Below are 56,400 nucleotides of genomic sequence, written 5' to 3' on the forward strand. Positions count from 1 at the left end.
CGGCTGGCTGCATGATCTGCTCCCTGCGTGGTGAGTATGCAGAGTCAGACAACACAAGCAAGGGAAGATTCCGGCATTTCCCCTATTTGCCGATGACAGAGCCAAAAAAAACGCCGGCGCGAACGCCGGCGTTTTGCTACAACTACCTGCCAGCGGCTAATTCGTGCACTGTTTCGCCACGCCTTCGGCCGGCGCAGGCGCTTCGATCAACGGCATCAGGCTTGGCGCCAGCGACACCAGCAGTTGCACGGGCAAGGCGCTCGTGAAATCGTAGTTCTTCGATTCCGGTCCGCGCACGTACGCCGTCATGCTGCCGTAGAAGCGCTCGCCGATATTGAACACGAACGTGGCGGAACGATTCACGTAGCGCGATTCGATCAGGCGGCCACCGGCCCCATACACGTCGAAGCGCTGGTCGCCCGTACCCGTCTTGCCGCCCATGGGGATCGGCACGCCGTCGGCGCCGACAAACGCCGTCTTCGCCCGTTTCGCCGTGCCGTCCGACACCACTTCGCGGATGGCCTTGGCGACGGCGCGTGCCACGTCCGGTGACAACACTTGCTCCGCTTCCACCTTGCTGCCCCGCTTGACCATCGTGTCGTACGGCGTGTTGGCGGCGAAATGCATGGAATCGATGCGCACGCTCGGTTTGCGCACACCGTCGTTGATGATGATGCCCATCAGCTCGGCCAGCGCGGCGGGACGGTCGGCCGACGCGCCCAGGGTCGTCGCATACGACGGCACGAGCGAATCGAACGGATAGCCCATCTTCTTCCACTGGCGGTGGATTTCCAGGAAACCTTCCACTTCCAGCAAGTTGGCGATGCGGCGGTCCTGCGCATGCTTGCGGTGCGTATTGAACAGCCATTTATACACTTCCTGGCGTTCCTTCTCGCTGGCCGCCACCATCTGCGACAGTGTCGAGCCTTCGTGCTGGCGCAGGTACGCCACCATCCACAGTTCCAGCGGATGCACATTGGCCAGGTAGCCGCGGTCGGCCAGCGACCAGTTTTCCATCGCGTACTGCTGGTACATCTTGGCCACGCGCTCGGGCGGCACTTCGTTTTGCGACGTCAGGTTGGCGTTGAGGAAATCGCCGAATTCCGCGACAGTCCCCTTCGGATTGACGGTGCGGAAGATATTGGCCAGGCGCACTGGTGTCGGGCGGATGCTGGCCAGCAGGATTTTTTCCTGCTCGTCGATGCTCTTGCCACGGTACTTCTGGTAGAAGCGGTGCAGGAACTCGCGCCCTTCCTTGTCGGCAAAACGGCTCAGGTACTGGGCCCGGCGCGGATCGTCGGCGTCCGCCAGCAGCGAGGCCGAGGAGTCGGGGCGCGAAAACATGTAGTAGCGGGCCACGTCGCGCATCAGGCGCACGAACACCAGGTTGGTCGACTGGCGCAGCGCCTGCTGCACCGTCATGATGCGGCTGTCGTCGAGCTTGGAGAAGTTGCCGAAATGGTGCAAGCCGCCGCCCGTGAAGAAGCCTTCGCCCGGGTTGCCCGAATATTTGCGCTCCATGGCGGCCGCCAGCATGGCGGGCAAGTTGCGCGCCTCGCCGAGCGCCAACGGTTTCAGATAGGCAATCGCCCACTGCGACAGCATGTCCTTCGGATCGACGGCAATCTTGCCCAGCTCGGCGGCGCCCATGCCGCTGTAGCGCTGGTGCAGCTGGTCGATGATGTCCATATACGTGACCAGGGTGCGCAGCTTGGCCGTGGAACCGAGGTCCAGCTTGGCGCCCTCGTTGATGTCGAGCGGCTGGTCGTAGTTATCGGTCTGCACGCGCAGCAAGTTGGCCTGGTCGCCCTTTTGCAGCAAGGTAAAGCTGTAGACCACATTGGCCGGGTCGCCATTGCCTAGCATGCCCTTGCCCGTCAGGCCGGCTGCTTTCGCCACTTCGGGGTCGCGCAGCTCGCGCAAGACCTTGGTGACGGCGTTTTGCGCCTGCGCGTCGAGCGTGCTGACCACTTTCAGGTCGAGGCGGTCGAGGTTGTACAGGCGCGGATCACCGAGCATGCTGGCCAGATGGTTGCGCACGGCATTCGAGGCCTTGCGCGTGACAAACGAGGTCGACGCTTCCGATTGCACGCCCGAGGCCGTCGACGGACGCAGCTTCTCGGCGATGGCCGCATCGCGCAGCTGCGGCGAAATCACGCCCGCTTGCGCCAGCAGACGCAGATGGCTGTTGGTCAATTCTTCCAGGTCGGCACCGCCGGCCACCAAGTAATGCGAAGGACGGCGCTGCGCGATCAGCAAACTCAGCGCCTGCTTGTAGGCCAGCGCGCTGCCCGGCTGGTCCATCTTACCTTTGAGCAAAGTTTTCACTTCGGCAAATGGACGGCCATACCAGACCCACATGCCGTCGCCGATGCCGTTGACTTCGCCAAAACCGCTCTTTGCCGACAGCGGCACGGTGTTCAGGTAATTGACGACGATCTTGCGCCGCGCTTCCATGGTGTTTTCGCCATCCTGGTACGAGCGCAGGCTGGCCGAAATCATCTGCAGCAGCTTGTCCTGCATGGAACTGGTGCGGCCATCTTCCGAATGCCGGTATTTTTCAATCTGCGTGGCCAGGGTGCTGCCGCCGCCACTGCGGTGGCCGCCGAACAGGTTCAGCGCCTTGTCGAGGACAGCCTTGCTCAGGCGGTCCCATTCCACAGCCGGATTGCGCTCGGGTGTGCCCGGGTCGAGCAATTCGCGGTTTTCGATGAAGAGCAGGCTTTGCACGAGCGCGGGCGGCGCTTCGGCAAAGCCGTCAAACATGCGCTCGGGATAGCTGGCCGCGAACAGAGGCGCGGCGCGGCAATCGAGGATGCTCAGTCCCGCGCGGTTTTTCTCGTGATACGTGGCAAAGATGCCCCGGTCGACCAGTTGCACCATTTTCGGCGACATGCGCGCCTGCGCCGTGACGGCATAGTCGCGCGCGTTGAGCTTGGTGATGAAGTCCGGCAGGCTGGCATAGCCGAGCCGCTCGTCATACGGACCGTGCTGCGGATAGCGGATGGCGCCCGCCGGTGCGGGGCCAGGCTCGACCTTGAACGCCAGCTGGCGGTCCAGGCGCGTGAAAAATTCCGCCTGCAGGGCCGAGGTGCGCACTTCGCGCATGACGAACCATGCCACGCCGGCGATCAGCGCCAGCACGATGATGGCAAAGATGGGCCAGATGCGCGAACGGCGCTTCTTCGGAGGACTCGCCGGCGGCGGCGCCTCGGCGCCCGTGTCGGGGAGTGGATCAGAAGGGGGCCGCTCGTGCGCGGCCAGATTGACGCCTGTGTCTTTCATGGGATGCTGGGGTAAGGTTGGGTTTGGACGGCGCGGGAAATGCGGTAGCGATACCGCTCCGCGCGGGATAAGACGAGGGCCAGCCAGGGCCGGTCACAACAAAGCTTGCTTAACATGATGTCCATACCGGTGAATCAAAAAAACACGCTACTGCACAGGCAGGCGACCCCGCGTTTGACACGCAAGGCCCCTGTTCACCATTCCACCACATCGGCATGAAAACGACTGACGAGCGCACACAAAAATCTTGCTTCATTGAAGATTTTCGCAAAAAAACAACGTCTTGGAATGTACGCTTGCGTACATAGATGCAAAGCGGGCTGAGCGCCAGCGAAAAAGCCGCCGGCGCCGGGCTGGCCGCATCTCAGATGGTGGTGTATTCCGCCCGCAAGGTATCGAGCGCGGCGCACATCTGCGCAAAGGCGGCCTCGGCCTGCGCGGGCTCGCCCTTGACACCCAGTTCGATATGCCGGCGCGTCTGCGCATCGCCCACGCTGGGCAGGCTGAACACCTTGATCAGCGGGAACTCCGCTTCCAGGCGCACCATCAGCGGCGTGAGCAGCGATTCGGCCGTTTCGTACACGAGCAAGGCGTGTTCCGCATGCGGCACCTGGTTGAACAGGTGCGCATAATGCGTGTCGAGCACCCATTCGATCATGGGCCAGGACATGACGGGAAAGCCGGGCACGAAATAATGCTCGCGCACGGCAAAGCCCGCAATCTTGTTGTACGGATTCGGAATCAGCTCGGCGCCTTCGACAAATTCCGCCATTTTCAGGCGGTGCAGGTTTTCCGGCGAGTTCAAATCGGCCGGCACGCCCGCCTCTTCACCCATTTCCGTGATCCGTTGCTGGATATTGAGCTTGCCCTGCGGATGCAGCACCAGCGGCAAACCCAGCGCATCGGCCGCCGCCTGGCGCGTATGGTCGTCCGGCGTGGCGCCGATGCCGCCAAAGCTGAAGACGATGTCGCCGCTGGCAAAGCTGCGCTTGAGCAAGGCCACCAGGCGGGCCGGTTCGTCGCCCACGTATTCCGCCCAGCTCAGCTGCAAGCCCCGCGCCTTGAGCATGCTTACCACTTTCGGGAAATGCTGGTCCGTGCGCTTGCCCGACAGGATTTCGTCGCCAATGATGATCAATCCGATAGCCATGAAGCTCCCTCGTAGAATTCGATAAGAATGGTCAGGCGTCCGCCGGCGCCACGTCGGTCATGCCGCGTACGCCCCGCAAACGCGACAGTGCTTCCAGGCAGTAATACTGGAACCACAGACCCGTAAAGATAAAGATCAGCACATACAGCCAGATGGCGAACGCCGCCAGGAAGGGGAAGAACACCACCGACATCACGCCACCCATCCACAGCATGCCAGGCACGGCGCCGGCCGCGCCCGATACCATGCCGATGGCCAGCAGGGGCCAGCGCTGCGTGCGCATGATGGCGTGGCGCTCTTCCGCGCTGGCGTAATCGGCCATGGCGTCATATGCCATCACGCGGTAGGTCAGCCAGCCCCACAGCACGGCTTGCCCCACCAGCGCGGCCGGCGGAAACGCGTACAGGGGCAGCATGATGACCCAGGCGATGATGAACAGCAAGAACGTGGCCAGCGAAGTGGCGACGCTGCCAAGCAGGCTGCCGCCATGCTTCTTGTCCAGTTGCGGAAAGTGCCGCCCGCCCACATGGCGGCCGATGGCCGGCATGGCGAACAGGCCCATGAAGATCAGCGCCGTCAAGATCATCAGCGGCAGCAGCATGAACATGGCGATCAGCGGCACGATCACGGCTTTCAGCATGCCCAGGCCGAAGGTGGACAGCACCTGCCCGCTGGTGCGGAAGAAATCGTATTGCGTAAACAGCGCATGCAGGCTGTCGATCAGCGGCTGCAGGCCCACATACAGCAGGCCTCCCCACAGCACCAGCGAGAGGATGAACGGCGCCACGCTCAGCAACAATATCCTGCCGTGTAATTGCGACAGCAAGGCGCGGCCATACGAATTCAACACATTACGCATCAACGGCGTCCTTTTCGTTTGATTCTTGCAAATTCCACCATGCGGCGCAGGCCCAGCCATTGCTGCCGCCAGAAGCTGCGGCCATAGTCGCGTCCCGGCCGGCCCATGCCCTTGCTGTCGATACGGGCCAGCTGGTCGCGCACGCCAGTGCGCGCATAGCCGGCCGAGAAATTCGCGGTGCCCAGCAGCATATCCCAAATCGGCAAGACCACGCCGAAGTTGCAACCGCCCATGCTGTCCTTGCCTTTCGACTCGTGCCCCACGCCGATCGCATGGTGCGTGCGGTGGAAACGGGGCGAAATCAACAGCCGCTCGCCGATGCGGCCGAAGTGTATCCTCACATTCGCATGCTGCAAGCTTTGCAGAATGCGCGAAACCGACACCAGCAGCACGTACTGGCCCGGCGGCACGCCGATGCCGAGCGCCACCAGGGCCATCACCACGTCGCGCATGAAGTCATCGAGCAAGTGGTTGCGGTCATCGCTCCACAAGTTCATGTTTTGCTGGCTGTGATGCAGGCTGTGCAAGCCCCACCACCAGCCGAAATGGTGCGAGGCCCGGTGGTAGCAATAGTCGACGAAGTCCAGTATCACAAAATAAATGATAAAACTGAGCAAGGGACTGATGCCGGGCAACAGCGATTCCAGGTTGAATGGATGAATATCATCGAAACGCAAGGCGCCCGCCAGCGCATCCATCAGCGGATCGAGCGTGAAGAAGACGACGACAGAAAACAGGCCGATCCGGTGCAGCACGGTGTAGATGAAATCGTTCCAGCGGGCGCGCGGGTCGGTGATCTTTTGCGCGGGAATCAGGGCTTCGAGCGGGCGCAGCACGAGAAACAGCAGCACCAGTTCGCACAGGCCGATCAGCAGCCACTCCGTGCCTTCGAACGCTTCTTCCGTGAATTCGCCAAAGCCCAGGTGATAGACGAGGGGATTGACCACCGTCTGGAACAGCCAGCCTTGCGCCACGCCAAAGGCGTCGACCACCGCATCGATAACGGGCGTGACGAAGCCGAGGATGTCGGCGGCCATCATGGCTGGCCCTTCTTCTGCGCATAGGCAGGATGCTCGCGCAGGGTGGCAAAGCAGAAACCCTTGTCTTGCAGGCCGGAAATCAAAGCATCGAGGTTGGCCGGTGCCCACGCATCCTTGCGCGACCAGATGCCCATGTGCGAAATGAAAATGTCGCCGCTGCGCAAGTTCGCCAGCGCTTTTTTCAGCAGCATGGCGTTCGGATACTTATCGCTGGGCAACTCATCGCCGGAATACCCCGCCGGCGCCCAGCCCGCGTGCTGGTAGCCGCAAGCGCTGCCGGCCGCCAGGGTACGCGGCGACGTGTAGCCGCCCGGCGCGCGCCAGAATGGGTCGAGCTTGTGGCCGGTCAGTTCCTGGAAGCGCGTATCGACACGGCGCAATTCCTCGCAGAACTGTTTATCGCTAAACGACGCCAGTTTGCCGCCGTCCTTGCCGAACTGGGGCTTGACCTGAATCAAGCCGTTGGCCAGATCCTTCTTCCAATACACGTGGTCAAACGTATGCGTGCCGAACGCATGGCCTTCGGCGACCCGGGCTTTCCAGTACGGCGCCCACGAGGCATCGAGCGAATAATCGCCGCGCGTGGTCTTTTCATTGGCCAGGAAGAAGGTTGCCTTTACATGACGTTTGTTCAGCACGTCAGCGATCAGTTGCGCTTGCGACTGGCTGCCTGTGTCGAATGTCATATAGATCGTGCCCTTGCAGGCGGCCGGGGCAGAAGATGCGGCTGGGGCCGGTGCTGCTGGTGCAGGTGCGGCGGCATGCGCGGGGGACAGCATGGCGCTGGCGCACAGCAGCATGGCGAACACGCGGCCCGCAGGAATCAGGTGTTTCATCATCACACCCGCCATCACATGCGCGGCGAGTGGGTGGCGAAATACACGCCATGGGGCGAGCGGCCTACCGGTATGGTCTTGATGACCTTGCGCGTGGTCAGGTCGATCACGGCCACTTTCTTGATCCAGCGCAGGGTCACCCACATCGTCTTGCCATCGGGCGTGATTTCCATGCAGTCCGGACCGCCCGGCACATTGATGGTGCCCACGTTTTCCAGGGTTTGCTGGTCGATGATGTTGATGGTGTTCGATACGCGGTTCGAGACGAACGTCATGCGGTTGTCGCCGAGCGCACGGAAATTATGCGTGCCGGCGCCCGCCTTGATGCGCTTGACGGTCTTTTGCGTGCGCCAGTCGATCACTTCCACGTAATCGCTGCCCATGATGCCGACGAGCAAATGCTTGCCATCGGGCGTCATCGTGATACCGGCCGGCGCGGGGCCGACAGGCATGGTCCATTTGACGGTTTGCGTGGCCAGGTCGATGGCGCTGACCTGGTTGCTGCCCTGCTGCGTGATGAAGGCCATGGTGCTGTCGGCCGTGAACGCCATGTGGCTGGGCAGCTTCGGCAGCGGGATGCGCTTGGCCAGGGTCAGGTTCTTGCCGTCGTAGCGGTACAGGTCGATGCGGTCCAGGCGCAGCGAATTCGAAATGAACCATTTCTGGTCTGGCGAAAAGCCGATCTGGTAAGGATCGAGGATGTTGCTGATGCGGCGCTGGATCTGGCCCGAGACAGGATCGAGGAAAATCAGCTCGTTGCCGACGGAACTGGCGACGATCAGCGACTTGCCGTCCGGCGTCTCCATCAAATGGTGCGGTTCCTTGCCGACGGCAAAGGTAGACAGGGGAGCATAGGTTTTCTGGTCCAGCAGTTGCACCGTAGCATCACGGGAATTGAGCACCACCACCACTTCGGCTTGCGCCGTCGATATTGCGGAAACCAGGCACAGCGAGGAAAAAACAAGGCGGCGTAGACTGCGGAACATGGAAGAAATCACTGTTAAATACAAAACATGCATTTTACGTGGAACACTGTATTTATTGTGTGAAATCCCCCCTTAAATACAACCGGCAGCCACACATCGGCGTAATTTCCGGTTTTCGCTTGCGCCGGGCCTGGAATGGCGCTTTGCAACTCATTGCTCTACAATCTGAAGCTTTCATCGCCTACACAAGGATTATCATGACCACCACCACTACCGCTTCCGGCCTGCAATACATCGATACCGTCGTTGGCGAAGGCGCTGAAGCGCAAGCCGGCAACAATGTTGTCGTGCATTACACGGGCTGGCTGCAAAACGACGACGGCAGCGCCGGTTCGAAATTTGACTCGAGCAAGGACCGCAACGATCCATTCGAATTCCCGCTGGGCGCAGGCCGCGTCATCCAGGGCTGGGACGAAGGCGTGCAAGGCATGAAAGTGGGCGGCAAGCGCCAGCTGATCATCCCTGCGGCACTGGGCTATGGCGCACGCGGCGCCGGCGGCGTGATTCCACCGAACGCCACCCTGATTTTCGACGTCGAACTGCTGGGCGTATAAGAAGCTGAAGGCTGCGTTCCAAGGACCGTGCCAGACGCCGCCACTGATCACTCAGCGGCGGCGTTTTTGTTTTGAGGGTGTCCTCTAATGCACGGCGCGCTTTTTTCACTATGATGTCAGGCACTGCAGCACGCACGGTGGCCACTCCGCCGGGCCTGCCGCACTTTTCCAGCGATTCCATCAGCACACAGGAGCCATCATGAGTTTACAAGAGCAATTCGAACAAGCGCAGCTCGATTCCAAGACCCTGTCCGAGCGTCCGGACAATATGACCTTGTTGAAAATCTACGCCTTGTTCAAGCAAGCGTCGAGCGGCGACGCCACGGGCGAGCGTCCTGGCATGACCGACTTCGTCAACCGTGCCAAGTTCGACGCCTGGGCGGCCCTGGCCGGCACCTCGAAGGAAGATGCGCAGCAACAATACATCGACCTGATCGAAGACTTGAAGGACTGATCGTCCCTCCCTGCCCCGGCGCCTGCCGGGGCAGTATAATTTCTGCATGACACCATCACCGAATTCCCTGGTTTCCCTGGCCCATGCCGCCGACCTGCCCCGCTTGTTCGACGTCTGGCACCTGTCCGTACGCGCCACCCACGATTTCCTTGCCGATAGCGATATCGCCTTCCTGATACCCTTCGTCCGCGAAGAGCTGGCCAGAGTGACGGCCGAACGCCTGCTGCACGTGCTGCGCGCCGATGACGGCGTCGCCTATGCCTTCCTGTGCGTCGAGCACGCCAAGATCGAGATGCTGTTCGTACATCCCGACCAGCGCGGCAGCGGCGCCGGCCGCGCGCTCGTGCGGCACGCCATCGCGGCCTTGGGCGCCACGGCCGTCGATGTCAACGAACACAACACGCAAGCGCATGGCTTTTACCTCCACCAGGGCTTTATCGGGGAAAGCCGCTCCGAACGCGACCCGTTCGGCAAGCCTTTCCCCATTTTGCACCTGAAACTGGCCGAAAACGGCTAAAAACTCACCAAAAACCACCAAAACAGGCCGTTAACGCAAAAGTGGCTACCAAAATGGTAGCCACTTTTTCATGGTGAAACGGCGCTAGAACTTACTTTTTCGCCGCCGCCAGCGCTTGCGCGATCCAGCCGTCAAACTTTTGCTGGTGGAACTTGATCCAGCCAGCCGTATGGCGCGCGATATCGGCTTGCGTGTTTTCGCCGCGGCGCATGCGCTCGTTCTGCGCATTGATGTCGGCAACGGGCAGCTGCATCACTTCGAACAGCTTGGCTGCTGCCGGGTTTTTCTCGGCCCAGGCCTTGTTGGACACGATGCGCGCCGTGTTGACGGCAAAGCCGTAGTCGCTGCCATTGTCCAGACGCGTGTTCACTTTCTCCGGATTGGCCGAGAATGGCACTTTCAGCCAGACCACGTCCTTGCCAGGCACCAGCACGCCGCTGACCCAGTACGGCGTCCACGTGTAGTACAAAATCGGCTCGCCGCGTTTGTAGCGGCCCAGGGTGTCGGCGATCAGGGCCGCATAGCTGCCCTGCACGTGCGTCACCGTCTCGCGCAATTTATACGCATCCATGTGATTCTCGATCAGCGCTTCGCAGCCCCAGCCGGGGTTGCAGCCCGTCAAGTCGGCCTTGCCATCGCCGTCGTGATCGAACAGCTTGGCCAGGTTCGGGTCGCGCAACTGGTCGATATTCGTGATGTTGTACTTTTCGGCCGTCGCCTTGTCGATCAGATAACCTTGCGCGGCAGGACCGGCGTATTGGCCCGTGCGCAACAGCTTGGCGTCGCCGCCCGCATTGTTATAGAAATCCTTGTGCATCGGGTCCCAGTGCACGGCCATGAAGGTGGCGTCGCCGTTGGCAATGGCGATATGCGCGGTCGGATACTCCACTTCCTTGATCGGCTGCACTTCGTAGCCAAGCTTTTCCAGCGCCTTGTCGACCAGCATGGTCTGGAAGGTTTCTTCCGCGATCGAGCTTTGCAGCGCCTGCACCTTGATGCCCTTGCCGGGCAGCGCATCGGCGGGCGCGGCCGGCGTCTGCGCCATGGCCAGGCTCGTGGTCAGGGCCATGGCGGCGATCGCCAGGGCGGAAAACAGCTGGAACTTGCGTTGCGATTTTTGCGTCTCTTTGAAATGTGCGATTTGATGCATGTAAATCCTTTCTTATTGTGCGTTGGCCAGCGTAGCTTGCTGTGCAACATTATTTTTCTCCGTGTTGCCGCGCACCAGGCGCAGCACGAAACCGGCGGGACCCGTCTGGTACCAGTGGCGCACGCCACGGCGTGGCTGGCCCATCGCTTGCGTCAAGCGGTCCAGGGTGATGGCCAGCAGCACGATACCGAGACCACCGACGGTTGCCAGGCCCATGTCCAGGCGGCCGATGCCGCGCAATACCATCTGGCCCAGGCCACCGACGGCGATCATCGAGGCGATCACGACCATCGACAGCGACAGCATCAGCGACTGGTTGATACCCGCCATGATGGACGGCATGGCCAGCGGGAACTGCACGCGGGTCAGCAACTGCCACGGCGAGGCGCCATACGCGCGGGCCGCTTCGATCAGGTCGGGACGCACCTGGCGGATACCGAGATTGGTCAAACGTACGAGCGGCGGCAGGGCAAAGATGATCGTCACGATCACGCCTGGCGCATTACCGATACCAAACAGCATCACCACCGGCACCAGGTAGACGAAGGCGGGCGTCGTCTGCATGGCATCGAGCAAGGGACGCAGGATATTCTGCGCGCGGTCGCTGCTGGCCAGGAAAATACCGAGCGGCAAACCGATGGCCAGACAGAACGCCAGCGACGTCAATACCAGCGACAAGGTCGTCATGGCTTCCGGCCAAATGCCCAGCATCGATACGACCAGCAGCGCCAGCACGGTGCCGATGGCCAAGGTGCGGCTGGTAAATTGCCACGCCAGCAAGCCGATGATGGCGATGACCGTCAGCGACGGGGCCGCCAGGAGCACGCCTTCCACGCCGGACAGCACGCTGTCGATCGGCGCGCGCACGGCCTGGAAGAAAGGACGGAAATGCGCGACGACCCAGCCCAGGCCTTGGTTGATCCAGCTTTCCAGCGGCAGCGAGCCGTCGAAGATCTGTGTCAGGTGAAAACCGGAGGCCGCGTGTTCCGGCTGCACGGCCGGTCCGGCCGCATCCAGCCAGGACGTATCGCCCGGCGGCGTCAGCGCCCAGGGATTGATTTGGGTTGCAGGCTGTTCAACAACAGCTTCTACTGTGGAAACGGTGCTTGGATTCATGCTTGTCCTTTCTGTTGTTGTTCGGCAATGGCTGGCGTATCGCGGTCGAGGAACTTCAGCAAGGTTGTCTTGCTGATGGCGCCGCGGAAGCTGCCGTCATCGGCCACCACTGGGACGGCGTAAGGCAGTTGCGCCACCTGGCCGAACAGGCCGGCGACTGGCTCATCTGCATTGATGGTCTGCACGTCGGGCAGATACGCATGCGCCAGGCCCAGCGGGCCGACATGGCCGTCGAGCGCACTGCGCAGCGAATCGGCCGACACGACGCCGAGGAACTTGCGCTGCGGATTGACGACATACGCAAACGCGCGATCCTGCTCTTCCAGCATCGACAGCGCGGCGCGCGAACCGCGGCTCGGCGACTCGGACACGACGATCTGGCTCTTGCGGGCGATATCGCTGGCCTTGAACACGGCCGCCGCATCGACGCCGCGCACGAAGTTGCGCACGTAATCGTTGGCCGGTTTGCGCAGGATTTCTTCCGGCGTGCCCACTTGCACCACGTGGCCGTCTTTCATGATGGCGACGCGGTCGCCGATGCGCATGGCTTCGTCGAGGTCATGCGAAATGAAGACGATGGTGCGGCGCTTGATTTGCTGCAAACGCAGCAGTTCCGACTGCATTTCCGTACGGATGATCGGATCGAGCGCGGAAAACGCTTCATCCATCAGCAAAATCGATGGATCGCAAGCCAGCGCACGGGCCAGGCCCACGCGCTGCTGCATGCCGCCCGACAATTCATCGGGGTAGCTGGCGCCGTAGCCGTCCAGGCCCACTTGCTCCAGCGCTTGCTGGGCCAGCGCATGGCGCTCGGCCTTGGGCATGCCGGCCAGTTCCATGCCGAAGGCAGTGTTGTCGAGCACGGTAATTTGCGGCAGCAGCGCGAACGACTGGAACACCATGCTGATGTCCTTGCGGCGCAGGGCGCGCAGCTGGGCGTCCGGCAAGGTATTGATGTCATTGCCGTCGATCAGGATGCGGCCGGCCGTCGGCTCGATCAAACGGTTCAGCATGCGCACCAGGGTCGACTTGCCCGAACCGGACAGGCCCATGATGACGAAGATCTCGCCCGCTTCAATGGTAAAGGTGGCGTCGAAAACGCCGATGGTGCAATCGGTCTTGGCCAGGATGTCCTGCTTGCTGGCGCCTTGATGAACGAGTTCAAGTGCTTCTTCTGGCTTGTCGCCGAACACTTTGAACACATGGTCGATAATGATTTGTTTTGCCACGATGTGGTTCTCCCTCGATTTGACGAATGGAATGAAACCCTGCAAGCCTGCTAGCTTGCGGCGGGAATCAACAAACCCTGTTGCGTCGGCTACGCCACGGCGCAAAAGCGCACGGGAGCGACAGGAAACAGGGGGTGACACGCGTGTGACCAGCGGATGGCCAAAGCCGGTGCCGGGGTGCCGTGTGCGTGCTAAAAGAGGCTGTGGTTCAGGACTTTTAACAACGCTAGCGCCATGCAAATACATGGCACCAAATGTATTTGACCGAAAAAAAATCGACCAAGCTACTTTTAACTGGATGCGGGTGTAAAACCCGAAGAATTATTCACCACTGAGCGAGTGGAGAGTACTGCGAAGCAGAAGGTGAAACGCGGTGTAGCTGTTGTAAATATGACTCAAGTATAACGCAAAAAGCCGCCAAAGTCCAATGGCTTTCCAAATAGAAATGTGCTAGCAATGTTCGCTAGCGTACAGTCAGGCGTAAAAAAGGCGAAAAGCGACGTGTTTTCGTCGTCTTTTCGCCTTCCGCCGCAGCGCCATTTTTACCACCAAACTTGGCGCGAGACAAGCGGGGCAAACGCCATCAAGCTGGCTCGGCAAACACCTTGCGCATCTTCTCGGCAATCTTGCCTTCGATAGTGGAAGCAAAGGCGCTGAGCATGAAGCCCAGCTTGATTTGCAGTTGCGCCTGCTCTTTTTCCAGGGTCAGCGAACCATCAACGCCGCTGCGCTCGAAGCGCAGCACATCGCCATCCCAGGCGCACGCCAAATCATATTCCTGGGCCAGCTTGTCGGCCACTTGCTGCGCCGCTTCGCGCGCCTTTGCTGCCGTCAGCTTATGTTGCTGAACTATATTTATATCCGCCATCAAACGATCCTTTTATTATAAAAACGGGTGCCATACGGCCAGCATCATACCAGCCGCCATGCGGCGGGCGCGGCCGAAGCTGGCGCCGGACGGCTAAAAAAGCCCGTCCTTCCCGCGCATCGCTTGCGCCGTATCAAACCGGATACGCCGAAGCGGGACGACTATTCCAGTTCCAGCTGCGCGTGTCTTGGAGAGCTACCATGGACCAGAAAGTCATCGTGCCGGTCGAAGCCGTACTGACCAAATGCGTGTCCCTGCCTGTCGGCTATGTCCCCACCCCCTCGGCGCCGTACCGCCAGCACCGCAAGAATGCGCAACTGACCCTGCAGCCGGGGCCGCCCCGCCTGACCGAGGCCACGGTGCGCAACGCGGCCGCCGTGCCCGTCGGTTCGCGCGTGCTGATCTGGAAGCAGGACCCGTCCGTCAGCGAACTGGGCACGCGCAAGACCTTCCTGCCCGGTCTGATCCTGCAAGGCCCGCGCGACGCGCGCGTCACGTTCGGCGAACCGGGCATCGCGCAGGTCAGTCCGAATGCCTTCGGCGACTTCATCGTTTCGCCCAACACCGACCAATTCGACGCCGTGCACACGTTTGCCATCGTGCGCATGACATTGACCATGTACCAGCGCGCGCTGGCCAGCAACGACACGGCGCCGCCCCTGCCCTGGCAATGGAATAGCGCCAGCAACACGGCACCGCTGCGCGTGTTCCCGCACGGCTTGCCCAATGTCATGAATGCCTATTACAGCCGCAGCGACAAGGCGCTCAAGTTCGGCGATTTCATCCCCAGCGGCGCCACCGAGCGCGTCTACACCTGCCGCTCGCTCGACATCGTCTCGCATGAAACGGGGCACGCCGTGCTCGATGGCCTCAAGCCCAACTGGCTGCTCAGCAACAACCCGCCGCAGACGGGCGGCTTGCACGAATCGTTCGGCGACCTGACGGCCATCTTCCTGGCCCTGTCGCAGCTGGACCAGGTGGAAGCGGTCATCGCGCAAACGAAATCCGACTTGCACGACAAGACGTTTCTGGCTGATCTGGCCGAGCAGTTCGGCCTGGCCCTGGGCCGGCCGAACGGCTTGCGCAATGCCGACAACGACATCAAGTTGTCGGAGGCAGGCACGGAAGTGCACGCCATCTCGCAAGTGTTTACGGGCGCCATCTACGACATCCTGGCCGACATCTTTGCCCACGAACGCCAGCCACAGCTGGAAGACGACGCGGCCGTGCTGCACCGCTGCGGCGACTACCTGCGCAGCCTGGTCCTGCGCGCCCTCGTGGCATCGCCCGACCAGGCCGCCACCTACGCCGACGTGGCCGGCCACATGCTGACGATCGCCGAGACCGATGGCAACAGCGCCTACCTGGACTTCATCCGCAACAGCTTTACCGTGCGCGAAGTGCTCAAGGCCAATGCCATGACGGAGGATGGGCAGATGACATTTGCCCCCGCTGTCGTCGACGAAGACGACGCCGTGCAAGACAGGCGCGCCTGCTGCGGTACCATGAACCATGCGGAATACAGCGAGTCGGATCAATTGCTCGAAGCGGAGCGTGAAGCCCTGGCCGCCTGGTGCCGCAGTTACGGCCCCAAATAGACAGCACTGCAGCGCACCAGCGCGCCCTATCCAGGCCTGCCGGAACAGCGGCAGGCCGTGGCGCGTCCCACCACCACCCCAACAGCAAGGAGCAGCATGAAAATTTCAGCCCGCAGCAGCGGCGGCTTTGCCGGCCTGAGTGAACAATATGAGATCGATACGCAAGCCCATCCGGCTGGCCCCGGGCTGGAAGCGGCACTGGCCAGCAGCGGCTTTTTCACGCACGCGCAGGCGGCGGGCGAACAGGTGGGCGCCGATATTCCCCACTGGCAGATCACCGTCGACGCGCCCAACGCGCGGCGCACCATCACGTTTGCCGAGGATGGCAGTGCTGAAAATGCACGTTGGCAGCAATTGCTGACGCAAATACGCGCCAGCGCCTGATAGTTTCGGCACGATTTGGCACTTATTTTTACCGATCTTGATTTGGGTAAAACAAAAACACCACACGGCAAGCCAGCGCGCCGCCCGGCCTGCACCCTGCCGCATCGGGCGACTGTCGCTTTCTTGCCGCGTTCTTCATCGCAACGTCCCGGATAGTCGCTGAATTGCCCGCTCTGTGTGGCAACGCCACTGCCAAAAAATGAATTTGCTTATATGTATTGTATATAAGCGGGATTTGTGAGAAATAGCGAATTGCCTTAAAATACAATGCTTTGCTTTAGTACGCGCCGCCGAGATTCCTGCAGGCGCTACAGCACCTCCCCCAAATTGATAGGACTGTTATGACCCACGTTGTCACCGAATCCTGCATCGCCTGTCGCTATACCGACTGCGTCGATGTCTGCCCGGTAGATTGTTTCCGGGAAGGCCCAAACTTCCTGGCAATCGATCCGGACGAATGTATTGACTGCGCCGTCTGCGTGGCAGAGTGCCCGGTGAACGCGATTTTCGCGGAAGAAGACGTGCCGGGCGACCAGCAAGCCTTCATCAAGATCAACGTCGATCTGGCGCGTAACTGGCCGTCGATCACCAAGACGAAGGCTGCCTTGCCGGAAGCCGAGCAATACAAGGACGTCAAGGACAAGCTCGACATGCTGGTGCGCTAAGCGCACGGCAGCTGCGGCGGCGATTCTTGCGGGGGAGGCTCTTCCCCGCAGGGGCGTAGCGGCAAAAAAACAGACAAAAAGCAGCGGAAACGCTGCTTTTTTTGCTTTTAAAGCATGGTTGCAGGTCTATCCATGCAAGTGTGGCGCGCTGTCACAACTATGCGCAAACTGTGGATCTATGCGCGGTAAAGCACATTTTGTCCTCAACAAATATCGTAAAATTGGATTATGATATTTGAGCCGATATTGGCGCTTGGAATCAAACAAGGACTCTATATGCTTTACCAACTGCACGAACTGCAACGCTCTTTCCTCACTCCGGTGATGCAATGGGCAGACATGTCCTCCAAGTTATTTACCAACCCGGTTTCTCCACTGGCCCACACCCCGTTTTCGCAACGCATCGCAGCCGGCTACGAGCTGATGTACCGCCTTGGCAAAGACTACGAAAAACCGCAATTCGACATCCAATCCGTTCTCGTCCAAGGCGAAAGCGTCGACATCCGCGAACACGTTGTCGTGACAAAACCGTTTTGCCGCCTGATTCACTTCAAAAAAGAAACCACTGGCTTGCAACAGCCCAAAGTTTTGCTGGTTGCCCCCCTGTCCGGTCACCACTCGACCCTGCTGCGCGACACCGTGCGCGGCTTGCTGGCCGAGCACGATGTCTACATCACCGACTGGACGGACGCGCGCATGGTACCGCTGACGGAAGGCCCGTTCCACCTGGACGACTACATTTATTATGTGCAGGAATTCATCCGCCTGCTGGCGCCTGACTTGCACGTGATTTCCGTCTGTCAACCGACCGTGCCCGTGCTGGCCGCCATCTCGCTGATGGCGACGGCAAAAGATCCGCACATGCCGAAAACCATGACGATGATGGGCGGCCCGATCGACCCGCGCCGCTCGCCCACGCAAGTCAACAACCTGGCGACGGAAAAGAAATTCTCGTGGTTTGAAAACACCGTGATCTACGCGGTGCCGCCGAACTATCCGGGCTTTGGCCGCAAGGTGTATCCGGGTTTCCTGCAGCACGCCGGTTTCATCGCCATGAACCCGGGCCGCCACGCGCAAAGCCACCGCGAGTTCTATATGCACCTGGTGACGGGCGACGACGAGCCGGCGGAAGGCCATCGCCAGTTCTACAACGAGTACAACGCCGTGCTGGACATGCCGGCCGAGTACTACCTGGAAACGATTAAAACCGTATTCCAGGAATTCAGCCTGCCGATGGGCACGTGGAAAGTGGGCGGCCAGCTGGTGCGTCCGCAAGACATCACGAACGTGGCGCTGTTCACGGTAGAAGGCGAACTGGACGACATTTCCGGCGCCGGCCAGACGCAAGCGGCGCATGACCTGTGTTCCGGCATCCCTGCCGAGATGCAGCAAGATTTCGTGGCGCCGAAATGCGGCCACTACGGCATCTTCTCGGGCCGCCGCTGGCGCGAAATCATTTGCCCGAAAATCGGCGAATTCATTCAGAAACACGGCTGATACACGGCATCTCCATCAAAACGCCACGCCAGTTCACACTGGCGTGGCGTTTTCTTTTAGGCACGTACAACAGCGGCGCCACACGTCAAGGGGAGGATGGGGCCGTGGCCAGGCTCTGGTCGAGCCGCTTCCAGTAATCGCGTTCCAGCCGGGCCGTGTCGATATCGCGCGCCGCCTCGTTGAAGCGCTTTTGCCGCGCAGCACCTTCGGCATCGCGCTGGAAGCACACGTAGACGGGGCGCTCCTTGAAGACGGTATCGATGATGGCGATGCGTTCCCGTTCGGCCTTGCTGAAGTTGCGTCCCATCAGCAAGTGCTGCAGGACATGGCGCTCGATGACGATCACGCGGTAACGCTTGATCAACAGCTTCTTCAGATTCGTCGCGTCGTTCAAGCCCTCTTCCGTCTTCAGTTCGCCGCGCGCCACCATGCCATCGAATTGTTCCCCATTCGCATAGCCGGCCACGGTGCCGATGCGCAGCTTGCCCAGATCGGCCAGGGTGGCGCCGGGCACGCCATCTTCCTTCAAATAGGCCAGCACGCCCTGCGTATTGCCAACCGGCACAGAAAAGTGGCAGAGCTTTTCCCGTTCCGGCGTGCGCCAGACGGCCAGCAGCCCGGCGTAGCGGGGGCTGGCCAGGCCGAACTGCATGGCGCGCTTCCAGGGGAAATATTCATACTTGACTGCATAGCCGAGGCGCTCGAAGACGGCGCTGACCATGGCGCCCGACATGCCGTCGGCAGGCAGGCTGCGGGTAATGAAGGGCGGCCAGTCTTCCGCCGCGAAGCGGACGATGCGCGAGCTGGCAGCGCCCGGCGCCGCCATGGGCGAGGCCGCCTGCCCGTACGCAAGGGCAAGTGTAGAGTGCATGAGCAAACAGAAGGGCAAACCAACTGTCCGGAGGAAACGCATGTTTGGCTCCTATGGCCTGGCGCGCATTGCAATGCAGGCGCGGCAACAGGACTGGCGGTCGGCTTTTGATAACTAACTTGATAAAATCATGCTCCCACAAAAAAAAGAAATTGCAAAGTTGTTTATTTGCACTTTGACATTCCCAAGGGAAATAAAATACGATTGCGGCGCGCCTGCAACAGCCCGCCATGACACACCTTATCCCCTCTTGCGAAACAGGTTTTTACTTGTGCGCGCCCCGGATGGCCGATAATGGCGTTTTACCGTATCGAAGATGACCGTGCCGCATCCCGCCTCTCCCTCACTTGCCGACCAGATCGAAGACTTGCTGCCGCAAACGCAATGCACCAAATGCGGGTACAACGGCTGCCGCCCGTATGCGGAAGCGATAGCCGCCGGCAGCGCCGACATCAACCAGTGCCCACCGGGCGGCGCGCAAGGCATCGCGCGCCTGGCCGGTTTGCTGGGCAAAAAAGTCATCCCGCTCAATCCCGTCAACGGCCTCGAACGTCCGCGATCTGTCGCCTATATCGACGAATCGCTGTGTATCGGCTGTACCCTGTGCATCCAGGCCTGTCCCGTGGACGCCATCGTCGGCGCCGCCAAGCAGATGCATACGGTGGTCACCAGCCTGTGCACGGGCTGCGACCTGTGCGTGGCGCCCTGCCCCGTCGACTGCATCGTCATGTACCCGGTCAGCGGCGACGCCACGGGCTGGGATGCCTGGAGCCAGGCAGAGGCCGATGACGCGCGCGCGCGCCACGATTTCCGCACGCAGCGCCTGCGCCGCGAAGCCGAGGCCAACGACGCGCGCCTGGCCGCCAAGGCCGTCGCCAAGATGCAGGAAGTGACACTGGAAGTGCCCGTCACGCCAGATGAACAGGCAGAAAAGGAGCGCAAACGCGCCATCATCGCCGCCGCCATGGAGCGCGCGCGCGCCAAGGCCGCTGCCGCCAGCACGGATACCGCCCCGCCAGCCCCCAACACGCCGAAAAAAGACGCATGAACGCCGCCAAACGCCTGGAAATCTTTACGCGCTTCCGCGCCGCCAATCCATCCCCGAAAACGGAGCTCGAATACACGACGCCGTTCGAGCTGCTGATCGCCGTGCTGCTGTCGGCGCAAGCAACGGACGTGTCCGTCAACAAGGCGACCCGTTTGCTGTATCCGGTCGCCAATACGCCGGCCAAGATACTGGCGCTGGGCGTCGACGAGCTGGCCAGCTACATCCGCACCATCGGCCTGTTCCGCACCAAGGCGAAGAACGTCATCGCCACCTGCCAGATCCTGCTCGAGCAGCACGGCGGCGAAGTGCCGCGCGACCGCACCTCGCTGGAAGCCTTGCCCGGCGTGGGCCGCAAGACGGCCAATGTGGTCATGAACACGGCGTTTGGCGAACCGACGATGGCCGTCGACACGCACATCTTCCGCGTCTCGAACCGCACCGGCATCGCGCCGGGCAAGAATGTCGATATCGTCGAGCAAAAGTTATTGAAGTTTGTACCGAAAGAATTTCTGCACGACGCCCACCATTGGCTCATCCTGCACGGCCGCTACACATGCACGGCGCGCAAGCCGCAATGCTGGAACTGCATGATCGCCGACCTGTGCGACTACAAGGACAAGTCGCCGATGCCGGCCGTGGTGTAGTCAAAAAAAACGGCCCGAATGGGCCGCTGTCGTTGCGTCGTAGGTCGGATTAGCGCGCAGCGCGTAATCCGACAGGACGCGGCAACAATGTTGTCGGATTACGCTACGCTAATCCGACCTACAGCAAGACCATATTGTCGCGGTGAATCAGCTCATGGCCTTCCATGTAGCCGAGTATCGCCTCGATCTCGGTGGACGGCTTGCGCATGATGCGGCGCGCTTCGCCGCTCGTGTAGTTCGACAGGCCGCGCGCCACGGGCACGCCGTCCGCGTCGACGCAGGTGATGACGGCGCCGCGGCCGAACTCGCCGTTCACGCCCGTCACGCCGATCGGCAACAATGATTTGCCTTCCTGACGCAGCTTTTGCACGGCGCCCGCGTCCAGCACGACGGCGCCAGCCGTATGCAGATGATCGGCCATCCACTGCTTGCGCGCCGTCAATTGCCCCGTTTGCGCCCGCAGCTCCGTGCCGATCGCTTCGCCCTGAGCCAGGCGGCTGAGCACGTCGCTGTCGCGGCCCCAAGCGATGATCGTGTGCGCGCCGGACTTGGCGGCACGCTTGGCGGCGAGGATTTTCGTCAGCATGCCGCCACGCCCCAGGCTGCTGCCGGCGCCGCCGGCCATCGCTTCCAGGGCCGGGTCGCCGGCGATGCCTTGCGTGATCAGGTAGGCGTTCGGGTCCTTGCGCGGGTCCGCCGAGAACAAGCCGTGCTGGTCGGTCAGGATGACGAGCGCATCGGCTTCGATCAGGTTGGCGACCAGAGCGCCCAGGGTGTCGTTGTCGCCGAACTTGATTTCATCGGTGACGACGGTGTCGTTTTCATTGATGATCGGCACCACGCCCAGGCGCAGCAAGGTCGTCAGGGTGGAGCGGGCATTGAGGTAGCGTTCGCGGTCGGCCAGGTCGGCGTGCGTAAGCAGCACTTGCGCCGTGCCGAGGCTGTGGGCGCGGAAGCTGCTTTCATAGATTTGCGCCAGGCCCATCTGGCCGACGGCGGCGCACGCCTGCAATTCGTGGATATCGGTGGGGCGCTGCTCGAAACCGAGGCGCAGCATGCCTTCGGCGATCGCGCCGGAGCTCACGAGCACGACTTCCTTGCCCAGGGCGCGCAAGCCGGAAATCTGCGCGGCCCAGCGCGCGATGGCGGCATGGTCGAGCCCGCGGCCATCGTTGGTGACCAGCGAGGAGCCGACTTTGATGATGATGCGGGTAGCTTTTTGAATCACGGAATCCATGGGGCGGCGCTCTTCACTTAATAGACGTCAGCGCGCAGGACGCAGCAGCAGCAAGGCCAGCCCCGCCGTCAGCTCCATTGCGCACATGAACAACACAAAACCCTGGGGCAAGCCGAAGCTGATGGCCGCGAACAGACGGCCGGCGGGCTGCGCCAGGACCAACATTGCAGTGATATCGCCGAGGACAGGCGGTTCGCCCTGCCGTGCCGCGAACAGCGCCAGGAGCGCGGTAGCGCCCCAGACACCGACATGCGTAGCGTAGAACTGGCTGTAGCCATTGACGCCATTGAGGAAGATGCCCATGCCGGCCGCCATTGCATCGGCGAACAGCAGACAGGCGACCGCGCTCAGCCCGTAAGCATACGCGATCAGATGCAATACACGGCGCTGCCACGCTTGCTTGCGCGCGGACGCGGCAGCGACCGTTTGTACCGACATCAGGATAAAGCCTTAGTCGAGGATCTTGAAACGCGGATCATCCGGGTCGATCGACGAGATACCGCGTGCTTCTTCGGTCATCTGCGTTTCTTCGGCACGGCTTTCGCTGTGTTTCTTCTCTTCCAGATGCTGGTAAATCGCATTCACCAGTTCCGGGCAACCTTGGTGGTTCAGCGCGGAGATCTCGAAGACGGGACCCTTCCAGGCGAAACGCTTGAGGAAGTCCTTGACGATCTTCTTGCGCTCTTCTTCCGGCACCATGTCGAGCTTGTTCAACACCAGCCAGCGCGGCTTGTCGACCAGCGACTCGTCGTACTTCTTCAATTCCTTGACCAGCGCCTTGGCTTCCTTGACAGGATCGACGTTGGTTTCAAACGGCGCCAGGTCGACGATGTGCAACAGCAGACCCGTGCGCTGCAAGTGACGCAGGAATTGATGGCCCAGGCCCGCGCCTTCGGAAGCGCCTTCGATCAAGCCGGGAATATCGGCGATCACAAAGCTCTTCTCGTGCGACACGCGCACCACGCCCAGGTTCGGGTGCAGAGTGGTAAATGGGTAATCGGCAATTTTCGGACGCGCGTTCGAGACGGCCGAAATGAAGGTCGACTTGCCGGCGTTCGGCATGCCCAGCAGACCAACGTCAGCCAGCACTTTCAATTCCAGGCGCAGTTCGCGGCGTTCGCCTTCCTTGCCCTCGCCTTTTTGGCGTGGTGCGCGGTTGGTCGAGGACTTGAAGTGGATATTGCCCCAGCCGCCTTCGCCGCCCTTGGCCAGCATTTCGGTCTGGCCGTGCTCGGTCAGGTCAGCCAGGATTTCGCCGCTCGCGTTGTCGATGATCAAGGTGCCGACCGGCATGCGCAGGTGGATGTCATCGGCGCCCTTGCCATAGCAATCTGCGCCACGGCCAGGCTCGCCATTGCGAGCCTTGTGCATTTTGGAGAAGCGGAAATCGACGAGCGTGTTGATATTGCGGTCGGCGACTGCCCAAATGGTGCCGCCCTTGCCGCCATCGCCGCCATCGGGACCGCCGAAAGGCCGGAATTTTTCACGGCAGAAAGAGGCGCAGCCGTTGCCGCCATCGCCCGCGATGACTTCGATTTTTGCTTCGTCGATAAACTTCATAATTTTGCCGCCATAAAACTAAAAAGGCTCTACCTTGGGCAGAGCCTTTCGATTGAAGGCTTGCGCCTTACATCATGCGATCATTGCGGAGCGAACTGGCGCTCCGCGATGAATTACGCTGGTACTGCTGCGTTAGGTACAACGGTCACGAATTGCTTCGAGCCAGCACCTTTGACAACGAACTTCACTTTGCCCGCGATCAGCGCGAACAACGTGTGATCCTTGCCCATGCCTACGCCTTCGCCGGCGCGCACTGGGGTGCCGCGTTGACGAATGATGATGCCGCCAGCATTGATAGCTTGGCCGCCGTAGACTTTAACGCCCAGACGTTTTGATTCTGAATCACGGCCGTTTCGCGTTGTGCCGCCGCCTTTTTTATGTGCCATTTAAGACTCCTTGATAGCTGATTAATTCAAACAGCGGCGATTAGCCGTTGATCGAAACGATTTGGATTTCGGTAAAATTCTGGCGATGGCCTTGATGCTTTTGGTAGTGCTTACGACGACGCATCTTGAAAATTTTGACCTTATCATGGCGACCATGCGCCACAACCGTAACCAGTACCGTTGCACCTTCGACCAATGGAGCACCAAACTTGATGCTGTCGCCCGCGCCTACTGCGAGAACTTGATCGATGGTGATTTCGGAACCAATGTCTGCCGGTATCTGTTCTACTTTAAGTTTTTCGCCAGCGACAACTTTGTATTGTTTGCCACCGGTTTTTATGACCGCGTACATGATTTGAAACCTCATCAAATGTTGAAAGAATTTGTCCCATTGCCGTGCAAAGCAAGCCGTACACAACAGGGGGAACCAGCGATTATACACGGACTGAGAAATTGCGTCAAAAACTATTCACAAAGGCCGATGATCGTGGTATGTCGGCAACCCGGCCATCATGTCAGGCTTGCGCCAGGCGGACAGCAAAACGCGCGCCAGTGCCAACAAGATCAATCAATTGCCCTACAGTCATAGGCAAACGTCACGCACGCGCAAGCCTTGTCGTATAATCGCGGCACCCACAATCTAATGCAGGTTCGCCTTGTCTGACGCTAACAAACACGTTAACCAAAACACCATCGTGCAAACGATTGCCGCCGATATGGATGCAGTCAATACGGTGATCCGCCAAAAGTTGCACTCCGATGTGATTCTGATCAACCAGATCGCTGAATACATCATCAGCGCAGGCGGCAAACGCATCCGTCCCGTGCTGATTTTGCTGGTGGCCAATGCCCACGCCTATCGCGGCACGGCGCACCATGAACTGGCCGCCGTGGTCGAATTCATCCACACGGCCACCCTGCTGCACGATGACGTCGTCGACGAATCGTCGATGCGCCGCGGACGCCAGACGGCCAATGCCCTGTTCGGCAATGCCGCGTCGGTGCTGGTGGGCGACTTCCTGCACTCGCGCTCGTTCCAGCTGATGGTGTCGCTCAATAATATGCGCGTCATGCAAATCCTCTCGGACGCCACCAACGTGATCGCCGAAGGCGAAGTGCTGCAATTGCTGAACATGCACGATCCGGACGTGACGCAAGAAAGCTATTTGAACGTCATCCGCTCGAAGACGGCCAAGCTGTTCGAAGCGTCGGCGCAACTGGGCGCCCTGATCGCCGGTGCCAGCGAAGACGATATCGAAGCGGCAGCCGAATACGGCCGCTCGCTGGGTACGGCGTTCCAGCTGATCGACGACGTGCTCGACTATGCAGGCGACGCCGCCGAAATCGGCAAGAACGTGGGTGACGACTTGCGCGAAGGCAAACCGACCATGCCGCTGATCTGGCTGATGGAAAACGGTACGCCGGAACAGCGCGAACTGGTGCGCAGCTGCATCGAGCAAGGCGACGAACAGCATTTCGACACCGTCCTGACGGCCATCACCAGCAGTGGCGCCCTCGACTACACGCGCAAGCAGGCGGAAATCGCCGGCCAGCGCGCCGCCGACGCCATCGCCGGCTGGCCGGACAGCGTCTACAAGCAATCGATGCTGCAACTGTGCTCGTTTGCCGTGGACCGCAATCACTGATCGCGTTTTACTCTCCATAATACAAAACGGCGCCAATGGCGCCGTTTTTTTCATGCCCGCCTATTTCACCGGCTTGCCATCGGCGCCGACCACCGCCTGGCCATCTTCCTTGGCAAATGCGCCTTGCTGCGGCAGCGGCAGAATCTCCAGCACCTTTTCCGACGGCCGGCACAGGCGCACACCCAGTTCCGTGACGACGATGGGACGGTTGATCAAAATAGGATGGGCTTGCATGGCGTCCAGCAGGGCAGCATCGCTCAGCTCGGGATTGGCCAGGCCCAGCTCGTCGTACAGGGCGCCCTTGTCGCGCATGACGGCGCGCACGGACAGGCCCGCGCGCTTGATCAGGTCGACCAGCTCCTCGCGCGTCGGCGGATGCTTGACGTAATCGATGATGACGGGCTCGACGCCCGTGTTGCGGATCAGGGCCAGGGTATTGCGCGACGTGCCGCACGCCGTGTTGTGATAAATCGTGATCGTCATGTCGTGATGTCCTTCAATAAATGTGGTTCGCTGACGCAGCAAGGCGCGCCAGCACAGCAGTTCTCGGTCAAAAAGGCCAGCAAGCCGTTCATGCCCGCATAGTTGGCGGCGTAGATGATGGAGCGGCCCGCCTTGCTCGCCGTCACCAGATTGGCGTGCGCCAGTTCTTTCAGGTGAAACGACAGCGACGATGGCGCAATGGCCAGCGCTTCGGCGATTTTCGTCGCGGCCATGCCTTCCGGCCCTGCTTGCACCAGCAGGCGGAACACGGCCAGCCGCGATTCCTGCGCCAGCGCGGCCAGGGCTGCGATGGCGGCCGTGCTCGTCAGTGGCTCGGCTTGCGCCGCGATTGAGTTTTCATTTTCCATATTTCAATAATAGTCGAATTATTGAATCATTTCAAGCGAGGTGTCTTACGTAACCCAGCGCACCGACTGTTATGGCCTATCGGTCTACCTTGATGAAAAAATCACTGCGATTGGCATCCTCATGACACGCTCAACCCCGCTCAAAATCCTCGGCTGGAGCCTGGCCGCCCTGCTCGCCCTGATCACCATCGTCGTCATCTTCGTGCTGACCTTCGACTGGAACCGCGCCCGCCCCTACATCAACGAAAAGGTGTCGGAAAGCACGGGCCGCAGCTTCGTCATCGGCGGCGACTTGCAGGTGAAATGGCAGCAGGGGCTGAAGACGGAGCCGGGCTGGCGCCGCTATGTGCCGCGCCCCGTCATCAGCGCGCAGGACGTGCGCATGAGCAACCCGGACTGGGCGACGGCCGGCCCGCAACTGGCCAGCGCGAAACGTATCGACGTGGCCATCCATCCCTTGCCCCTGTTGCAGCATCGCGTGGTACTGACGGACCTGGCGCTCCAGGCGCCCAACATTGCCCTGCAGCGGCGCGCCGATGGCAGCAACAGCTGGACCTTGAAAGACAACGGCCCTTCGGCATGGGACGTGGAAATCCAGCGCATAGCCTTCGGCGACGGCGTCATCCGCTATCTGGACGAGGGCATCGCCCTCGACGTGCACGCCAAGGTCAGCTCGACGGCGCCCGACGCCACGCCCGGCGATGCGCCAGGCAATGCGCCGGTGCAGAAATACGGCATCGCCTTCACCCTGGGCGGCAGCTACCGCAAGGCGCCCGTGACGGGCGGCGGCAAGGCGGGCGCCGTGCTGTCATTGACCGACAACCACACCGTGTATCCCGTGCAGGCGCATGCCGTGCTGGGCAAGAACAAGGCCAGCATCGATGGCACGCTGACGGACCCGCGCTCGCTATCCGGCATCGATTTGCAGCTGAGCCTCGCTGGCGCCAGCATGGCGGACCTGTACCCGCTGACGGGCGTGCTGCTGCCGGAAACGCCGGACTACGCCACGAAGGGTCGCCTGCTGGGCAAGAAGGACGGTGCCAGCTGGAACTGGACCTACCAGAATTTCAAAGGCACGGTGGGCGAGAGCGACCTGGCCGGCACCCTGCAATATCTGCCACGCCAGCCCCGGCCCCTGCTGCGCGGCGAAGTGGCGTCGCAGCAGCTGCGCCTGGAAGACCTGGGCCCCACCATCGGTGCCGACAGCAATGCGCGCAAACAGGCGCGCGGCAAGGCGCCCGTGCAACCCGGGAATAAAGCCTTGCCAGTGGAACAGTTCAATACGGCCAAATGGGATGCGCTCGACGCCGATGTGAAGTTCACGGGCAAGAAACTGGTACGCACGCACGATATCCCGCTCAACGATATCGTCGCCAACATCCGCATGAAAGACAAGGTGCTGAGTTTGACGCCGCTCAATTTCGGCATGGCCGGCGGCAACATCACCTCGAACATCACGCTCGACGGCCGTCAAAAGACCATTGCCGCGCAAGCCAAGGTGGCGGCGCGCCACCTCAAGATACGCGAGCTGTTCCCCAAGCTGCAATCGATGCAAGCGAGCTTCGGTGAAGTGTATGGCGACGCGGCGCTGACGGGCCACGGCAATTCCGTCTCGGCCATGCTGGCCAGCGCGAATGGCGAGCTGGCAGCCACCGTCAGCGAAGGCTCCGTCAGCCAGTTCATGCTGGAACTGGCGGGCCTGAACCTGGCCAACGCCGTCTTCGTGAAAATCTTTGGCGACAAGCAAGTGCACCTGAACTGCCTGGCCAGCGACTTCGCCGTGACGAATGGCCAGGCCGACGTGCGCCGCTTCGTGCTCGACACGGACACGGCCGTCGTCAATGTCACGGGCAACGTCAACCTGGCCACCGAAACCCTGGACCTCGACGTGCGCCCCCGTACCAAGGGCGCCCGCATCATCACCCTGCGCACGCCGCTGTACGCAAAAGGCACGTTCAAGAACCCGGACGTGGGCCCGCAAAAAGGCCCGCTGGCCCTGAAAGCCGGCGCCGCCGTGGCCCTGGCCACCGCCGTCACGCCGCTGGCCGCCCTGCTGCCGCTGGTCAACGTCGACAAAGCCCCCGACACGGACTGCGCCGCCGTCATGGCCCAAGCCAACGCCACCCGCAAGGCCCCGACTTCGCCAGCGACGAATGCGCCAGCGAAAAAAGTCAGCGAAGCGGAAATCAAAAAGGCGCAGCAGGAAAAGAAATAAGCAGGCTTGCAACAAACAAGCTTGATGCAGCCGCTTGAAACCCGCTCCGCCATCTGCTGTAATGAAGAAAAGCGGGGTGTGGCTCAGCCTGGTAGAGCGCTGCGTTCGGGACGCAGAGGCCGGAGGTTCGAATCCTCTCACCCCGACCAGCCTTTCCCTCACTGCGCCAGCTTGAACTGCTTGCACCTTGACCTGCGCGTTGGCGGGTTGCCGAGAAGTATGTTATTAATTTCACTATTAATATCTTAACCACTTCTCGCGCAAGGGCCTGACCGATGTCTTTCCTGATAGTTCTGGCCGCATTGGCCTTCCTCATGCTGGCCGCCTACCGCGGCTACAGCGTGATCCTGTTTGCGCCCGTCGCTGCGCTCGGCGCCGTGCTGCTGACCGATCCGTCGGCCGTGCCGGCCGTGTTCAGCGGCATCTTCATGGAAAAGATGGTGGGCTTTATCAAGCTGTACTTCCCCGTCTTTTTGCTCGGCGCCGTGTTCGGTAAACTAATTGAGCTGTCCGGCTTTTCCCAGTCCATCGTCGTGGCGGCCATTCGCTATATCGGCAGTGCGCGCGCCAATGCCGTGATCGTTGCCGTGTGCGCGGCCTTGACGTACGGCGGTGTGTCGCTGTTCGTCGTGGTGTTTGCCGTGTATCCGTTTGCGGCTGAACTGTACCGCCAGAGCAATATCCCCAAGCGGCTGATGCCGGGTGCCATTGCCCTGGGCGCGTTTTCGTTCACCATGGATACGTTACCGGGCACGCCGCAGATCCAGAACATCATCCCGACCACCTTTTTCAACACGACCGGCTGGGCCGCGCCGTGGCTGGGCACGATCGGCGCCGTGCTGACGGTGATCATGGGACTGGCTTTCCTCGAATGGCGCCGCCGTTCCGTCATGGCGACGGGCGAAGGTTATGGGGCCGAGGCCGACAAGGCCACGGCCGGCGTGGGCGGCTTGCCCCATCCGCTGCTGTCGGTGGCGCCTCTGGTGCTGGTGGGCGTGGCCAACTTTGCGCTGACCAAACTGATTCCCCAATGGTACGGCGATAGCTACGTGCTCACCGCCGAGGCCCTGCCGGGCTTGCATGCGCCCGTGTCGACGTCGATCGGCGCAGTGACCGGTATCTGGGCCGTGGAAGGCGCCTTGTTGCTGGGAATTTTGCTCGTCTGCGCGACGGCCTTCGGGCGCATCCGCGCCGCGTTTGCCGAAGGCACCAAGGCGGCCGTGGGCGGCGCCTTGCTGGCAGCCATGAATACGGCGTCCGAATACGGTTTTGGCGGCGTCATCGCGGCCCTGCCCGGTTTTCTTGCCGTCAGCAACACCTTGCGCAGCGTGCCCGATCCGCTCGTCAACGCGGCCGTGTCCGTGACGACCTTGGCCGGCATCACGGGCTCGGCCTCGGGTGGCATGAGTATCGCGCTGGCCGCCATGTCGGACAGTTTCATCCAGGCCGCGCAGCAGGCGCACATTCCGCTCGAAGTCATGCACCGCGTCGTGGCCATGGCCAGCGGCGGCATGGATACCTTGCCGCACAATGGCGCCGTGATCACCCTGCTGGCCGTCACGGGCCTCACGCACCGCCAGTCCTACCGCGACATTTTCGGCATCACCGTCATCAAGACGGTGGCCGTGTTCCTCGTCATTGCCATCTATTACATGACGGGACTGGTCTGAGGGTTGGGGCAAGCTACAGCCGCGACGACGATGCCGGCTTTGCCAACGCATGCGCCGGCTTGAACAAATGGCTGATGCCCATGGTCAGCAACGGACCGGCCAGCGCCAGGTAGGAACTGTCCACGCCGTACGGATTGCCTGCCAGGAACCAGCCAATCGTGGCGATCACCGAGACGATCACACCGACAAAAGCGCCGCGCGGCGTGCCGAATTTCGGCGCATAGAAGGCCATCAGCACCAGCACGGCGAGCGTGGCGCGCAGGGCCTTGCCGAGGAAGGCAATCATCAGCAGCTTTTCCGCATACAGCGCCAGCACCAGCGGCAGCAGGCCGGCCACGACGATGGCGATGCGCAGGAACATCAGCGATTTCGCGTCGTTCTTGGCCTTGTTGTACCAGGGATCATAAAAATCCTTCATGGCCAGGGTGGCCGATGCCAGCGTGGTGGCGGAAATGCCGCCGAACAGGGCGCCGGCCAGGCCGACGATCATGATGCTGGCGGAAAATGCCGGCATGTGGGCGATCATGGTGGGAAACGCGTCGATCGACTTCATGCCCGGATACAGCACGGCGCTGCACATGCCGATCAGGGCCGCCATCAGGCCGAACGGAATCATCAGCGACGACACGTAATAGCAGGCGCGCTTGGCCACGGCCGGGTTATCCGTGCTGACCAGCGCCTGGATCACGTATTGCGTGGCGAAGATGGAACCGATGCCGCCGATCATCCAGGCGATGATCTGGCCCCAGCCGATCTCGACCCAGTTGAACATCTTGGCCGGCAGCTGCGCCTGCAGCGCGCCAATGCCGCCCGTTGCTTCCAGCGCATACGCGAGCGCCAGGATCACGCCCAGGTATTTGACGATGGAGTGGGCGAAATTCGTGTACACGACCGAGCGCATGCCGCCCAGGCTGACATAGATCACGGTGATGGCGCCGACCAGCAAGATGGCCACCGTTTTGTTGATGTGCAGCACGGCCGCCAGCACGGCGCCGCCGCTCGCGTACAGGGCCACGGCAACGATGCTCAGCGCGACGATGGTGAGGATGGACGCCGCATAGCGCACGGGCTCGCCATACGTTTGCGCGAGGATGCCGGAAATCGTCGACTGCCCGCTTTCCTTGTATTTTTTGACCAGCACGATGGCCAGCAGGAAAAAGCCCAGCGACAACGCCACCAGATTCCAGGCGGCGGAAATGCCCAGTTCATAGCCCTTCTGGGCCGTGCCGATGCTGACGGAACTGCCGATGAATTCCGACAGCAGCAAGGCGCCGATCAGGAAAGCGGGATAGTTGCGCCCACCCGCCGTCATGCCCTCGGCGCTGTTCGCATGCTTGCGCACGCTATAGGTAATGTACGACATGAGGGCGAAATAGCCCACCGTGACCGCAGCGATAATGATCAATCTGTTTTCCATCCGTCTACTCCAAGTCTGCTTTTCTTATTATTATTTTTCAAGAAAGCTTCCCCTGCCGCATGCCGGACCAGCCGGCGGCGGTGCTCAGGGGAAAACCACATTCCCGCCGTACCGATACGGTACAGCAAGCCTCACAATAAAAAAGTCCGCAACTGCTCTGTAAACAAATCCGCCGCCTCGATGTTCGAGATGTGCGAAGCGGGCAGGCTTGCCAGACGGCCGCCCGCGATCTGCTGCTGCAGCCAGCGCCCGTCGTCGATGGTGGTCACGGGATCGTGCTCGCCCGCGATGATCAGGGTCGGCACGGCGATCGTGCCCACGGCGTCGTGCAAGTCCGTCTGGGCCAGCACATCGCAACAGGCCGCGTAACCGTCGACATCCTGGCTGCGCAAAATGCCGGCCAGGCGCGCCACCGTGTCCGCTTCGCGTTCGATAAACTGCGGCGTGAACCAGCGCGTGGCGGCGCTCTCGGCCACCGCGGCCATGCCGTCGCGGCGCACTTGCTCCGCCCGCAGCTGCCACGGCGCGGCGCCGCCGATACGCGCCGCCGTATTCGCCAGCACGAGCTTCGTCAAACGCCGCGGCTGGTGTATGCCCAGCCACTGGCCCGTCAAGCCGCCCATGGAAATGCCGCAGAAGGCGGCGCGTTCGATATCGAGGTGGTCGAGCAGCGCCACCACATCCAGTCCCAGCCGCTCGATGCCGAACGGTGCATCGCCGCTGGCCGACCGGCCATGGCCACGCGTATCGTAGCGCACGACGAAAAAGTCGCCGGCCAGCGCGGCCGCCTGCGCATCCCACATGGACAGGTCCGTGCCGAGGGAATTCGACAGGACCAGGCAAGGCTTGCCGCGCTCGCCATCCGTGCGGTAATGCAGGCGAATACCGTCCACCTCGCACGTCTGCCCGACAGTGTCATTGCCTGTATGCGTCATGGCATGTCTCCTCAGGAATCGTCGCCGCGCACGGACGAGGGATGGCGGCACAGCGGCATCACGTCGATCTGCATGTAGGGAAACAGCGGCAGGGAGGTCAGCAAATTATGCAGCTCGTCCACGCTGTCCACGTCGAAGACGCTGACGTTCGCGTACTGGCCGGCGATGCGCCACAGGTGGCGCCACTTGCCCTCGTGCTGCAGGCGCTGGGCCAGTTCCTTTTCCGTCTGTTTCAGTTGCGCCGCCTGCTCGGCGGGCATGCTCAAGGGCAGATTCACGTTCATGCGTACATGGAATAACATGGTTTCTCCTTATTGACGCTGCATGACGCGCAGCTTGTCCATATCGATCTCGACGCCCAGGCCCGGCCCTGTCGGCACCTGCAGCATGAAGTCGCGGTACACGAGCGGCTCGCGCAAGACTTCCTGCGTCAGCAGCAAAGGCCCGAACAGTTCCGTGCCCCAGGCCAGTTCCGCGAACGTGGAGCAGACGTGGGCCGTGGCGGCCGTGCCGACGCCGCCTTCGAGCATGGTGCCGCCGTACAGGCCCACGCCCGCCAGGCGCGCCACGGTGGCCACTTCCAGCGCGGGCAGCAAGCCGCCCGACTGGGTGATTTTTACGGCATACACGTCGGCCGCATCGGCCTGCGCCAGCGCCAGCGCATCGGCCGGACCGTGCAAGGCTTCGTCGGCCATGATGGCCACGTCGAAGCGCTGCTTCAGGCGCGCCAGCGCGGCGCGGTTGCCGGCCTTGACGGGCTGCTCGATCAGGTCGACGCCGCCCGCTTCCAGTGCGGCGATGCCGCGCACGGCGTCCGTCTCGCTCCAGGCCTGGTTGACGTCGACGCGCACGCTGGCCCGTTCACCCAGCGCCCGCTTGATCTCCAGCACGTGGGCCACGTCATCCATCACGTCGCGCAGGCCGATCTTCAGCTTGAAGATGCGGTGGCGGCGCAGTTCCAGCATGTTTTCCCCTTCGGCGATATCGCGCGCCGTGTCGCCGCTGGCCAGCACCCAGGCCACGGGCAGCGCATCGCGCACGCGGCCGCCCAGCAGTTCTGACAGCGGCACGCCCAGGCGGCGCGCCTGGGCATCCAGCAGGGCCGTCTCGATCGCGCACTTGGCAAAGCGATTGCCCTGGATGACCTTGCGCACCCTGGCCATGGCCTTGGCCACTGCACTCGCTTCCATGCCGACCAGCAGCGGCGCGATATAGGTATCGATATTCGTCTTGATGCTTTCCGGGCTTTCGCCGCCGTAGCCCAAGCCGCCGATGGTGGTCGCTTCGCCCCAGCCCGTGATGCCGTCGGCGCAGCGCAGCCGCACCAGCACCAGGGTTTGCGTATTCATGGTGGCGACCGACATGCGGTGCGGGCGGATGGTAGGCACATCGACCAGGTAGGTCTCGATATTTTGAATCATATTTATTCCGTATAATTCTGTGGAGTGGTGACACGATATTCCCCGAATCTCCCCACGTCCAACACCGAGTTGGTATCAAACCTATACCTGAAAGGTATGAAGATGGAATTACGGCACTTGCGCTACTTCGTTGCGGTCGCGGAGGAAAGGAACTTCACGCGGGCCGCCGCGCGCCTGCACATCGCGCAGCCGCCGTTGAGCCGGCAGATGCAGCAGCTGGAAGAAACCTTGGGCGTGGCGCTGATCGAAAAAGGGTCGCGGCCGCTGCGGCTGACGGAAGCGGGCGGGTTTTTCCTCGCCCATGCACGCCCCCTGCTCGACCAGGTGCGCGACCTGCAAGCGATGACGCAGCGCGTGGGCAAGCTGGAACGCACGCTGTCGATCGGCTTTGTCGCCTCGACGCTGTATGGAGAATTGCCCGACATCGTGCACCGTTTTTGCGAGCGCCATCCCGAGGTCGACGTGACCCTGCATGAAATGACGACGGTGCAGCAGCTGAAGGCCCTGAAGGAAGGCCGCATCGACGTTGGTTTCGGGCGATTGAAAAGCGAAGACCCCAGCATCCGCCGCATCCTGCTGCGCGAGGAGCGGCTGGTGGTGGCCCTGCCACCGGGCCACCGCCTGGCCAAGGGCGAAGGCGGATTGCGCCTGACGGACCTGACCCACGAAACCCTGCTCGTGTACCCGAAAGCGCCCCGCCCCAGCTTTGCCGACCAGGTGCTGGCCATGTTCAGCGAAGGCAATGTCACGCCCGGCCCCGTGACGGAAGTGCGCGAGCTGCAGATTTCCATGGGACTGGTGGCGGCCGGCCAGGGCATTTCCATCGTGCCCGAAAGCGTGCAAGCCATGCATCACCGGAACGTCGTGTACCGCAAGCTCGACGACAAGCATGCGTTCTCGCCCATCTTATTCAGCATGCGGCATAGGGACCGCTCGCCCGAGTTGGAAAACATCCTCGCCGCCGTGTACTCGATCTACGATGAACACGGCATCGCGCACGTCAAGGAAAGCCTGTAGCGATGACTACGCGGCGTCGGCCAGCAATTCCGGGCGCAGCGCGCGGATGCGCAGTTCCGTGAAATAGCCGCCCGCCTCGTTGTAGCGCAGGTAGTGGCGGCCGCAGTTCATGCAGCGGGCCACCTGGCTCAGGTTCGCGGGATAGTAGCGCGGCGCGATGGGCGCATCGATGCTGTCGTAGCGCGTGCCGTGCGGGTGGTACTCGGCAAACGTCGGTTCCTCGTACGGGTCTTCGCGCAGGGTGCCGATTTCTTCAAAGCGGTCCAGCTCCAGCGAGGTAGGCAGGCGCTGCCAAGCGTCCAGCGGGACGGCGCAGCAGCTGCATTTTTTTGTCACCAGCGCCGACGCGGCGGCCAGTGCGGACAAGGCGGGAAAGTCGATGAATACCATGTTCAGCCGTTACAAGGGGCGGCCCATGGCAACGAGCCTGGCCGCACCCCTTATTCTAGCGCAGTCGCATCCTGCCGATACGCGCACTGCATTTCGCCAGCCCCAGCTCCAGCAGCAACAGCATGCCGCCGGAAACGAGCAGCAGCGGCATCAGCGCACACATGGCGGCCGCCGCCAGCCAGGCCAGCATGGAAGGCGACGTCCAGGCGCCCGGCAGCAGCTTGGGCAAGCCCAGCGAGCCAGGCAAACGCCGCTTGAAAAACATCACCCAGCCCGACACCAGCGAGAACAGCACGCTGGCGCCAAAGACCAGCAGCAAGGCCTGGTTCCACCAGCCGAACTCGCCGCGATGAAACGGGATGCCGATGGCCGTGGCCTTGCCGAACGCCGTCTGCGCTTCCCAGCCCGCGTAATACAGGGGCTTGCCGCTGTAGGCGTCGAACTGCAGGTCGAAGCGCAAGGTGGGCTGGCTGCGGTCGGCCATCGTGGCGCGCCACACATCGTCCTGGCTGGCCGGCGCCGTCAGCTGCACGGCGATGGCGGGCGCATGGCTGCGCGCCACCCGCCACGCATCCTGCCAATCGAGCGGGGCGCCCGCCTCGGTTGAGCGCAAGCCGCGCGGCGCGGGCGGCGGCGCCTGGCCGCTGACGTCGCGCAGCGCGCGGATGCGCCCGCCTGCCTGCTGGCTCCACGTCAGCCCCGTCGTCAGGATCACGAAGCTGACAATACCGAGCGCCACGCCGAGAAACGCATGCCACTGGCGCCAGCCATTGCGGCCCCGCGCGCCTCGCTTCGGCAAGCCTGATTGCGCGCCGCGCGGCCACCAGAGCACCACGCCCGTCACCAGCATCACCATCAGCCAGCTGGCGGCCAGCTCGATCATCCAGCGCCAGCCATTGTTTTGCAGCAAACGCGAATGCAGCTTTTTTGCCCAGTTGCCGAAACGCTCGCTGCTGGCCAGGCTGCCCAGCACGCGCGCATCATAGGGGTTCACATACATGACGATGGCTTGCGCAGGCAGGCCGAACTTCGGCCTGGCCTTCACCGGCATCCCATGTCCAGCATGTTCATCGTGCGCGCCGCCGGGCGGCGCGAACGCCACTTGCACCGCATCGTCCTGCTGAAACGGCGGCACCACGTGCTGCACCGTCCAGCCACGCGGCGCGGCCCGTTCGGCGGCCGCCACGGCGGCGTCCAGCGGCAGCATGGACGCTTGCGGCGCCACATGATCGAGGTGCTGGTACAGCCTTGCCTCGATCTGCGGCGTGAACACGTACAGGATGCCCGTCAGGGTGGCCACCAGCGCGAAGGGCGAGGCGATCAGCGCGGCCCAGAAGTGGATGCGCCAGTACAGGCTTTTGCGGCGCGCGATGAGAAAGGTGAAATCGTCCATGGCCGTCCTCACAGTGCGCTATAGGTATAGGACAGGCCCAGCATCACGCTGCGCGGCGCACCGGGCGTGTACTGGTTCTGCGTATTGGCCGCGTAGCTGCCCGTGCCCGCGTAACTGCTGCTAGCCGAATCGGCGTAGCGCTTATCCATCAGATTGCGCACCTGCGCCCACGCTTCCACCCCGCGCGCGAGCTGATAATTGGCGCGCAGATTCAGCAGCGCATGCCCCTTGTACTCCACCGTGTTGGCGTTGTTCATCCAGTAGCGGCCCTGGTGCACGGCTTCGAGCGCGATACGCGCGCCCGCCACAGGCTTGTAGCCGACCTCGAACGAGGTGATGTCGCGCGGCGCCTGCGGCATGGTGCGGCCGCTGTAATCGAGGCTGGAGGAAACCTGGTAGCGCAGGTAGCGGTGGCGCGCAATGGCCGTGGCGAAGCGCGCGTCGAACGGGCCGCTGTCATAGTTCAGGCCCAGCTCCAGCCCCTCGCTGCGCGTGCGCCCCGCATTGCGGTTTTCGCTATTCCCCGGTGACACGGTATAGCTGACGATGGTGTCGCGCCCGTCGAGCCGGTACAGGGCCGTATCGAGTTTCAAACGCCCCTGCAAAAAAGCCCAGCGCAAGCCCAGCTCATAGTTGTTGTAGACGGACGGCTGCAGGTCGGCGATGCCCGTCTTGCCATACAGCTGGCTCACTTCGGGCGGCGTGAAACCCTGGCTGACGTTTGCATACGCGCTGCCCGCATGGCCGATGGCGTAGGTGGCGCCCAGCTTCGGACTCACATGCGAAAAGCTGCGCGACTCGTCGGGCGCGCCGTAATTGACGCTGCCGCCTGGCGCCAGCCTGTTATGGTAGTCGTAGCGGATGGCGTCCGAGCGGCCGCCCAGCACCACGCGCGTGCCGGCCAGCGGCGTAAATTCCCACTGTGCGAAGACGGCCGTGTTGAGGATGTCCGTCTGGTAGTCGCGCACGCCTTGCGGGTTGCTGACATTGGCCAGGGTATAGCGCAGATAGCGGCCCGTGGCCGCATCGCGCACGATGGACAGGTTATCGCTGACAAAGGGATTGTCGCTCTTGTCCACATAAACACCGGCGATCAGGCGCGAACGCAGCCAGGCGAATTCCTGCTGGTGCTTCACGTCCAGCCCCAGTGAATCGACGTGGTTGTTGTTGATGACGCCCTTGCACAGCATGCCGACGCAACTGCCGATGGAGTACGCGGGAAGCTGTCCATGGTCGTTCTTGCGCGTAAACACGGTGACGGTGCTGGTGCCATTGGCCGTCGTCTGCCCTTCCCACGCCAGATTCATGCGCGTGGTCCTGTCCTTGCGGTAGGTGAACGTGTTCAGGCTTTTGCCCGGATTGCGGCGGTAATCGTTCTCGAACAGGCTGCCCGTCATGGCCGCATCGAGATCCGTGTGGACGATGGTGGCGCGCAGCTGCGACGTGGGGCTGAGCGCATAGTCGGCACGCAGCGAGAACGAATCCTTGTCGCCATAGCTGTACTCTTGCCAGTTGTCGCGCGAGCGGCGCGAACTGTAATGGGAAAAGCGCAGTCCCAGCGGGCCCCAGGTATCGCTGGCGGCCGTGTCGTAGCGCGTGTAGCCGCCCACGCTGTCGCGTCGCACGCCCACGCTTGCCGTCGGTGTCGCGCTGGCGCCTGCCGTGAGAAAGTTGACGGCGCCGCCGACGGCATTGCTGCCATACAGCGAGGAAGCGGCGCCCTTCACCACTTCCACGCCGCCGGCGCCCGCCATGTTCATCTCGTTGAGAGAATTGTGGTTGAAGACGCCCAGCGGACGGATGGGAATGCCATCTTCCAGGTACTGGTAGACGGCATTCGTGCCGATGGGCTGGCGGATGCTCATGCTGTGCTGCTCGTTGCCCAGGTCATTCCAGTACACGCCGGCGATGCGGTTGAGGATATCACCCATGGTCTTGGGCTTGTCGCGTTCCAGGGTTTTGGCATTGATGACGCCAATCGCTTGCGGCGTTTCGGACAGCCACGATTGCGCGCGCGAGCCGGAAACGACGACGGTGTCGATGGTGTGGTCAGTTTGGTCAGGTTGCTGCGCCTGTGCGCACGGGTAAGCCACGGTGATGGCCGCGGCCAGCACCAACAGTTTCTTGTTCATGTGATTCTCGTCTAAGTGTGCGGATGCGGCGCGTCACACCGCGAGGTGGACAGCGCCAGCATTGAAAATGCAAAAACTCAGACGAGAGCGGGCGGCGCGCGCGACTGCGCCGTGGACCAGATGAACAGCGGTGCGGGAGACTGGTAGTACAGGGCCGGGAAAATGGCCGTGCCGCTGGCCACAAGCAGCGGCAGCACGGGGCTGGTCGGCGGCAGGCCGACGGAGCCCGCATGCGTGGAACAGAAGGCGCAATGCTCCATCTGCATGACCTTGTCGCCTGACTTTTCATCGGCGGCGCCGTCACCGGCCTGCACAAGCTGGACAAAACGGATGCCGGCCACCGAGCAGATTTCCGCCCAACCGGAGCCGGATTCCTGCTTGGCGCTGGCGACGGCCTGGGAAATCGATGGCGCGAGCGCCGCCAGCAGGATCGCGAAACAGGCGATCCAGGCGGCGAAGCGGCGCGTGAACAAGGTCATTCCCATGGCCGCATTTTACCAGCGGCCGCCGGGACTGGGTAGCGGAAAGCGGCTCAGGCGGCCGGGCAGGCGGCGTTTCCGCTGTCAAAAGCGCGCACGACACTTGCCGTATCGGCGGCGATGCGGTTCACGGCGCGGCGGTGACCGAGCACCAATTCATCGTAGCCGGCGCCCACTTTTTCATTGGCGACCGTGCGGCAGGTGACCACCTTGTTGCTGGCCAGCTGACGCACGCTCCACACAGCGTCGATCAGCGCATACTGTCCCATCACGGACTCGAAACGCTGCACATTGGTGCTGATGCGGTACACGGGCAGCTTGTCCGGGTATGGCGTGCGGAACACGTCGATGGCGCCCAGGTCGTTCGTCACGGCCGTCGACAGGGCCTGGCCAATCTCGCCGGCCAGCGGCCCCGCCCAGCGCTGCTGCTCCAGCAATTCGATGCGGCCCGACGGCGCCGTCACAACAAACTGGTTGCGGCTCACCTGTTGCGGCACGCTGACGGCCAGCACCTCGACATAGTATTTGACGGGCTTGGCCGGCTGCGCGTCGGCGCCGCCGCTCAGCGTATAGAAATGTTCGGGCTGGGGCGTGGAGCAGGCGCCCAGCAGGCTGGCCGCCAGCAGTGCGGAAAAAATCGGTTTCATCATTTTTTTTCATCTCCTTTTTTACCGCGGATCAGGGACTCGGGATGACGTTCCAGGTAATCCGACAGGGCATTGAGCGATTGCAGGGTTTGCGTCAATTGCTGCAAGGCCTGGCGCACGTCCGACTGCAGCGGCGAATCCTTTTGCAGCACCTGTTCGGCCGAACCAAAAGTCTGTTTCGCCGCCGTCAGGGTGTCGCGCATTTCCGGCACCACCTGGCCATCGAGCTGCTTGAACAGGGTATTGGCCTGCTTGATGGTGGCGTTCAGGTTATTGCCGATCTCCGCGTACGGCACCTGATCGAGCTTGCGGGCGATGCTGGCAATCTGCGTCTGCAATTCATCGAGGGTATTCGGCACGGTCGGCACTTCCAGCGGGTATTTGTTCGGATCGAGCGCCACCTTCGGCGCTTTCGGGAAGAAGTCGAGCGCGATGTACAGCTGGCTGGTCAGCAGGTTGCCCGTGCGTAGCTGGGCGCGCAAACCCCGGCTGACCATGCGTTCGAGCAGCTGGTGGCCGGCCGAGCCTTCCTCATCGTCGACGGCGGCCTTGAAGCGCATGCCCAGGCGGGCCGGGTACAGGTTGACGGTGACGGGCATGCGGAAGTTCTTCTTCACAGGGTCGAATTCGATACCCACCGAACGCACCTCGCCCAGCACGATGCCGCGGAAGTCCACCGTGGCGCCAGGCTGCAAGCCGCGCAGGGACTGGTCGAAATAGAACACGGTGGTGATCGCCTCACCATCGGGCTCGCGCATGGCGCTGGCCTCGTCGGCCGCCAGGCGGTAGTTGGTGCCGGCCGGCGCCGGTTCGACGGGTTTGCGGCCATTTTCCGCCTCGAAGGCGATACCGCCCACCAGCATGGCGGCCAGCGATTGCGTATTCAGTTTAAAACCGTTCGAATCGAGGCGCACGTCGACGCCGCTGGCATGCCACCAGCGCGCATCCTTGCCGACAAACTGGTCGTACGGCGCATTGACGAAAACCGACATGGTGATGCCGTTGCCATCCTTGTCCAGCGCGAAGCTGACCACCTTGCCCACGCGCAGGCGGTGGAAGAACAGGGGCGAACCCACGTCGACGGAGCCGAGGCTGTCCGCATGCAGCGTGTACAGCTTGCCCTTCTGGTCTCCCGCCACGGCGGGCGGGCTCTCCATGCCGATGAAGTTCTCCTTTTTGGCTTCCGACTTGCCCGTGTCGACGCCGATGTAGGCGCCCGACAGCAAGGTGCCCAGCCCTGTCACGCCGCTGGCACCGATCTGCGGGCGCACCACCCAGAAACGCGAATCGGCGGTGGCGAAGCGGCGCGCTTCCTTGCTCATGTCGATCGTCACCAGCACCTTGCTCAAGTCGTCGCCCAGGGTGATGGCGCGCACCTGGCCGATATCGACATCCTTGTACTTGACCTTGGTCTTGCCCGGCTCCAGGCCTTCGGCGCTCTTGAAGCTGACCGTCACCGTGGGTCCCTGGTCGAGGATGGACTTGGCGGCCAGGCCGGCGCCGATCAGCGCGGCCAGCAGCGGAATGAGCCACACCAGCGACGGCAGCCAGCGGCTGGCCGGGTCCACATCGGGTTCGGGCAGAGGCCGCGCGCCGGTTTCGGCAAGGTCGCCCGTTTCTTTGTCAGCCATGCTGTTCTCCAATCACTATATTGTTTCCGGTATTTGCCGCACTGCTGCGTTTTTCATCCTCGGCCGCCTTGTCATCGACGGGGTCCCATATCAGGCGCGGGTCGAACTGCATCGCCGCCAGCATGGTCAGCACCACCACGGCGCCAAAGGCCAGCGCGCCGGGTCCGGCCGTGATCACGGCCAGCGACTTGAAGCGCACCAGCGCCACCGTCAGGGTGACGACAAAGATGTCGAGCATGGACCAGCGGCCGATGAATTCGACCATGCGGTACAAAATGGTGCGCTGGCGCGGCCGCCAGCGCGAACGCCGCTGCGCCGTGAACGCCAGCAGCGCCAGCACGCCCAGTTTCAGCATCGGCACGACCACGCTGGCGATGAAAATGATGATGGCCAGGCCCTTCGAGCCGCTGGTCCAGAACAGCACCACGCCGCTCATGATGGTGTCGTCCTGCGCGCCGAACAGCGATTGCGTCACCATCACGGGCAGCAGGTTGGCGGGAATGTAGAGGATCATGGCGGCGATCAGCAAGGCCCAGGTGCGGTTGATGCTGTCCGGTTTGCGCACATGCAGGGCCGTGCCGCAGCGCACGCACGCCAGGTGCCTGCCCTTGCCCAGAGGCGGCGCCACCAGGCCGCAGGCATGGCAGGGCAGCACCTTCTCGTCCGGCGCGAAAGCCTTGTAGCGGATGCCGGGCAGCGCCTGGCGGGTCAGGTCGTCGCCCAGGTTCCACAGGGCCTTGGGGTCGAACGAGACGACGATGGCCAGCATCAGGGTCAGCGCGCCAAACGCGAACAGCCCCGGTTGCGGCAGCACCGTGGCCAGGCTGGTCATCTTGACGACGGTGATCAGGATGCCGATCATCAGCACCTCCGTCATGCCCCATTCACGCGCTGTCTGCACGGCGCGCAGCACGCGGTTAAAGCCCGGCACCTTGACGCCGCCGCGCAAGCCCAGCGCCACATACAGCAGGGAACCGAGTTCAATGGCGGGAAAGAGGATGGTAAACAGGAAGACCATCGCCGCCACGATGTGCATCTGCTCGGACCACAGCACGCGGATGGAACCGAGCAAGGTGGCACTGGACGTGAGGCCATTGACGTCGAGTTCGACGATGGGGAAAAACTGGGCGATCAGGAAGACGAATGCGGCGCCCAGGGTCAGCGCCACCACCTTGGTCAATTCGGCCGATGCGCCGCGCGCATGGGCGCCCCGGTACAGCACCGAGCGGCAACGGATGCAGCGCGCCTTTTCGCGGGGACGCAGCGGACGTTTGCGGTACAGCACGCCGCAGTCATGACAGCTAATCAGGTCGTATCGGTGCACAGTGTGAAGTTTGCCAGCGCCCGAAGCGCGACTATCCCATGTCAATGCCAGCCATCATATTACATAGTTGGCATTTTCCTGCACTACGGCACTATTCTTTTCCACGCCCCCGCAGCAGCGCCTCCACGGCGCGGCCGATTTGCAGCACTTGATCGTCCGCGCCGGCCAGGCCGCAAATGCCCAGCCCCACGGGCAGTTCGCCGTCCGCATGGCACGGCAAGGACAGCGCGCAGCCGTCGAGGAAGTTGATCACGCTGGCGTTGCGCAGCACGAGGCCATTCGTGGCAAAGAAGGTGGCGTCATCCGATTCCAATGGCGCGACCTGCGGCGCGACGATGGCTACGCTGGGCATCAGCCAGGCGTCGTATGGCGCCAGGCGCTGCTCCGCGATGGCGATCAGGCGCGCGCGCGCATCGAGTAAATCGATGTAGTCCGCTGCACCCTGCTGCTGGCCGCGGCGGATGCGCGCCGCCACGCGCTGGTCGTACTGCGCGCCCTTCTCTTCCAGCAGCTCCCTGTGCCAGTGCCAGGCTTCCGCCGCCACCAGCCCGCCGCCGCCGTTGATACCCGGCAGTTCCAGCAATTCGGGGAAATCGAACTGCTCCACGAAGGCGCCCGCTTGCCGCAGCTTGTCCAGCGCCGCGTCGAAAGCCTGCTGCACCTGCGGCTCCACGTGCGTGCCGACGTAGTTCAGGGTAAACCCGAAGCGCAAGCCTTTCAATGCCGGCGCCTGCGCGCCGATGTCATGGCCCGACAGCGCCGCATACAGAATGGCGCAGCAGTCGACGCTGTGGGCGATGGGGCCGGCCGAATCGAGGGAACGCGACAGGGGCACCGTACCGGCCAGCGGCACGGAAGCGGCCGTCGGCTTGAAACCGGTCAAGCCGCAAAAAGCGGACGGGATGCGGATCGAGCCGCCCGTGTCTGTGCCCAGCGCGCCGGCCGCCATGTCCAGCGCCACTGTCACGGCGCCGCCCGAGGTGGAACCGCCCGCCACACGTTCACGATCGTGCGGATTGCGCGGCGTGCCGTAATGGGGATTCAAGCCCAGGCCGGAAAACGCGAATTCGCTCATATTGGTGCGGCCCAGCAGGACGGCGCCGGCCGCGCGCAGGCGCGCCACGGCGCCCGCGTCTGCCTCGGCAGGCGGTGCATCAGCCAGCGCCAGCGAGGCGGCGCTGCTGGTTTGCCCCTTGACGTCGAACAGGTCCTTGATCGAGATGGGCACGCCGGCCAGCGGCGAGGCAACGATGCCGGCGGCGCGCGCCGCATCGCTGGCCCGCGCCTCCATCAGCGCCTGTTCGCCATCAAGGCTGACATACGCATGGCCGCCCTGCGCCCGGTGCGCCTCGGCGCGCGCCAGCATCTGCTCTGTCAGCGCCACGCTGGTGATGCGGCCGGCGGCCAGGTCGGCGGCCAGTTCTCGGATGGTCTTGGTCATTGTTCTATCCTTCCACGGGCAGGGTTTGTACGGCATAGCGGTGCTGCAGGCGGCGCTGCAAGGCTGGATCATACAGCTCCAGCGCGAACGCGTCGCCATGGCCCATCTCGCCGATGATCGGTTGCGTGCCGCAAAACATGGCGCTGCCCACGGGCAGAGTCGCCTGCCCCGTGTAGCGCTGAATCAGGTCTTCCGGCGACAGCATGCGTGTCACGGGACCGTCCTGGTACAGGGCCGGTACGCCGGCACGCTCGCGCCAGGAACGCATCTGCAGCTGGTCCCAGTGGCCGGCCACATCGGCATAGCGCCACAAGGTGTCGCTCACGGGCTTGCCGCACATCTGCTTCGACACCGTCACGCCATAGCTTTCCACCTTGCGGTCCGTATGGTCGGAACCGATACCCACCAGCAGGCCGTATTCCGTGGAAAACAGCACGAATTCCGCTTCGCCCGAGGAATCGCCGCCCGGCACTTCGATGGCGGCGTCGCTCGAGAGCAATGCCGCCGAGACGCGGTAAAACGTGGGCACGCTTTTCGGGCGCGCCACGCCGATGGCTTCCAGTTCGGCGATATGGTGTTCCACCATCGCCATGTCGCGGCCCGTCCAGCCGGCAATGATCAGGCGGTCGATATCGAAGGTGACGGGGCCGTGGCCGGCCAGTTGAAAACGCAATGTCGTCATGATGTTATTCCTCAAGAGGGCCGCGGCCCGTTTCGCGCGCCGCAAAGACGGCGGCGCCGGTGATCAGCAAGGCCGCCGCCACGTACAGCGAGACGGCCACGGTGCTGTTGTACGAACGGTACAGACTGGCGATGACGAGCGGGGCGAAACCGCCGCCGATGACACCGGCCAGGGTGTAGGCCAGCGAGGAACCCGCATAGCGCACCTTGGTGGGGAACTGCTCGATGACGAAGGCCGCTTGCGGGCCGTACATGATGGCGTGGATGACCAGGCCCACGACGACGGCCGTGACGATGGCGGCCGGGCTGGCCGTGTCTAACAAGGTGAAGAAGGCAAACGCCCACACGAGGCCCAGGATGGCGCCCAGCGCATACACGGGGCGGCGGCCAATCTTGTCCGACACCGCGCCAAACACGGGCACCGCCAGCGCATTGCAGGCCGTGCCGACCATGATGGCCGTCAGCGCCAGGGTCGACGACAGGTGCAGCACCGTGGTCACATACGTCAGGGTGAACACCACCACCAGCGCATACAGCACGTCCGAGCCGATACGTACGCCGCCGGCGATCAGCAGACGGCGCCAGTACACGCGCAACACGTCGCCGATCGGCGCTTCCGCCTTCGCATCCTGCTGGTCGAGTTCCTTGAACAGCGGGGTTTCCTCGATGCCGCTGCGTATCCACATGCCGAACGCCACCAGCAGGAGACTGGCGATGAACGGCATGCGCCAGCCCCAGTCCATGAATGCTTCATGCGGCAGCAGGTACGTGATCAAGCCGATGCAGCCGGTCGCCAGCAAGGTGCCGAACGATGGCCCCACCTGCGTCCACGAGGCGTTGCGTCCCCGCTTGTCCGGCGCGCCGTGTTCGACGGAGATCAGCACGGCGCCCGCCCATTCGCCACCGAGCGCAATGCCTTGCACGAAACGCAGTGCCACCAGCAGGATGGGGCTCCAGATGCCGGCCGTCGCGTACGTCGGCAAGAGGCCCATCAGGCCCGTCGTCACGCCCATCAGCATCAGGGTCACCACCAGCACCCAGCGGCGCCCCAGCTTGTCGCCCAGATGGCCGAAGATCACGCCCCCGATGGGGCGCGAGATATAGCCGACCGCATACGTGGAAAAGGCCAGGATGGTGCCCGTCAGCGGGTCGAACGAGGGAAAGAACAGGTGATTGAAGATCAGCGCGGCCATGGTGTTGTAGACGGTGAAGTCATACCATTCCAGGGTCGTGCCGACCATGCTGGCCGTGGCCAGGCGGCCCGTCTTGGCCGTCGTGGCCTTCTCGCCCGGTGCCTGGGCTGCCGGATGCGCAGCGTTCGTATATGTGGTCATAGCCTACCTCTCTCGTCAGTTTTATTGCAGGCCCGGCGCAGGATGCTTTGCCCTGCGCCGTGGCCCGTGTCTCGTGTTATCGGTGCCGGCAAGATGCGCGCGGCCGTGTCAGGCAGCGCGCAGGTCCGCCTCGCGCAGTTGCCAGGACAACTGCAGGATGGCCGCCTGTTCCGCATCGAGTCCCAGCGCCGCGCTGGCGGCATTGGCGGCCGCCATGGCGGCGCTTTCGGACGACGCGTCGATCAGGAAAATCGGGTCGAGCACGCGGCCCTCCGTCCGTTCCGCCGGCAGAGGGCCGGACAGATTCGCGTCCGGTGTCAGCAGACGCGTGGCGATGACGCCGTCGATCTGCAGCAGCTTCGTTCCCAGCGCGGCCATGGCGTCCACGGCTTGCGCATCCTGGCCGATGGCGGGCGCGCCCAGGCGCAGCACGGCCAGCCAGGCGCCCGTGCCCATGCCCGTTTCCGCCTCGATGGCGCAAACCCTGCGCATCGGATCGACCATACGCTGCAGATTTGTCAGCGACCATGGCGTCTGCTGGCCGAAAGCCTTGAAGTAGTCGGGCGTCTGGAAGGCGCCCAGCGATACGGTGCGGTACAGGCCCAGGTATTTGCGCGGGCCGCGCACGCTCTGATAGCGCGTGCCGCTGACGAAGCCGGGAATACGCACGCGCTCTTCCACGTGTTCGCGGTCGTACCAGCGGTTGAAATCGCGTTCGTGTTCGGGGTCGGCGCTGGTCCAGACAAACAGCATGCCTGGCAAGGTGGGGGACGTCGTCATGATGGTTCCGTTCTGCGTTATGGGTGGTGTGCCAACCCAGAATAGGTGGCACGCCATCACTTGGCAAACGGGTTATTCTGAACGCGACTGATAAGTTTTTCTTGTGGGTGGGGATAAGGCCAACAATGTTGTCGGATTACGCGCTTGGGCGCTAATCCGACCTACGCCACAGCGTCAAGCACCGTACTCCTCCGCGAGTCCCACGCTAAACCGGGCCGCCTCTTCGCACGCCAGCATGGCCACCAGCTGGATCGCTTCCGTGGTGATGTCTTCGCTGTAACTGATGACGATGCGCTGCGGCGCCAGGCTGCTGGTGCAGGGAATCAGGGCGATGTGGCCCTGTTCGATTTCCTCGCGCAGGGGCGCCAGCGGCAGCACGGCGATACCGAAGCCCGCTTTGACCAGGCGCACGATGGCGGAGATCGAGCTGACGCAATGGACCCGTCCCAGCTGCACGCCCTCGTCCTGGCACAGCGCCTTTAAAGCGGAATGCGGCTGCGAGCCCCGGTTCATGGTGATGATCGGATGCTGCGCCAGTTGCGCCACCGTATATGGCTTGCCCGTGTCGGGCCAGTCGGCGGCCCTGCCGGCCCAGCCCATGGCGATGGCGCCGCTGCCCGTGCTGCGGATATGGTCGCCCGTCAGCATGTCCGTCTGCAGCGCGATATCGAGTTCGCCCTGCTGCAGCTGTTCGTGCAGGCGCCGCGTCGATTCCGACGTCAGCTGAATCTCGATGCCCGGATAGCGCTCCTGCACGCGCTGCAGGAACGGGATCAGCCAAGTATGCACGATGGTTTCGATGACGCCGATGCGCACCTCGCCCGTGATCAGCGCGGGCGAGGAATTGGCCGCATACATGTCGCGGCACAGTTCCAGCATGCGTTCGGCGTACACGAGCAGATTGCGCCCGGCAAAGGTCAGGCGGATTTCACGCGCGTCGCGGTCGAACAAACGCGTGCCGAAATCCTGCTCCAGCGACGCGATGCGGTTCGAGATGGCCGCCTGCGTGATGTGCAGCTTGTCGGCCGCCGTGCGAAAGCTGCCCAGCCGCGCAGCCCAGACAAACGCTTCGAGAAAACGGGTATTCAATGGGGGCTCTTCTTCACAGGTTGAGTGTCCGCCCCATTGTAAGCCAAAGCACCCGCCCTATTTCTCGCCCAGGAAGTCGAGCAGGGTCAGGGCCACGATCTTGCTCGCCTTGCGCAAATCGTCGAGCGCCAGGCGCTCGTCGGCCTTCTTCGCGTTCGACTCTGGCACCGTGCGCGGGCCGGCGCCATACAGCACGGCAGGAATGCCACGCTCGCCATACAGGCGCGCATCCGCATACAGGGGCGTGCCGACGGCGGGAATGGTCTCGCCCAGAATCGCTTGCGCGTTTTTCTGCAGGCTGCCGACCAGCTGTTCGGAACCGGGCAAGGGCCGCAGCGCGTGCGACAGCAGCAGGCGACGGATCTCGAGGCGGATGCCAGGCTCGCCGCGCACGGCGTCCTCGATCAGCGCGCGCACCTGCGCCTCCACCGCCACCGGGTCTTCTTCGGGAATCATGCGGCGGTCCATCTTCATGACGACCTTGCCTGGCACCACATTGGTATTCGTGCCGCCATCGATGCGGCCCACGAGCATGGTGGGCGAGTCGATGCCGGCCACTTTGGACTTGATCTTTTTCAGCTCCGGCAGCTGGCCATAGATGGCATTGAGGATCTTGTTGGCCGCCTGCAGCGCGTCGTGCCCCGTCTCCGGCATCGAGCCGTGGCCCGACTTGCCGTGCACGGTGATTTCCAGCTGCAGGCAGGCGTTGTGCGCCGTGACGATGCCGTAGCTGAAACCGGCGGCGATGACGAAATCGGGCTTCGTCAGCTGCTGTTCCAGCAGCCAGCCCGGCCCCAGCAAGCCACCGAATTCCTCGTCGTACGTAAAATGCAGTTCCAGCTGGCCCTTCAAGGGAATGCCCAGGGCTTCGAGCGCGCGCGCGGCAAACACATAGGTGGCGAAATCGCCTTTCGACACGGCCGTCGCGCGGCCATACATATAGCCGCCGTCGATCTGCCCGCCGTACGGCGGATACGTCCAGTTGTCGCCGGGCGGCACCACGTCGCCATGCGCATTCAGGGCCACGGTCGGACCGCCCGCCGCATAGGGGCGGCGCACGATCAGGTTGGTGATGCTCTGCATGCCATACGCCTCGACCTGGTCCGCCGGCACGGCGTGCTTTTCCGCGTTCCAGCCATACGCCTGCAGCAGCTGCGCCACCAGGTCCGCATGGGGCGCGTTATTGCCGGGCGGCGTATCCGTCGGCTGCTGCACCACCTTCTGTAAAAATGCGACTTCCTCGTCGAAGTGGTCGTCGATCCAGGCCGTGATTTTTTCTGCGTGCGTAGTCATTTTGCTCCTTGCATGGTCTGTTGCAGCCAGGCGCCAAGCTCGCTGCGCTCGGCCTCCGTCATATTGGTCAGGTTCCCGATCGGCATGGCTTTCAGCTCGATGGCCTGCTTGTAGATTTGCGCCGCGTGCTGGCGTATTTCCGTTTCATTATCGAGCATCATGCCGGCCGGCGCCGTGGCGAAGCCGGGCTGCGTGGGCTGGGCCGAATGGCAGGTGGCGCAGCGCTGGGCGATGATGGCATGCACGGCCTTGAACTGCGCGGCCGGGTCCACCGCGGCCACGGCAGCTACCGGTGCTGGCGCCTTCGGTGCGATGGCGACGGCAACAGCCAGCAGCAACGCCACGCCGAGAGCCGGATAACGCCACTCGACACGCCCCTTGTGGCGCAGATTGAAGAAGTGGCGGATGAAGACGCCGGCCGCCATGATCAGCGCCAGCACCAGCCACGCGTGGTCGTTCCGGTAGGTCATCGCGTAATGGTTGCTGATCATGATGAACAGCACGGGCAACGTAAAATAATTGTTATGCACGCTGCGCTGCTTGGCCTTCAAGCCGTGCTTCGGGTCGGGCAGCTTGCCGGCCGCCATGGCCTCGACCATCTTGCGCTGGCCGGGAATGATCAGCATCAGCACATTGGCCACCATGGTGGTGCCGATCATGGCGCCCACGTGAATGTAGGCGGCGCGCCCGCTGAGCAAATGCGTGAGCACATAGGCGGCGCCGACGATCAGCGCGAACACCGTCACGCCGAACCACAGTTCATATTGCGCCAGCTTCGAGCGGCACAGCAAGTCATAGACGGTCCAGCCGATGACGAGGGTGGCGATGCCGATGCCGACGGCCTGGCCGCTGGAGATGTCCGCCACGGCCTTGTCGATCATCATGGCCTGGGCATTGAAATAATAGGCAATCGTCAGCAGCGCAAAGCCGGACAGCCACGTGGAATACGCTTCCCACTTGAACCAGTGCAGCTCCTTCGGCAGTTCGGCGGGCGCCACCAGATATTTTTGCGGGTTGTAGAAGCCGCCGCCATGCACGGCCCACAATTCTCCCGACACGCCCTTCTTCGCCAGCTCGGAGCCGGGCGCGGGTGGGCGGATCGAGTTATCGAGCCAGACGAAATAAAAGGAAGCACCGATCCAGGCGATGCCCGTGATGACGTGCAGCCAGCGGACGATCAGGTTCAGCCACTCAAGGCCGTACGGGATCAGGTAGGCAAATACTTCCATAAATTTCCTCTAGTCAGACCGAACCAATATTCGTGCCAATCTACACAAGATAAACGGATTTACCGCCCATCACATGAAAAATATCGTATATTTGACATATTCAAATCGATATACAACAGAGCCGCCGCCACATGTCCAGCCTGCCGCAACACCTCGACCTGCACCTGATCCGCATCCTTTACCTGCTGCTGGTGGAAAAGAATGTCTCGCGCGTGGCATTGAAGCTCAACCAGCCGCAGCCTTCGATTTCCGCCTCCCTGCGCAAGCTTAGAGAATTGACGGGCGACCCGCTGCTGGTGCGCGGCGCGCGCGGCATGGTGCCGACCCAGCATGGCGAAAGCCTGCTCAATCCGGCCAAGCGCATCCTCGACCAGACGGAGAGCCTGTTCGTCAAGAAGACGCCGTTCGTGGCGCAGGAAGAGGCGCGCACCTTCCATATCGCCGCACCCGACTACCTGGACAGCCAGTTCCTGCCCAACGTCGTGGCCCTGCTGCGCCGCGGCTCGCCGAAAAGCCGCGTTGTGCTGCACAGCCTGGGGCCGGGCATCGACCATATCCGCCAGCTATCCGACGGGGGCCTGGACCTGGTCATCGCCAACTGGGACGAGCCGCCCGCGCACCTGCACATCTCGAAGCTGTTCGAAGACCCCATCATCTGCGCCATGCATGCGGAAAACGCCTATGCGCGGCGCACGGCCAGCGACGCGATGACCCTCGACGACTATCTGAGCCTGCCCCACGTGGCGCCGTCGCAGATGATGCCCGGCTACCACGGCGTGATCGATTCCTTCCTCGAACGGCAAAACCTGCAGCGCAACGTGGTGGTGGAATCGGCGTATTTCGGCCTGATCCCTTACATGCTGACGCAGACGGACCTGGTACTGACCACGGGCCGGCAATTCATGCGTTTCTACGAAAAGACCCTGCCGCTGAAAACGTACACTGTGCCCCTGAAATTTCCGCCGATGCGCTTTTACCAGCTGTGGCACCAGCGCGTGCACCAGGCGCCCGAGCACAAATGGCTGCGCGACCAGGTCAGCGCGGCCGCCAAGGCGCTGGTGCAGCGATAGCCGCTATCAGCGCGCGCATATAATGGACGCAGAACGGGGCGCTATCATCACCGCTTGCATGATCGGAAAACCATGACCACCCTTTCAGACCTGAACGCCGGCAGCCCGGCAGACTTTATCGTACGGCTGCACGGCATCTACGAACATTCGCCCTGGATCGCCCAGCGCGCGGCCGCCGCCCGGCCGTTTGCCAGCCTGACGGCACTCAAGACGGAACTGCAGCGCGTGCTGGCGCAAGCCTCGCCTGAAGAGCAGCTGGGGCTGATCCGCGCCCACCCGGAGCTGGCCGGCAAGGCCGCCATTGCCGGGCAACTGACGGCGGAATCGACGCGCGAACAGGCCAAGTCCGGCCTGAACCTGTGCAGCGCCGACGAATTTTCCACCCTGCAGCGCCTGAACAGCGACTACAACGCCAAGTTCGGCTTTCCCTTCATCCTGGCCGTCAAGGGCCCGACGGGCGAAGGCTTGACGCGCCAGGACATCATCGCCACGTTTGCGCGCCGCCTGAAGAACCGCCACGCCGATGAACTGGCCGAGTCGCTGCGGCAGATCAAGCGCATCGCCGAGCTGCGCCTGAACGAGCTGTTCGACGTGCGCCTGGACTTCGGCCCGGCCATCATGCAGCAGGCCGAAACCCTGGCCGGCTGGAGCGACAGCGATTACAACCTGACCTGCGCCTACCTGACACCGGCGCACCAGAAAACGGCCGCGCAGCTGGCCGACTGGATGCGGGAGGCTGGCATGCAGGTACACATCGACGCCGTCGGCAATGTCGTCGGCCGCTATCTGTCCGACACGCCCGATGCAAAAACCCTGATGACAGGATCGCACTACGACACGGTGCGCAATGGCGGCAAGTACGACGGCCGGCTGGGCATCGTGCTGCCGATTGCCGTCGTGCGCCACCTGCACGAACGGGGCGAAAAGCTGCCGTTTCACTTCGAGGTCGTCGGCTTCGCCGAAGAAGAAGGCGTACGCTTCAAGAGCACGTTCTTGGGCAGCACGGCCATCACTGGCAAGTTCGACGTGTCGCTGCTGGAGCAGTTAGACGCGGACGGCGTGAGCATGCGCGACGCACTGGCCGCCGCCGGCCACGAAGCGGGCGCCATCGGCGCCATCGCGCGCGATCCCGCCAGCTTGCTCGGCTATGTGGAAGTGCATATCGAACAGGGTCCCGTGCTGCTCGAGCGCGACCTGCCGCTGGGGATCGTCACGGCGATTGCCGGCAGCTCGCGCTACCTGGTCAATCTTGGCGGCGTGGCCAGCCACGCGGGCACCACGCCCATGACCATGCGCAAGGACGCGGCCAGTGCTGCCGCCGAAATCATCCTGCTGGTGGAACAGCGCTGCAGCCAGGGGGAAGCGCTGGTGGGCACCGTGGGCCAGCTGCACGTGCCCAACGGCTCCGTCAACGTGATCGCCGGCGCCTGCACCCTGTCGCTCGATATCCGCGCAGCCGTTGATGCCGTGCGCCAGAGCGCCGTCGACGATATTCTCGATGGCATCGCCGCCATCTGCGCGCGGCGCCAGATCGACTACCAGCTGGAACTGCTGCTGTCGGCGCGTGCGGCGCCGTGCGCACCGTGGCTGATGGCGCAGCTGGCGCAAGCCGTGGAATCGGTGGGCATCGAACCATACGCATTGCTGTCGGGCGCCGGCCACGACGCCATGGCCATGGCCGCCATCACCGACGTGGCCATGCTGTTTACCCGCTGCGGCAATGGCGGCATCAGCCACAACCCGCTGGAAACCATGACGGCCGACGATGCCGACATTGCGGCGGGCGCGCTGCTGGCGTTTTTGCGCGGCTTCCAGCCGAAGCCCTAAGCTTATACCGCCACGGCCCGCTCCAGCATCGCGTGCAGCAGCACGTTGCAGCCCGCTTCCAGGTGCTCGGGCTTGGCGTCTTCGATTTCATTGTGGCTGATGCCGTCCTTGCATGGCACGAAGATCATGCCTGCCGGCGCCAGCCGGGCCGCGTAGATGGCGTCGTGGCCGGCGCCGGAGACCACGTCCATCACGGAGTAGCCGAGTTTTTCCGTGGCGTTGCGCACGGCGCCCACGCAGTCGGGGTGAAATGGGCATGGCGGGTAGTAGGACACCCTTTCCAGTGAAATGCCCAGGCCCGTCCTGTCGCGCGTGGCATCGATGAAGGCCGTGATTTCGCCATGCATGGTGTTGAGCAGTTCGTCGTTCACATTGCGCAGGTCGATGCTGAATTTGACTTCGCCGGGAATCACGTTGCGGCTGTTCGGGAACACCTGCACCATGCCCACCGTGCCGCGCCCGTACGGCGGGTAGCGGTTGGCAATCGCCACCACTTCCTGCATGATGGTGGTGGCCACCTGCAGCGCATCCTTGCGCAAGCCCATGGGGGTGGGACCCGCATGCGCTTCCATGCCCGTCACCACACAGTCGTACCACGACAAGCCCATCACGGCAGGCACGACGCCGATGACTTTATCGGCATCTTCCAGCACGGGGCCCTGTTCGATATGCGTTTCAAAGTAGGCGCCGATCGGATGGTCGCCCGGCACCTGCTCGCCCTTGTATCCGATGCGCGCCAGTTCCTCGCCCACGGTTTTGCCTTCCGTGTCTTTCGCTGCATACGCCGTTTCGAGCGAAAAGGCGCCGCAAAATACGCCGGAACCCATCATCACGGGCACGAAACGCGAGCCTTCCTCGTTGGTCCAGAAGGCCACTTCGATGGGCGCCTGCGTCTTGATCTTCAGATCGTTCAGTGTGCGCACCACTTCCAGTCCGGCCAGCACGCCGTAGTTGCCATCGAACTTGCCGCCAGTCGGTTGCGTGTCGATATGGCTGCCCGTCATCACGGGCGGCAAGGTGTTATCTACGCCGTCACGGCGCATGAAGACATTACCGATCTGGTCAATCGTGATGCTCATGCCCGCTTCGCGCCCCCAGCCCACCACGAGGTCGCGTCCCTGCTTGTCCAGGTCCGTCAGGGCCAGGCGCTTGACGCCGCCCTTCGCTGTCGCGCCAATCTGCGCCAGCTCCATCAGGGCCGCCCACAATCGTTCGCCATTGATACGCAATGCATCCATCGTCAACTCCTTATGCTGTCGTGGCGGAAAAGGCGGGACGCTCGATATAGCGCCCGGCCCCTTCGACGGCCATCAGTTCGCCCTGGTGAAACACCACCTTGCCGGCGGCAATCGTGGTGCTGGGGATGCCGCGCACGGTGCGCCCTTCGAAGACATTGAAGCCTCCCTTGGCGAACTGCGTGGCGGCGGAAATGGTGCGCGTGCCCTGCGGGTCCCACAGCACGATGTCGGCATCGCTGCCTGCGGCGATGACACCCTTGCGCGGATACATATTGAAGATCTGCGCCGCATTGGTGGAACTGACCTTGACGAATTCGGAAGGCGTGAGCATGCCGGAATTGACGCCAGCGTCCCACACGACGGCCATGCGTTCCTCGACGCCGCCGCAGCCGTTCGGGATGCGCGTGAAGTCGTCCTTGCCGGCCGCCTTCTGCTCGGCGCAGAAGGTACAGTGGTCGGTGGCCGTCGTGTGCAGGTTGCCGCTTTGCAGACCATGCCACAGGGCCGATTGATGGTGCTTGCCGCGGAATGGCGGGCTCATGACGTGGCCGGCCACGTAATCGAAATCATCGCTCTGGTAGACGCTGTCGTCGATCACCAAGTGGCCCGCCAGCGCCTCGCCATACACGCGCTGGCCGTTGGCACGCGCCCGTGTGATGGCGTCGAGCGACTCGGCGCACGAGACATGCACGATGTACACGGGGGTATTGAGGACGTTGGCAATGGCGATGGCGCGGTTGGCCGCCTCCGCTTCCACGGCCGGTGGGCGCGACAGCGGATGCGCCTGCGGTCCGGTGATCCCCTTTTTCAGCAACGCTTGCTGCAACTGAAAAACCAACTCGCCGTTTTCCGCATGCACGGTGGGCAGCGCCCCCAGTTCCAGCGAACGGGTAAAGCTTTTCACCAGGGTTTCATCGTCGGCCATGATGGCGTTTTTATAGGCCATGAAATGCTTGAAGCTGTTCACGCCATGCTCGCGCACGAGGGTGCCCATCTCCGCATGTACCTGCTCGCTCCACCATGTGATCGCCACGTGGAAGGTGTAGTCGCCGGCCGCCTTGGCCGACCACTCGCGCCACTGGTGATAGGCCTCGATCAAGGATTGCTTCGGCGCGGGAATGACGAAATCCATGATGGTCGTGGTGCCGCCTGCCAGCCCCGCCGCCGTGCCCGTGAAAAAATCGTCGGACGTCACCGTGCCCATGAAGGGCAAGTTCATGTGCGTGTGCGTATCGATCCCGCCCGGCATCACGTACAGGCCGCCCGCGTCGATCAAGGTAGCACCTGCCGGCACCGGCAGGTTCTCGCCGACGGCG

General features: G+C 62.7%; 53 protein-coding genes and 1 tRNA gene (1 of these 54 only partly in view). 16 read left to right on the plus strand and 38 right to left on the minus strand.

The window, feature by feature from the left end:
* Positions 1-156 precede the first annotated feature (156 nt).
* From KO538_RS25420 to KO538_RS25445, 6 genes are all read right to left on the minus strand, one after another.
* Positions 157-3,285, minus strand: a complete 3,129-nt coding sequence (locus tag KO538_RS25420) for a transglycosylase domain-containing protein (protein ID WP_219330043.1) — start codon at positions 3,283-3,285, stop codon at positions 157-159.
* Between the two features lie 364 nt (positions 3,286-3,649).
* Entirely contained in the window at positions 3,650-4,435 is a 786-nt protein-coding gene (locus KO538_RS25425) for a molybdopterin-binding protein (RefSeq protein ID WP_219330044.1), read from the minus strand.
* A 31-nt stretch (positions 4,436-4,466) separates the two neighbouring features.
* The gene (locus tag KO538_RS25430) at positions 4,467-5,294 is read right to left on the minus strand and encodes an EI24 domain-containing protein (RefSeq protein ID WP_219330045.1); all 828 of its coding nucleotides are present in this window, start codon (positions 5,292-5,294) and stop codon (positions 4,467-4,469) included.
* On the minus strand, positions 5,294-6,334 hold the full coding sequence (locus KO538_RS25435) for a sterol desaturase family protein (RefSeq protein ID WP_374106886.1): 1,041 nt from the start codon (positions 6,332-6,334) through the stop codon (positions 5,294-5,296). Before KO538_RS25435 ends, KO538_RS25430 begins: the two co-directional genes overlap by 1 nt.
* On the minus strand, positions 6,331-7,170 hold the full coding sequence (locus tag KO538_RS25440; RefSeq protein ID WP_219330098.1) for a polysaccharide deacetylase family protein: 840 nt from the start codon (positions 7,168-7,170) through the stop codon (positions 6,331-6,333). Before KO538_RS25440 ends, KO538_RS25435 begins: the two co-directional genes overlap by 4 nt.
* 14 nt (positions 7,171-7,184) lie before the next feature.
* The gene (locus KO538_RS25445) at positions 7,185-8,156 is read right to left on the minus strand and encodes a beta-propeller fold lactonase family protein (RefSeq protein ID WP_034760259.1); all 972 of its coding nucleotides are present in this window, start codon (positions 8,154-8,156) and stop codon (positions 7,185-7,187) included.
* A gap of 197 nt (positions 8,157-8,353) precedes the next feature.
* Here KO538_RS25445 and KO538_RS25450 point away from each other — a divergent pair, with 197 nt between their 5' ends.
* From KO538_RS25450 to KO538_RS25460, 3 genes are all read left to right on the plus strand, one after another.
* Positions 8,354-8,710, plus strand: a complete 357-nt coding sequence (locus tag KO538_RS25450; RefSeq protein ID WP_034760263.1) for an FKBP-type peptidyl-prolyl cis-trans isomerase — start codon at positions 8,354-8,356, stop codon at positions 8,708-8,710.
* 199 nt (positions 8,711-8,909) lie between these two features.
* A complete protein-coding gene (locus tag KO538_RS25455) occupies positions 8,910-9,164 on the plus strand; it encodes an acyl-CoA-binding protein (protein WP_034760268.1) in 255 nt (84 codons plus the stop codon).
* Between the two features lie 46 nt (positions 9,165-9,210).
* The gene (locus KO538_RS25460; protein ID WP_219330046.1) at positions 9,211-9,681 is read left to right on the plus strand and encodes a GNAT family N-acetyltransferase; all 471 of its coding nucleotides are present in this window, start codon (positions 9,211-9,213) and stop codon (positions 9,679-9,681) included.
* Between the two features lie 91 nt (positions 9,682-9,772).
* On the opposite strand, the gene proX is transcribed toward KO538_RS25460, so the two are convergent.
* From proX to KO538_RS25480, 4 genes are all read right to left on the minus strand, one after another.
* Positions 9,773-10,831, minus strand: coding sequence for a glycine betaine/L-proline ABC transporter substrate-binding protein ProX (proX, locus tag KO538_RS25465; RefSeq protein ID WP_219330047.1), 1,059 nt, complete (start codon positions 10,829-10,831; stop codon positions 9,773-9,775).
* 12 nt (positions 10,832-10,843) lie between these two features.
* Positions 10,844-11,947 (minus strand): glycine betaine/L-proline ABC transporter permease ProW, encoded by a 1,104-nt coding sequence (gene proW, locus KO538_RS25470; RefSeq protein ID WP_219330048.1) that lies wholly within the window; start codon positions 11,945-11,947, stop codon positions 10,844-10,846.
* Positions 11,944-13,176: a glycine betaine/L-proline ABC transporter ATP-binding protein ProV gene (gene proV, locus KO538_RS25475; protein ID WP_035828675.1), complete on the minus strand. Its 1,233-nt coding sequence runs from the start codon at positions 13,174-13,176 to the stop codon at positions 11,944-11,946. The genes proW and proV overlap by 4 nt, the downstream gene beginning before the upstream one ends.
* Positions 13,177-13,759: 583 nt before the next feature.
* Positions 13,760-14,044 carry a polyhydroxyalkanoic acid system family protein gene (locus KO538_RS25480; RefSeq protein ID WP_070303356.1) on the minus strand — a complete coding sequence of 95 codons (285 nt, stop codon included), beginning with the start codon at positions 14,042-14,044 and terminating at the stop codon, positions 13,760-13,762.
* A 200-nt stretch (positions 14,045-14,244) separates the two neighbouring features.
* Here KO538_RS25480 and KO538_RS25485 point away from each other — a divergent pair, with 200 nt between their 5' ends.
* The 4 genes from KO538_RS25485 (at position 14,245) to KO538_RS25500 (ending at position 18,188) form a co-directional block, all read left to right on the plus strand.
* A complete protein-coding gene (locus KO538_RS25485; protein WP_219330049.1) occupies positions 14,245-15,642 on the plus strand; it encodes a hypothetical protein in 1,398 nt (465 codons plus the stop codon).
* Between the two features lie 96 nt (positions 15,643-15,738).
* Positions 15,739-16,026 (plus strand): protealysin inhibitor emfourin, encoded by a 288-nt coding sequence (locus KO538_RS25490; RefSeq protein WP_034754675.1) that lies wholly within the window; start codon positions 15,739-15,741, stop codon positions 16,024-16,026.
* 341 nt (positions 16,027-16,367) lie between these two features.
* On the plus strand, positions 16,368-16,691 hold the full coding sequence (gene fdxA / locus KO538_RS25495) for a ferredoxin FdxA (protein ID WP_010395176.1): 324 nt from the start codon (positions 16,368-16,370) through the stop codon (positions 16,689-16,691).
* Positions 16,692-16,967: 276 nt separating this feature from the next.
* Positions 16,968-18,188: a polyhydroxyalkanoate depolymerase gene (locus KO538_RS25500; RefSeq protein ID WP_072454276.1), complete on the plus strand. Its 1,221-nt coding sequence runs from the start codon at positions 16,968-16,970 to the stop codon at positions 18,186-18,188.
* 85 nt (positions 18,189-18,273) lie between these two features.
* Here the strand turns inward: KO538_RS25500 and KO538_RS25505 are convergent, their stop codons facing one another.
* A complete protein-coding gene (locus KO538_RS25505; RefSeq protein ID WP_235194277.1) occupies positions 18,274-19,059 on the minus strand; it encodes an ABC transporter substrate-binding protein in 786 nt (261 codons plus the stop codon).
* Positions 19,060-19,375: 316 nt separating this feature from the next.
* On the opposite strand from KO538_RS25505, the gene rsxB reads away from it, so the two are divergent.
* Both rsxB and nth read left to right on the plus strand, forming a co-directional pair.
* Entirely contained in the window at positions 19,376-20,107 is a 732-nt protein-coding gene (gene rsxB / locus KO538_RS25510; protein ID WP_219330050.1) for an electron transport complex subunit RsxB, read from the plus strand.
* Positions 20,104-20,751: an endonuclease III gene (gene nth, locus KO538_RS25515; protein WP_072454273.1), complete on the plus strand. Its 648-nt coding sequence runs from the start codon at positions 20,104-20,106 to the stop codon at positions 20,749-20,751. Before rsxB ends, nth begins: the two co-directional genes overlap by 4 nt.
* A 118-nt stretch (positions 20,752-20,869) precedes the next feature.
* Here the strand turns inward: nth and proB are convergent, their stop codons facing one another.
* The 5 genes from proB to rplU all read right to left on the minus strand — a co-directional run bounded on the left by proB (position 20,870) and on the right by rplU (position 24,286).
* Entirely contained in the window at positions 20,870-21,988 is a 1,119-nt protein-coding gene (proB, locus tag KO538_RS25520) for a glutamate 5-kinase (RefSeq protein ID WP_046685445.1), read from the minus strand.
* A 27-nt stretch (positions 21,989-22,015) separates the two neighbouring features.
* Complete coding sequence (locus KO538_RS25525) at positions 22,016-22,426, minus strand: hypothetical protein (protein ID WP_034754650.1); 411 nt, start codon at positions 22,424-22,426, stop codon at positions 22,016-22,018.
* A gap of 12 nt (positions 22,427-22,438) precedes the next feature.
* A complete protein-coding gene (obgE, locus tag KO538_RS25530) occupies positions 22,439-23,548 on the minus strand; it encodes a GTPase ObgE (protein WP_034754647.1) in 1,110 nt (369 codons plus the stop codon).
* A gap of 113 nt (positions 23,549-23,661) precedes the next feature.
* Positions 23,662-23,934, minus strand: coding sequence for a 50S ribosomal protein L27 (rpmA, locus tag KO538_RS25535; RefSeq protein ID WP_010395157.1), 273 nt, complete (start codon positions 23,932-23,934; stop codon positions 23,662-23,664).
* 40 nt (positions 23,935-23,974) lie between these two features.
* Positions 23,975-24,286, minus strand: coding sequence for a 50S ribosomal protein L21 (gene rplU, locus KO538_RS25540; RefSeq protein WP_034754730.1), 312 nt, complete (start codon positions 24,284-24,286; stop codon positions 23,975-23,977).
* A gap of 304 nt (positions 24,287-24,590) precedes the next feature.
* Between rplU and ispB the strand changes: the two genes are divergently transcribed.
* Positions 24,591-25,580 carry an octaprenyl diphosphate synthase gene (gene ispB / locus KO538_RS25545; RefSeq protein WP_034754644.1) on the plus strand — a complete coding sequence of 330 codons (990 nt, stop codon included), beginning with the start codon at positions 24,591-24,593 and terminating at the stop codon, positions 25,578-25,580.
* A 60-nt stretch (positions 25,581-25,640) separates the two neighbouring features.
* Here ispB and arsC read toward each other — a convergent pair whose 3' ends face one another.
* Positions 25,641-26,063 (minus strand): arsenate reductase (glutaredoxin), encoded by a 423-nt coding sequence (gene arsC / locus KO538_RS25550; protein ID WP_219330051.1) that lies wholly within the window; start codon positions 26,061-26,063, stop codon positions 25,641-25,643.
* On the minus strand, positions 26,060-26,431 hold the full coding sequence (locus KO538_RS25555; protein WP_219330052.1) for a helix-turn-helix transcriptional regulator: 372 nt from the start codon (positions 26,429-26,431) through the stop codon (positions 26,060-26,062). Before KO538_RS25555 ends, arsC begins: the two co-directional genes overlap by 4 nt.
* A gap of 121 nt (positions 26,432-26,552) precedes the next feature.
* Between KO538_RS25555 and KO538_RS25560 the strand changes: the two genes are divergently transcribed.
* The 3 genes from KO538_RS25560 to KO538_RS25570 all read left to right on the plus strand — a co-directional run bounded on the left by KO538_RS25560 (position 26,553) and on the right by KO538_RS25570 (position 30,316).
* A complete protein-coding gene (locus tag KO538_RS25560; protein WP_219330053.1) occupies positions 26,553-28,646 on the plus strand; it encodes an AsmA family protein in 2,094 nt (697 codons plus the stop codon).
* 72 nt (positions 28,647-28,718) lie between these two features.
* Positions 28,719-28,795 (plus strand) — tRNA-Pro (locus tag KO538_RS25565).
* A 126-nt stretch (positions 28,796-28,921) separates the two neighbouring features.
* A complete protein-coding gene (locus tag KO538_RS25570; protein ID WP_219330054.1) occupies positions 28,922-30,316 on the plus strand; it encodes a GntP family permease in 1,395 nt (464 codons plus the stop codon).
* 13 nt (positions 30,317-30,329) lie between these two features.
* Here the strand turns inward: KO538_RS25570 and KO538_RS25575 are convergent, their stop codons facing one another.
* From KO538_RS25575 to KO538_RS25590, 4 genes are all read right to left on the minus strand, one after another.
* Positions 30,330-31,733, minus strand: coding sequence for a sodium:solute symporter family protein (locus tag KO538_RS25575; protein WP_219330055.1), 1,404 nt, complete (start codon positions 31,731-31,733; stop codon positions 30,330-30,332).
* Between the two features lie 131 nt (positions 31,734-31,864).
* Positions 31,865-32,668 (minus strand): 3-oxoadipate enol-lactonase, encoded by an 804-nt coding sequence (gene pcaD, locus KO538_RS25580; RefSeq protein WP_219330056.1) that lies wholly within the window; start codon positions 32,666-32,668, stop codon positions 31,865-31,867.
* A gap of 11 nt (positions 32,669-32,679) precedes the next feature.
* A complete protein-coding gene (gene catC, locus KO538_RS25585) occupies positions 32,680-32,970 on the minus strand; it encodes a muconolactone Delta-isomerase (protein ID WP_128140472.1) in 291 nt (96 codons plus the stop codon).
* A gap of 9 nt (positions 32,971-32,979) precedes the next feature.
* Complete coding sequence (locus KO538_RS25590; RefSeq protein ID WP_219330057.1) at positions 32,980-34,089, minus strand: muconate/chloromuconate family cycloisomerase; 1,110 nt, start codon at positions 34,087-34,089, stop codon at positions 32,980-32,982.
* Between the two features lie 102 nt (positions 34,090-34,191).
* On the opposite strand from KO538_RS25590, the gene KO538_RS25595 reads away from it, so the two are divergent.
* A complete protein-coding gene (locus tag KO538_RS25595; protein WP_219330058.1) occupies positions 34,192-35,106 on the plus strand; it encodes a LysR family transcriptional regulator in 915 nt (304 codons plus the stop codon).
* Between the two features lie 6 nt (positions 35,107-35,112).
* Here KO538_RS25595 and KO538_RS25600 read toward each other — a convergent pair whose 3' ends face one another.
* The 14 genes from KO538_RS25600 to KO538_RS25665 form a co-directional block, all read right to left on the minus strand.
* Positions 35,113-35,496, minus strand: a complete 384-nt coding sequence (locus KO538_RS25600; protein ID WP_219330059.1) for a hypothetical protein — start codon at positions 35,494-35,496, stop codon at positions 35,113-35,115.
* A gap of 55 nt (positions 35,497-35,551) precedes the next feature.
* The gene (locus KO538_RS25605) at positions 35,552-36,889 is read right to left on the minus strand and encodes a PepSY domain-containing protein (protein WP_219330060.1); all 1,338 of its coding nucleotides are present in this window, start codon (positions 36,887-36,889) and stop codon (positions 35,552-35,554) included.
* 8 nt (positions 36,890-36,897) lie between these two features.
* On the minus strand, positions 36,898-39,021 hold the full coding sequence (locus KO538_RS25610) for a TonB-dependent receptor domain-containing protein (protein ID WP_257620581.1): 2,124 nt from the start codon (positions 39,019-39,021) through the stop codon (positions 36,898-36,900).
* Positions 39,022-39,098: 77 nt separating this feature from the next.
* Positions 39,099-39,506 carry a DUF2946 domain-containing protein gene (locus KO538_RS25615; RefSeq protein ID WP_257620582.1) on the minus strand — a complete coding sequence of 136 codons (408 nt, stop codon included), beginning with the start codon at positions 39,504-39,506 and terminating at the stop codon, positions 39,099-39,101.
* Between the two features lie 47 nt (positions 39,507-39,553).
* On the minus strand, positions 39,554-40,150 hold the full coding sequence (locus KO538_RS25620; RefSeq protein ID WP_051991539.1) for a membrane integrity-associated transporter subunit PqiC: 597 nt from the start codon (positions 40,148-40,150) through the stop codon (positions 39,554-39,556).
* On the minus strand, positions 40,147-41,778 hold the full coding sequence (locus KO538_RS25625; RefSeq protein ID WP_072454258.1) for an intermembrane transport protein PqiB: 1,632 nt from the start codon (positions 41,776-41,778) through the stop codon (positions 40,147-40,149). The genes KO538_RS25620 and KO538_RS25625 overlap by 4 nt, the downstream gene beginning before the upstream one ends.
* On the minus strand, positions 41,771-43,063 hold the full coding sequence (locus tag KO538_RS25630; RefSeq protein WP_374106887.1) for a paraquat-inducible protein A: 1,293 nt from the start codon (positions 43,061-43,063) through the stop codon (positions 41,771-41,773). Before KO538_RS25630 ends, KO538_RS25625 begins: the two co-directional genes overlap by 8 nt.
* A gap of 130 nt (positions 43,064-43,193) precedes the next feature.
* Entirely contained in the window at positions 43,194-44,543 is a 1,350-nt protein-coding gene (locus KO538_RS25635; protein WP_219330062.1) for an amidase, read from the minus strand.
* Positions 44,544-44,547: 4 nt separating this feature from the next.
* The gene (locus KO538_RS25640; protein ID WP_219330063.1) at positions 44,548-45,225 is read right to left on the minus strand and encodes a DUF2848 domain-containing protein; all 678 of its coding nucleotides are present in this window, start codon (positions 45,223-45,225) and stop codon (positions 44,548-44,550) included.
* A gap of 4 nt (positions 45,226-45,229) precedes the next feature.
* Positions 45,230-46,558 (minus strand): MFS transporter, encoded by a 1,329-nt coding sequence (locus KO538_RS25645; RefSeq protein ID WP_219330064.1) that lies wholly within the window; start codon positions 46,556-46,558, stop codon positions 45,230-45,232.
* Between the two features lie 108 nt (positions 46,559-46,666).
* Positions 46,667-47,338 carry a DUF4286 family protein gene (locus KO538_RS25650; protein ID WP_219330065.1) on the minus strand — a complete coding sequence of 224 codons (672 nt, stop codon included), beginning with the start codon at positions 47,336-47,338 and terminating at the stop codon, positions 46,667-46,669.
* Positions 47,339-47,512: 174 nt separating this feature from the next.
* Positions 47,513-48,427, minus strand: coding sequence for a LysR family transcriptional regulator (locus KO538_RS25655; protein WP_219330066.1), 915 nt, complete (start codon positions 48,425-48,427; stop codon positions 47,513-47,515).
* Between the two features lie 57 nt (positions 48,428-48,484).
* Entirely contained in the window at positions 48,485-49,720 is a 1,236-nt protein-coding gene (locus KO538_RS25660; RefSeq protein ID WP_219330067.1) for a M20/M25/M40 family metallo-hydrolase, read from the minus strand.
* Positions 49,717-50,949, minus strand: a complete 1,233-nt coding sequence (locus tag KO538_RS25665) for a urate hydroxylase PuuD (protein WP_219330068.1) — start codon at positions 50,947-50,949, stop codon at positions 49,717-49,719. The genes KO538_RS25660 and KO538_RS25665 overlap by 4 nt, the downstream gene beginning before the upstream one ends.
* 131 nt (positions 50,950-51,080) lie before the next feature.
* On the opposite strand from KO538_RS25665, the gene KO538_RS25670 reads away from it, so the two are divergent.
* Positions 51,081-52,019 carry a LysR family transcriptional regulator gene (locus KO538_RS25670; RefSeq protein ID WP_034754583.1) on the plus strand — a complete coding sequence of 313 codons (939 nt, stop codon included), beginning with the start codon at positions 51,081-51,083 and terminating at the stop codon, positions 52,017-52,019.
* Between the two features lie 72 nt (positions 52,020-52,091).
* Positions 52,092-53,846 (plus strand): allantoate amidohydrolase, encoded by a 1,755-nt coding sequence (locus KO538_RS25675; RefSeq protein WP_219330069.1) that lies wholly within the window; start codon positions 52,092-52,094, stop codon positions 53,844-53,846.
* A 2-nt stretch (positions 53,847-53,848) separates the two neighbouring features.
* On the opposite strand, the gene KO538_RS25680 is transcribed toward KO538_RS25675, so the two are convergent.
* Together KO538_RS25680 and hydA are read right to left on the minus strand one after the other, a co-directional pair.
* Positions 53,849-55,084, minus strand: a complete 1,236-nt coding sequence (locus KO538_RS25680) for a Zn-dependent hydrolase (RefSeq protein ID WP_219330070.1) — start codon at positions 55,082-55,084, stop codon at positions 53,849-53,851.
* 10 nt (positions 55,085-55,094) lie between these two features.
* Positions 55,095-56,400 carry the 3' portion of a dihydropyrimidinase gene (gene hydA / locus KO538_RS25685; RefSeq protein ID WP_219330071.1) on the minus strand. Its footprint extends 86 nt past the window's final position, so the window shows 1,306 of its 1,392 coding nt (coding positions 87-1,392); its start codon lies beyond the right edge, outside the window; the stop codon is at positions 55,095-55,097.

Source organism: Janthinobacterium sp. NKUCC08_JDC (assembly GCF_019345575.1).
Taxonomy (GTDB): domain Bacteria; phylum Pseudomonadota; class Gammaproteobacteria; order Burkholderiales; family Burkholderiaceae_D; genus Janthinobacterium; species Janthinobacterium aestuarii.

Excerpts from the sequence above, each read along its gene's own strand:
- KO538_RS25640 (WP_219330063.1), bottom strand. The coding sequence starts at position 45,225 with ATGACGACATTGCGTTTTCAACTGGCCGGCCACGGCCCCGTCACCTTC.
- arsC (WP_219330051.1), bottom strand. The coding sequence starts at position 26,063 with ATGACGATCACGATTTATCACAACACGGCGTGCGGCACGTCGCGCAAT.
- KO538_RS25525 (WP_034754650.1), bottom strand. The coding sequence starts at position 22,426 with ATGTCGGTACAAACGGTCGCTGCCGCGTCCGCGCGCAAGCAAGCGTGG.
- KO538_RS25615 (WP_257620582.1), bottom strand. The coding sequence starts at position 39,506 with ATGGGAATGACCTTGTTCACGCGCCGCTTCGCCGCCTGGATCGCCTGT.
- KO538_RS25635 (WP_219330062.1), bottom strand. The coding sequence starts at position 44,543 with ATGACCAAGACCATCCGAGAACTGGCCGCCGACCTGGCCGCCGGCCGC.
- nth (WP_072454273.1), top strand. The coding sequence starts at position 20,104 with ATGAACGCCGCCAAACGCCTGGAAATCTTTACGCGCTTCCGCGCCGCC.
- catC (WP_128140472.1), bottom strand. The coding sequence starts at position 32,970 with ATGTTATTCCATGTACGCATGAACGTGAATCTGCCCTTGAGCATGCCC.
- KO538_RS25660 (WP_219330067.1), bottom strand. The coding sequence starts at position 49,720 with ATGACTACGCACGCAGAAAAAATCACGGCCTGGATCGACGACCACTTC.
- pcaD (WP_219330056.1), bottom strand. The coding sequence starts at position 32,668 with ATGACGCATACAGGCAATGACACTGTCGGGCAGACGTGCGAGGTGGAC.
- KO538_RS25590 (WP_219330057.1), bottom strand. The coding sequence starts at position 34,089 with ATGATTCAAAATATCGAGACCTACCTGGTCGATGTGCCTACCATCCGC.
- KO538_RS25675 (WP_219330069.1), top strand. The coding sequence starts at position 52,092 with ATGACCACCCTTTCAGACCTGAACGCCGGCAGCCCGGCAGACTTTATC.
- KO538_RS25430 (WP_219330045.1), bottom strand. The coding sequence starts at position 5,294 with ATGCGTAATGTGTTGAATTCGTATGGCCGCGCCTTGCTGTCGCAATTA.
- KO538_RS25420 (WP_219330043.1), bottom strand. The coding sequence starts at position 3,285 with ATGAAAGACACAGGCGTCAATCTGGCCGCGCACGAGCGGCCCCCTTCT.
- KO538_RS25665 (WP_219330068.1), bottom strand. The coding sequence starts at position 50,949 with ATGGAAGTATTTGCCTACCTGATCCCGTACGGCCTTGAGTGGCTGAAC.
- KO538_RS25500 (WP_072454276.1), top strand. The coding sequence starts at position 16,968 with ATGCTTTACCAACTGCACGAACTGCAACGCTCTTTCCTCACTCCGGTG.
- rsxB (WP_219330050.1), top strand. The coding sequence starts at position 19,376 with ATGACCGTGCCGCATCCCGCCTCTCCCTCACTTGCCGACCAGATCGAA.
- proW (WP_219330048.1), bottom strand. The coding sequence starts at position 11,947 with ATGAATCCAAGCACCGTTTCCACAGTAGAAGCTGTTGTTGAACAGCCT.
- KO538_RS25435 (WP_374106886.1), bottom strand. The coding sequence starts at position 6,334 with ATGATGGCCGCCGACATCCTCGGCTTCGTCACGCCCGTTATCGATGCG.
- KO538_RS25455 (WP_034760268.1), top strand. The coding sequence starts at position 8,910 with ATGAGTTTACAAGAGCAATTCGAACAAGCGCAGCTCGATTCCAAGACC.
- KO538_RS25625 (WP_072454258.1), bottom strand. The coding sequence starts at position 41,778 with ATGGCTGACAAAGAAACGGGCGACCTTGCCGAAACCGGCGCGCGGCCT.
- KO538_RS25680 (WP_219330070.1), bottom strand. The coding sequence starts at position 55,084 with ATGGATGCATTGCGTATCAATGGCGAACGATTGTGGGCGGCCCTGATG.
- proB (WP_046685445.1), bottom strand. The coding sequence starts at position 21,988 with ATGGATTCCGTGATTCAAAAAGCTACCCGCATCATCATCAAAGTCGGC.
- KO538_RS25460 (WP_219330046.1), top strand. The coding sequence starts at position 9,211 with ATGACACCATCACCGAATTCCCTGGTTTCCCTGGCCCATGCCGCCGAC.
- KO538_RS25605 (WP_219330060.1), bottom strand. The coding sequence starts at position 36,889 with ATGGACGATTTCACCTTTCTCATCGCGCGCCGCAAAAGCCTGTACTGG.
- KO538_RS25595 (WP_219330058.1), top strand. The coding sequence starts at position 34,192 with ATGGAATTACGGCACTTGCGCTACTTCGTTGCGGTCGCGGAGGAAAGG.
- KO538_RS25445 (WP_034760259.1), bottom strand. The coding sequence starts at position 8,156 with ATGTTCCGCAGTCTACGCCGCCTTGTTTTTTCCTCGCTGTGCCTGGTT.
- fdxA (WP_010395176.1), top strand. The coding sequence starts at position 16,368 with ATGACCCACGTTGTCACCGAATCCTGCATCGCCTGTCGCTATACCGAC.
- KO538_RS25490 (WP_034754675.1), top strand. The coding sequence starts at position 15,739 with ATGAAAATTTCAGCCCGCAGCAGCGGCGGCTTTGCCGGCCTGAGTGAA.
- proX (WP_219330047.1), bottom strand. The coding sequence starts at position 10,831 with ATGCATCAAATCGCACATTTCAAAGAGACGCAAAAATCGCAACGCAAG.
- KO538_RS25575 (WP_219330055.1), bottom strand. The coding sequence starts at position 31,733 with ATGGAAAACAGATTGATCATTATCGCTGCGGTCACGGTGGGCTATTTC.
- KO538_RS25560 (WP_219330053.1), top strand. The coding sequence starts at position 26,553 with ATGACACGCTCAACCCCGCTCAAAATCCTCGGCTGGAGCCTGGCCGCC.
- KO538_RS25570 (WP_219330054.1), top strand. The coding sequence starts at position 28,922 with ATGTCTTTCCTGATAGTTCTGGCCGCATTGGCCTTCCTCATGCTGGCC.
- KO538_RS25425 (WP_219330044.1), bottom strand. The coding sequence starts at position 4,435 with ATGGCTATCGGATTGATCATCATTGGCGACGAAATCCTGTCGGGCAAG.
- KO538_RS25645 (WP_219330064.1), bottom strand. The coding sequence starts at position 46,558 with ATGACCACATATACGAACGCTGCGCATCCGGCAGCCCAGGCACCGGGC.
- KO538_RS25440 (WP_219330098.1), bottom strand. The coding sequence starts at position 7,170 with ATGAAACACCTGATTCCTGCGGGCCGCGTGTTCGCCATGCTGCTGTGC.
- KO538_RS25650 (WP_219330065.1), bottom strand. The coding sequence starts at position 47,338 with ATGACGACGTCCCCCACCTTGCCAGGCATGCTGTTTGTCTGGACCAGC.
- KO538_RS25670 (WP_034754583.1), top strand. The coding sequence starts at position 51,081 with ATGTCCAGCCTGCCGCAACACCTCGACCTGCACCTGATCCGCATCCTT.
- rpmA (WP_010395157.1), bottom strand. The coding sequence starts at position 23,934 with ATGGCACATAAAAAAGGCGGCGGCACAACGCGAAACGGCCGTGATTCA.
- KO538_RS25450 (WP_034760263.1), top strand. The coding sequence starts at position 8,354 with ATGACCACCACCACTACCGCTTCCGGCCTGCAATACATCGATACCGTC.
- KO538_RS25620 (WP_051991539.1), bottom strand. The coding sequence starts at position 40,150 with ATGATGAAACCGATTTTTTCCGCACTGCTGGCGGCCAGCCTGCTGGGC.
- obgE (WP_034754647.1), bottom strand. The coding sequence starts at position 23,548 with ATGAAGTTTATCGACGAAGCAAAAATCGAAGTCATCGCGGGCGATGGC.
- KO538_RS25555 (WP_219330052.1), bottom strand. The coding sequence starts at position 26,431 with ATGGAAAATGAAAACTCAATCGCGGCGCAAGCCGAGCCACTGACGAGC.
- KO538_RS25610 (WP_257620581.1), bottom strand. The coding sequence starts at position 39,021 with ATGAACAAGAAACTGTTGGTGCTGGCCGCGGCCATCACCGTGGCTTAC.
- rplU (WP_034754730.1), bottom strand. The coding sequence starts at position 24,286 with ATGTACGCGGTCATAAAAACCGGTGGCAAACAATACAAAGTTGTCGCT.
- KO538_RS25600 (WP_219330059.1), bottom strand. The coding sequence starts at position 35,496 with ATGGTATTCATCGACTTTCCCGCCTTGTCCGCACTGGCCGCCGCGTCG.
- KO538_RS25505 (WP_235194277.1), bottom strand. The coding sequence starts at position 19,059 with ATGCACTCTACACTTGCCCTTGCGTACGGGCAGGCGGCCTCGCCCATG.
- KO538_RS25480 (WP_070303356.1), bottom strand. The coding sequence starts at position 14,044 with ATGGCGGATATAAATATAGTTCAGCAACATAAGCTGACGGCAGCAAAG.
- KO538_RS25485 (WP_219330049.1), top strand. The coding sequence starts at position 14,245 with ATGGACCAGAAAGTCATCGTGCCGGTCGAAGCCGTACTGACCAAATGC.